The following is a 54,974-nucleotide window of genomic DNA, read 5'->3' as shown; positions in this document are numbered from 1 at the left end:
AGAAGACTCAGGATCCGACCCAGAAGAAGCTCAGCGATGCGCGCGCCAAGGGCGACGTCGCTACATCCACCGAGATGCGCCACGCGGTGATGTTCGTCGCCGCGATCATCGTCGCCGGGGGAATGGGCAGTTGGACACTTGCACAATTGGGGCCGATGCTAGTGCGGCTCTGGGGCAATGCCGACGATTATCCGCTGAACAGCGACGGCGCGCAGGCCTTTGTCACCGGAGTCCTGATTGCGGTGTTCCGCGCGATGATGCCGATCCTGGGCTTGTTGTTCGGGTTCGCGCTGTTGATCCTGTTCGTCCAGGGCAGCCCGACCCTGTCCTGGTCGCGGGTGAAGCCGAAGTTCTCGAAACTCAACCCGGTCGCCGGCTTGGGCAAGATGCTCGGGAAGCGTGCCCTGATCGAATTCGCCAAGACGCTCGCGAAATTCGTGGCGGTCATCACCGTTGCGACGATGGTGGTGCGGCCGCACCTCGTTGCGCTCGACCAGTTGATCGGCGCCGAACCGCTGACGATCGCGGATACGGCAGGCGCGATCGTCAGCGCGATGATCAAGACGGTCGGCATTCTGGTGGGACTGCTCGCACTGTTCGACTTCGTCTATCAACGACGCGCCTTCATCACCCGCATGAAAATGTCGCTCCAAGAGGTGAAGGATGAGCACAAGCAAAGCGAAGGCGATCCCAAGATCAAGGGCAAGATCCGTGCGATCGGCATCCAGCGCGCACGCCAGCGGATGATGGCCGCGGTACCGACCGCGAGCGTCATCGTGACCAACCCCACGCATTATGCGGTTGCCCTCAAATATGACCACGGCGCGATGGCCGCGCCCGTCGTAGTCGCCAAGGGCATGGACGAAATCGCGCTGCGTATTCGTGATATCGCCAAGGCGGCCGGCGTACCGATTGTCGAAAGCCCGCCGCTTGCCCGCGCGCTTTACGCCAGCGCGGTCATCGACCGGCCGATCCCGACGGAGCATTTCAAGGCCGTGGCCGAGATCATCGGCTATGTGATGCGGCTTGCCAAACGGCGCGTCTGACGACACCGTCCCCGCCAGCAGCACGCAGCGCCTTCAGACGATGAATTCGTGTTTTGCCAGCTCGATCCGGACGCGCAGCTCCAGATCCCGGACGATCCCGGCGAGCTGGGGGTCCTCCGGCGCGCGCTGTTCGGCCGACCAGGCCGCCACTTCCTGCAACGGTTCCACCGCCGGCAGACCCGCTGCCAAGGCCGCCTCGAGCCGCTCCAGCGCGCGCAACCCACGATCGGCGTCGACCGATACCCGCCGCCGACGATCGATCGACGGCTCCACGGTGGCAAGCGTCACCAGCATTTCCACACTGACCGGTTGGGCCGCTGCCGCGGCCGGGGTGGGCGGCAGCACAGCCGCCTCCGCCGTGGCAAATTGCGCCACCTTCGGCAAAGCCGTCAGGAGCAAAGTCTGGATCGGCGGCGAAAGACCGGTGATGCGCAAGGTTTCTCCTGTCCGGAACGCGAAAGAAGCTCCTTATTATCCTATAAGAAGAGAAGTGAACTATTTCCACCAAACCAGGATGTTTATGCGCATTGCTTGTGTTTCGAGGCGGGTTCCGGTGCTGCTGTTTGCTCCATTGATGGCCCCATTGCTGGCAATGCTCGTGCCGGTTGCCGCGCTGGCCGCACCGCGCATCAAAGACATCGTCGACGTCGAGAACGTCCGGCCCAACCAGTTGGTCGGCTATGGCCTCGTCGTCGGCCTGGCCGGCACCGGTGACCGGATCCGAAACGTTCCGTTCACAGAAGAATCGATGCAGGCCATGCTCGAGCGCATGGGCGTCAACATTCGAGGCACCCGGATGCAGACGCAGAACGTCGCCGCGGTCTCGATTTCCGCAACCATGCCGCCGTTCGCGCGCGCCGGGTCGCAGATCGACGTACAGATTTCGTCTCTGGGGGATGCCACCAGTCTGCAAGGCGGAACGTTGCTCGTGTCGTCGCTCCGCGCGCTCGACGGTGAGATCTACGCCGTAGCGCAGGGACCGGTAGCGTTGTCCGGGTTCAAGGCGCAGGGCGCCGGCGCAAGCATTACGCGCGGCGTCTCGACCTCGGCGCGGATTGCCGGCGGCGCGATCGTCGAACGCGAAGTCAACTTCGCCTTCAAGAATGCTACCAGCCTGAAACTGGCGCTCAAAAATCCCGATTTCACGACCGCGCAACACATTGCAGCGGTCATCAACGCACGGTTCGGTGGCGCGGCCGAAGTGCTCGATCCTGCAACGGTCGAGATCGCGGCACGCGGCGGCTTCAGCGGATCGTTGATCAGTCTGGTCTCGGCGATCGAGAATCTCGAAGTGACGGTCGATCAACGCGCCCGGATCGTCATCAACGAAGCATCGGGGACGGTGGTGATGGGAACCGATGTCCAGATCAGTCCGGTTGCGATTGCGCAGGGTGGGTTGACCATCAGCATCTCGGAATCGCCGGTCGCCTCGCAGCCAGCACCGCTGTCGAACGGCACCACCGCGATCCTGCCCCGGACCAAGATCGCGGTCGACGACGGCGGCGGCAGGTCGCTCGCGCTGCTCACCGGCGGGACCTCGCTCAAGTCGCTTGTCAGCGGGCTCAACCGCCTAGGCGTCAGCCCGCGTGATTTGATTACAATCTTGCAGGCGGTCAAAAGCGCGGGTGCGCTCCAGGCGGAAATCGAGGTGCAATGATGTCGGTACCACCAGCGCTGCAAACCAGTGCGGCGGCCACGCCGCCGCCCTCACCCAAGATCACAAACGCAAAGCAGACCGCCGAGAAATTCGAAGCCGTCTTTCTCGGCCAGATGACTCAGCTGATGATGGAAAGCGTGGACGTCGGGGACCAGTTTTCCGGCGGGCACGGCGAAGCGATGTTTCGCGGAATCCTGGCCGAAAAGCTCGGTACCGAAATTGCCAAGAACGGGGGTGTCGGTCTGGCACCCGCCGTCATGGCGCAGATTATCAAGATGCAAGGGGGATCCGGCAATGGCCAGTGAGTTCATCGATATCATCCAATCACTGACTGCGATCATGGACGAGGAGACCGCGCGTCTCGTGTCACCGACCCGCCACAGCGATTTTGCCGAGATGGCAACGGCCAAGATCAAACTCGTTGCCTCGCTCGAAATTGCGACCGCTACGCACGATCGGACGCGCGCCGACTGGCTGGCGACGCTCGACGACGAAACACGCGACACGATGAGCGCGGCGATTCGAGAGCTTTGCGGATCGGCGGAGGCGAACGCGCGTGTCCTGCAGCGCCAGATCGATCTTTCTACCGAGATGATGGCCGCGGTCGCGACCGAAGCGCGGCGCCTGTCCGGCATGCGCAGCGCAATCTATGGCGCGAGCGGGATCGTATCCCGGGTCGAACTCGCGACGCCGATCTCGGTCAACGCAAACCTGTAACCGCGACGCGATTGCGGTCGGCCAAGCCCGGTGTCCGGGACCTTGGCCGACCGTGTTTCACTGCCCGTGCCCGATCGCCGATTTCAGCAAGCCGATCTGCTTGCGATACAGGCTGGTCATCGTCGCGAAATCGGCCTGGATCTGGCCCATCTTGAGCAACTGGTCTTCCAGCACGACATTGTTGCCATCCGGCTTGGTCTCGGAAACGTCGGAATCGATGGTGATGCTCCCGTTCATCGGTTGACGCGCACCCAGCGCAGACATCCCGTTGCTCAACTGGATGCGCGGACGCGTGACGGCTGGCTTGCCGGTGTCCTGCGCGGACACGAGGCTGGAAAAATTGGGGGCTGGCATCTCGCGCGCCTTGAAGCCGGGCGTTTCGCTATTGGCGATGTTCTGCGCGATGACGCGCTGCCGATCGGACAAATGTCGCATCGCCTGGCCTATCCCGGCCAGCAAGGGGGGCGTCGAAATGGACATGATCAAAATCCTGTGAAGAACGTGCTTATGCTGCCGTCGGCGACGGGCGTCAGCCGGTTGAGCGCTGCCTGATAGCTGGCAAGTTGCGCCTGCTGCGCGGGTGTCCCGGCCGAGTTGGGCGCCGCGCCGTTCGTCAACGCGACCTTGCCGGCGTCCCAATAAAGCGACCGATAGGCGGTCTGTGTCGTCGAGATCGCATTGTTGATCACGCTCAGCGTTGCCGCCGCGTCCTTGCTGGTCGAGACGTTCAAGGCCTCGGTCAGCGCGAGTCCGAAATTGCCGCCGGGTCGGACCTTCGGCGCATTCCTCTGGGGAAGCGGCGGGACCGCTAGGCGCGTCGGATCAAGGCCGAGTTTGCCAAGCGCGTCCTTTCCCTTGGCACCGGCGACGAGCGCGACCGACGATCCGGTCTTGGCATCGATGCGCAGCACCAAGGCGCCATTCACCGTCGCGGTGGCGACCGTTGCCTTAGAGCCCGTCAACCGCCGAATGCGATCGCCCAGCGTCGTCAGCGTATCGTCTGCCTGGATCACGATCTTCTTGGCGGCGCCCCCCTGAATGCGCAGCGAGAATTCGTCGCCTGCGCGCAAGCTGGTTTGTGCAACGAGCTTCTCGGACGTTTCCGGATTGAGCGCACCACGATGCAGACCGAGCGCGCCGAGCACGGTATCGTCTCCAACGCCAGCGGCAACGCGCACGGGCTCGGTCTGGAACGTCGCCTGGCCGAACTGTGTCACGCTTTGGATCGCACCATTGGTCGCATCGATCCGACCGACAAACCCGTCCACGCTGCCGCGCCGCGTGCCATCCATCGCCCCGGTGGTTCGCCCACCGACATACAGCGCACCGTTCATGAACGCCACGCTGTCGAGTTGGTCGTCTGCCCCGGTCGCGAGATAGGACGTCGTGCCTGCACTCAGCGCACTGTCGATGCGCGTAACAAACCCGTCGCGACCGCCCGCCATCGCATTGGCCTGGGCACCGGTCAGCGCCGTGCTCGTTGCCCCTGCGACCGCAATCGTGCCATCGGCTGCAACCGCAATCGCCCGCGCATCCGCGTGGCCTAACGACAGACTGGAGAGATCCGTGCCAAGTGCGGTCGCACTGATCCGGCGCACCACGGCGTTGCCATCATGGCTCGTCAGCGCAAGCACGTTCCCGTCCGCGCCGATTGCCAGCGCAGTGACGGACTCGCTGCCGCCCTCGTTGATCGTGCGACGCTCTTGCAGCCTACCGGCGGAATCGATCCGCGCAAGGAAGCCATCGCCGCCGCCGTTCGCCGACTTTCCGCCGACGAAAATGGATCCGTCCGCGCCTACCGCGATTGCATTGGCGGTGTCTGCGCCGGCGGCGTGGATCACGGTGGTGAACCGCTCGTCCCCCATGGCATTGTAGCGCGCGACGACCATGTCGCCATCCGAACTGGAACTGTCGAACGTACCGTTCACCGTACCGGCGACGGTAATGTCTCCGTTCGCGGCGATGGCGACGGCGGCACCCTGCGCGCCACTCGAGGCGCCGAGGCTGCGCTGCCAGACGACCGCGCCCTCGCTGCTCAGCTTTGTGAGGAACAGATCCTGGTTTCCGCCCGAGCGATTGGACTGAAAATCACCGCTGCTGGTGCCGACGGCATAGCTGAAGCCGGCAGCATCGGTAGCGATTGCCTGCGTGGTGGTGGTTGCCTGCAACGGCGCAACAGTAGCGGCACCGACGACCGGCTTGGCGGCCGTCAGCTTGGCCGTTGCGGTGGCCGCAGTGTCGATCCCCGCAATCGTGGCGATCGTCTTGCGCGTCATCGTTCCGGCAAGATCGTCGAACCGCAGGATCGTCGAAACCGCCGGCGCTCCAACCGCGGTTTGCCCGCTGGCGACCACGAGCGAGTCAGGCGCACCGATCTGGTCAATCGAAACGCGTTCCGAGCCATTCGGCGCGTTGACGGCAAATCCCCACTTTCCCGAACTCTTGTCCGGCACGAACCGGACCAGCCAACGTGGCGTAAAGTTGCCGTCCTTGTCGAGAATGACCGAGCCATCCGCATTGCGCATGGGAACCGCCGTGATTGCCGCGTTGATCGCATTGGAAACCGAATCGAGCGTCGGCGGCTGGACGGTGTTCGTCAAATCGACCGTGAAGGTATCGGTCGCGCCAGGCTTGTCGAGGGTAACGGTGAACTTCTCGGACCCGGTCAGACTCGGGAGGGCCGCATCACGCGTCGCAAGAATGCCGGTACCGCTGAACTTTACCGGGTCCGACTTCGCGAGCGACACCGTTTCGGCGCGACGTGTCGGCAACGCGAACGACAGTTCGACCTTGTCCGAACTCGCCTGCCCCAGAAACGTCTGAAGATCCGCGAGCCCCTTGCCGAACGCAGCCTGCAGCGATGCGCGTTCCGCCGACGAGGCGGTGGTGCGCGCCGCGGCGGTAGCAAGCAGCTTGAGCTTGTCGAGCGCCTTGTACGTCGTGAACGCGGTCTGGACGTCGGCGGACCCGGCGTTCGGCGTAGAAACGGTGTTATCGATAATCGTCGCCAGCCGCTTGATCGCGGAGACCTGGGTCGATTCCGGCGTGGTGCTCGCGGTTTGCTTCCAGGGCGGCGTCGTCACCGCTAGGGTGAATTGCGCCTTGGCCTTGCGCACCGCCAGCGTATCGACGGCGGGCATCGCCCCGAAACCGGTATAACTGTTGGTCCCGGAAAGCATCGACAAGGCCGCGAGGCCGTTGGAAAGATTTATCGCCACGTCATGACCTTCCCGGAGATTTGTCCGTCATACTCCTATAATAGGTGAAGGCCGGTCACGAGAACGCTTCATCGTTCACTTATTGGCGACCTTTTCCGTTACGACTGGATTTCGAATGAGTATGATGGCGCCGATCACCCAGCCACCCGAACTCAAGAAGTATTCTGGCCATGAGCGGGCCGCCGCGCTGATGCTTGCTCTCGGCAAGGAGCATGGCGCGCCGATCTGGGAGTTGCTGTCGAGTGACGAGGTGCGCGAACTATCGAGCGCGATCGCGCAGCTTGGCCGCGTCCCGTCGGCGGTGGTGGAGCATCTGCTGGTCCAGTTCTCGGGGGAAATCTCCAGCATGGCCTCGCTCCATGGGTCGTTCGAAACGACCGAGCGGCTGCTCGACGGGATCCTGCCCGACGATCGCGTCAAGGAAATCATGGAAGATATCCGCGGCCCCTCCGGCCGGACGATGTGGGATAAACTGTCCAACGTCAGCGAAACAGTGCTCGCAACCTATCTGAAGAATGAATACCCACAAACCGTCGCGGTGATCCTGAGCAAGCTGAAATCTGACCATGGTGCGCGCGTGCTTGCTGAGTTGCCCCGCGAATTATCGGTCGATGTCATCTTGCGCATGCTGCGGATGGATACCGTCCAAAAACAGGTGCTAATCGAAGTCGAACACACCCTAAAGAGCGAGTTCATGAGCAACCTTGCGCGCTCGCAACGACGCGATCCGCACGAAACGATGGCAGAAGTGTTCAACGCACTGGACCGCGCGACCGAGGAAGCGATGCTGACGGCGCTCGACGAGCGCGCACCCGAAGCTGCCGAGCGCATTCGTGCGCTGATGTTCACCTTTGAGGATCTTGGCAACCTGATGTTGCCGGCGATCGCCACAATCGTGCGCAACGCCGACAAGCGCGAGATGGCGCTGGCCCTGAAGGGCGCGCCACCGCCAATGCGCGAGCTGTTCTTCTCAGGCATGACCGACCGCGCCGCCAAACTGCTCAAGGAAGACATGGCAGGCATGGGCCCGGTCCGCGCACGTGAGTGCGAGGAAGCACAAAGCGCGCTGGTCCGGCTGGCAAAATCCCTCGCCGATCGCGGGGAGATCATGCTGGTCGACCCGAAGAGCGACGACACGATGATCATCTAGCGCAATTCGGGATAAGGTTGAGAGATGGATATTTCCTTCGGTGTCAAGCCGTTCGCCTTCGATCGCGTATTCGCAATGCCGCAGGCTGGCGCCCCCCTCCTCCCGGCGGACGCCGTCGAGCTGGTCATCACGTTGCGCGCAGAAATCGATCTGTTGACCACGCAGCGTGATACCTGTGCCGCAGTCGCACGGGCAGATGGCTTCGAACGGGGCCTCGCGCAGGCGCGTGAGGAAACAGCCGCTGCCATGCTGGCTGCGACCGATGCGATGCAGGCGTCGATCGAAGCGATTGAGGAGGAATTTGGCGCGATCGAACGGCGGCTTGCCACCGCCGCAGCCGACGTCGCGATGGCCGCCGCGGATGGTCTGGCGGCGCGTGCGCTGCAAATGGATCCCGCAATCGCGATCGATGAAGCGATCGCGCGCGTGCTGACGCAGGTTGCGCGCGGGCAGGAACTGCAGATCCGCGTCCATCCCGCGCTGGTCGACAAGACCGAAGAACTGATCGCCGGTCACCAGAGCCGCGAACGGCGTCGGCTCGCTCTTACGGTGGTTGCCGACCCGACGCTCGCAGTCGGCGATGCACTGATATCCTGGGAGCAGGGCGGGTTGGCGCTGAACGCTGCCGCGCGCCGTGCGGCGATCCTGAGCGAGCTTGGACTCGATCAGCCGCTCGCCGTCGCCCAGCCCGTCTGACGGCAAGAATTTCCTACCCGGCAAAACTTTCCGTCGACCTATCCTATAATGGAGGATGGGGAATGTAGCCCCGCTGCATGAACGGGGATGACCTTGGACGGATTGCGAAACTTCATCGCCCAGCTCGGCACGCGCCGCTTGATGATGATGGGCGGCGTTGCGCTCGCGTTGCTTGGCGTGTTGGCGGCGGTCGCGCTGCGGGGCGGCTCGAGCGAGATGGGGTTTCTCTACACAGACCTTGATCCGGCCGTCGCGCAGTCGATCACCGCCAAGCTGACCGCGCAAAACATCCCGTTTCAATTGTCCGCCGATGGCAGCTCGATCATGGCGCCAAAGGATAAGCTCCCCGAACTGCGGATGGCGATGGCCGCCGACAAATTGAGCGGCAAAGTCGGTTATGACGTGCTGGACGCGGAACAGCCCTTCGGCGTGTCGTCTTCGCGCGCACGCATGAATGAGACGCGCGCGATCGAGGGCGAGCTCGAGAAGTCGCTCGAAAGCCTTGATAGCGTGGCCCGTGCGCGCGTGCACATCGTGATGCCCGAACGCGCCATGTTCGCTGCGGAATCGCGCAAGGCGACTGCCGCCGTCACCTTGAAAACGCGCGGTAAGCTCCCGGCGGCCGCCGTCCAGGCGATCCGTTATCTCGTGTCATCCTCGGTTCCAGAACTATCGCCCGAACAGGTGTCGATCGTCGATCAGTCCGGTGCCCTACTCGCCCGTGCAGGCGAAGCCGACGAAGCGGGGGCGTCGCAGGCGGACGATCGCGAAAGCGGTATCGAAGGCCGCCTGCGCTCCCAGATCGAGGCGATGCTCGAGCCGATCGTCGGCGCCGGCAAGGTCCGTGCAGAGGTTTCCGCTCAGGTCGGGCGGGACCAGACGCGCGAGGAAACCAGCGTGTTCGATCCCGACAAGCAAGTGATCGGCCATCAGATCACGGTGGAAAGCGGCGACCAGAGCAACGAAAATGGCGCTAGCGCGCCAGGGGCCTCGGTTGCGACGCAGTTGCCGGAGAACCAGGGCACGCCCGCCGTTCCCGGAGCAACGGGCGACAGCCGCAAGTCGGCCCGCAACGAAACGTCCGAGGACACGACCTACGAGAACAGCCAGACCCATACCGTGACCGTGCGATCGCCCGGCAAGTTGAGCCGCCTGACCGTCGCGGTGATGGTCGATGGCGGTCGCAAGGGCCTGCCCGCCCCACAGATCGAACGGCTTACCCGGCTGGTCCAGAATGCGGTCGGGTTCGATGCCACCCGCGGCGACAGCGTGGTCGTAGAGAACATGACCTTTGCCGCCGTCGACACGCTCGCCGACACCAAGCCAGGCTGGTTCTCCTGGGCATCGAGCGACCAGTTGTTCGGGCTGCTCAAGCTGTTGGTCATCGGTGCGGTCGGTTTGATCGCGCTCAAGATGCTCCGCCCCAAGATCACCGCCGCGCAGCAGGCCGAGGAAGTGCGGTTGCTCGCCGCACAGGCGTCCGAGACCCAAGCGCTGGCCACACGCGCCGCCAATGGCGAGCCCGACGCCATGCTCCAGATCGAAGCGATGCGCGACGCCGGCGAGGATACCGCTTTGCTCGATCAGGAGATCGCGCTCGCGCAAGTCGACGGCCGCATCAAGTCGTCGTCGCTCAAGAAGATCGGCGACGCCATCTCCGGCAGCCCTGCTGAAGCGGCGTCGGTGATCCGCCAATGGATGAACACGTGATGGAGAGCTTCGAAACCATGGATACCGAACAGCACGACATCGTCACCGCGACCGAAGTCATGCCCGGCGAATTCCCGCCCCTGGAGGACTTTGGCAGCCCTGATAGCACCGCCAAGGCGGATGAGGGGCCAGCGAGCCTGGAGGCCGTCTATGACGTACCGGTAAAGGTACAAGCAGTCCTCGGACGCGCGCGGATCGCGATCGGCGAATTGATGCAGCTGAAGGCGGGAGCGGTCATCGAGCTCGACCGACGCGTCGGGGAGCCGGTCGACATCTTCGTCAACAACCGCCTGATCGCGCGCGGTGAGGTGGTCATGATCGAAAATTCGCTCGGCGTGACGCTGACCGAAATCGTTCGTCAGGAGCGCTGAACCGATGCACGCCACCGGCCCGATTCACTTGCTGCTCGTCGGTGCCCCCGGAAGCGAATTTCGCCTTGCCGCCGCGATGGCGCGCGACGCAGGCGCGCATGTCGCGCTGGCCGACTGCGCGAAGACCGCCTTGCTGATGCTGCGCGACGACGGTGGGGATATCGTGATGATCGATATCGCCGAAGACGTCGGGAGCTTCATTGCGCAACTCCGCTCGGAACGGATCGCCGTCCCCGTGCTGGCTTGCGGGATCGATGCGCCCGCGGACCGGGCCGTCGCTGCGATCCGCGCCGGCGCGCGCGACTATGTCCCGCTCCCGCCGCAGGCCGACTTGATTGCCGCGGCCATCCTGTCGGTCGCGCAGCACGGCACCCGCATGGTGGGCGAAGACCCGGCGCTGGGCCGCGCCCTCGCGCTCGGCTTGGCGATGGCCCATTCGAATGCCCCGCTCCTCATCGTCGGCGAAGCGGGCTGCGGGAAGGAAATCTTCGCACGCGCGATGCACGACGCGTCCGGGAGACGCGGGCGCTTCGTTGCGATCGACTGTGCGAGCACCAGCACCGACATTCTCGAATCGGAACTGTTCGGTCACGAGGTCGGGGCGTTTCCCGGTGCGATCGCGCGGCGGCGGGGACGGCTTGAGGAAGCCTATGACGGCACGGTGTTCCTGCGCGACGTGGAAGCCTTGTCGCCCGCTATCCAGGCACGGATGCTTACGGCGTTGCAGGGGCAGCATGTCCATCATCCGATTGTCGAACCGTCCGCGCTCCGCGCTCGGATCATGGCGAGTACGGCCGCCGATCTCGACCTGCGCGTTGCCAAGGGCCTGTTCCAGGGGAATTTGCTCGCGCGCCTTGGCCTCGTGCGGATCGCGGTGCCGCCGCTGCGCGCGCGGCCGGGTGACATCGTCCCGATGGCGCAATATTTCGCTGATCGCTTTGCGCTCGCCAACGATGTTCCCGCACGCCCTTTCGGCGAGGAGGCGATCGGCCTGCTTCAGAAGCACGACTGGCCCGGCAATGTCCGCGAGCTGGAGGATACCGTTCATCGTGCGGTGCTGCTCAATCGCGATCCCAGCATTGCCGCCAGCGCGATCGTGACGATCGACGGCGCCAGCCTTGGCGCTGCCCCCGCGACGGTGATCGACCGCAACGGCTTCGTCGGCTGCACGGTCGAGGACATGGAACGCGACCTGATCCTCCATACGCTGCACCATTGCCGCGGCAACCGGACCTCGGCGTCGACGATCCTCGGCATTTCGGTGCGGACGATGCGCAACAAGCTGAAGACCTTCATCGAGGCGGGGATTCCCGTCTCACCCGCGCTGTGAACCGCCGGACATGACCGCAACCCTCAACACCTTGATCCGCCGCTTCGGGATCAACCGCGATCTCGCGCTGGCGGGCAGCGTCATCGCGATCATCGCGATGCTGATCCTGCCGCTGCCGCCCTTGTTGCTCGACATGGGCCTGGCGCTGTCGATCACCTTGTCGGTGATGATCCTGATGACCGCGCTGTTCATCGAAAAGCCGCTCGAACTGTCCGCCTTCCCCACGATCCTGCTGATCGCGACGATGCTGCGACTAGGGCTCAACCTTGCCTCGACCCGGCTCATCCTGGCGCATGGCCATGAGGGCAGTCATGCCGCGGGCGGCGTGATCGGCGCGTTCGGCGAATTCCTGATGGGCGGCGAGCCCGTGATCGGTCTCACCATCTTCGCGATCCTGGTGGTGATCAACTTCGTGGTCATCACCAAGGGGTCGGGCCGCATCGCGGAAGTTGCCGCGCGCTTCAGCCTGGACGCGATGCCCGGCAAGCAGATGGCGATCGACGCCGATCTGTCGGCAGGCATGATCACCGAAGTCGAGGCACGCGCGCGCCGGACCGAAATCGAGGCGGAAAGCGGTTTCTACGGCGCGATGGACGGCGCCTCCAAATTCGTGAAAGGCGATGCCGTCGCCGGATTGATGATCACCGCGATCAACATCGTGGTCGGGCTGATCATCGGCGTGGTCATCCACGGCGTCCCGATCGGCGAGGCGTTCCATACCTATACGATCCTGACCGTGGGCGACGGGCTGGTCAGCCAGATCCCGGCACTGATCGTCTCGACCGCGGCCGGCCTGCTCGTCTCCAAGGGCGGCGTCACCGGCAAGACCGGCACCGCGCTTGGCGTCCAGCTCGGCCGTTATCCAAAAGCGTTCGGCATGGCGGCGGTGCTGATGGGTGGCCTCGCGATCATGCCGGGACTGCCGTTCGTGCCGTTCGCTGCCTTTGCGGGGCTGTGCGGGTGGCTCGCCTGGAAAATGACCAAGCGTGCCGAGGCCGAAGCGACCGCCGAACGGATCGCCGAGGCTACAGCCGATGTGGCCGCGCAACATGTCGACGAACCCGTCTCGCGCACGCTGGCGATCGACGCGGTCCGGCTAGAAATCGGCTATGCGTTGTTGCCGCTGATCAACGATTCAAACGCCGAACCCCGGCTCGATGATCAAGTCCGCGCGCTGCGGCGGCAGATGGCGCTCGATTTCGGCTTCGTGCTGCCGTCGGTGCGGATCATCGACAACATGGCGCTCCGGGCCAACGAATATATCGTCTACATCAAGGAAACCGAAGCGGCGCGCGGCGAGATCAGGCTCGACAAACTGCTCGTAATCAACGCCGGTGGCGGCAATCTGGGCATCGTTGGCGAGGAAACGCGCGAACCCGTCTTCAACTTGCCCGCCTTGTGGATCGACCGCGCACTTCGCGACGAGGCGGGCGTTCGCGGGCTGACGGTCGTGGATTGTGGCACGATCATCACGACGCACCTCACCGAACTGGTGAAGGACAATATCGCCGATTTGTTGTCGTTCACCGAAACGCACAAGCTGATCACCGAAATCCACAAGGATTCGGAAAAGCTGGTCGCCGAGATCGTGCCCGCCAAAATTTCGATTTCAGGCGTCCAGCGGATCCTGCAGAACCTGCTGTCCGAGGGGATTTCGATCCGCGATATTCCGACGATCATGGAAGGCATCGCGGAAGCCGCACCGCTCAGCCATAATCTTACGCAGATGACCGAACATGTGCGCGGTCGGCTCGCCCGGCAGATCTCGGCGCAGCAGACGCGCGAGGGATCGATCCCGATCATCACCCTCTCGGCGCATTGGGACACGGAATTCGCCGACAGCATCATCGGTCAGGGTGACGACCGCCATCTCGCGATGGCGCCGTCGAGCTTGCAGGCGTTCATCGCCTCGGTCCGCGAGACGTACGATCGATTGGCGGCCGGCGGTGAAATCCCCTGCATGTTGACCAACCCCGCGATCCGCCCGTTCGTACGCTCGATCATCGAGCGCGTCCGGCCAGCGACCGTCGTGCTGTCGCAGAACGAAATCCACGCCCGCGCGCGCATTCGTGCACTCGGCACGATCGGCTGAAACCAGCTCTCGGCAATATATTATCCTATAAGGAAATAGGCGGCGTGACGTTCCGCGGAAAGGATCCGGATGAACTTCGCCACGGCAGGATTACAAAAAAGCTGGCCACAAGGGCCGTCACGGGATCCTGCACCCTCGACTGTGACGTCGGACGGTTTCGCGAGCGCGATCGGTGAGGGGATGGCTTCGGGGACGCCCAGCGATGGCGCAATACTACCAGCCCCCCGCACGGCGACTGCCACGCAGGTTGCCGCGGCGAACACGGTCGTAGCCAGCACGCTTCCAGACGTTGCTTTGGACATTGCGTCTGGCCAGTCTTCCGCAGCGACGCCATTCGTTCCACCAGCCGAGCCCCTTGCGGTGCGCGCTGCGCTGCTTTCGTCCGCAGCGCCCGCTCTGCCCAACATGCTGGCAGCCCAGACTGTCACCATTGCGGTCCAGCACGCCACGACGATCCCTGCCCCGATCGCGGCAAGCGTTGCGGTGCCTGTACCGCCCGCAGCCGACAGTGCGGTTGCCCCGCGGCTAGGGTCGGACTTCGGTCCCAGCGCGCCTCCCGAACCATTAGCCGAAGCCGCACCGCCCGTAACCACCCTCCCACGGGCTGCTGCAGATCAGGCGAAGGCGAAGGCAAATCCGGACACGCAGAGCACCGGTATTGTCAGCACGGGATCCACACCCAGAACGCCGGCTGGAACTCCGCTTGCGGTGAGTCCGGACGTGCCCGCTGGCATGGAGCGCGGTGCAGGCGTTCGGGCGGCGACGACCGACACGCCCCTGGAGCCCGCATCGCCCGACGTCACCGAGGAAAAGCATCCGTCGCACACCATTGCGGTCAAGCCAGCCACGACCGATCCGACTGGTGGCACGATTCCCATGATTCCGACGGCGCCGTCTCTGCCATCCGACCGGCCTTCACTTGCCATAGGGTCCGAGCAACTGGCCACGTCGGCTCGTGTAAGCCGAGACCGACCATCACCGCGCAGCGCCGGTGCGGCGAAGCCCTCGATGCCGACGGTGACGACCACCACCGACACGGCGGTGCCGATACCGGTGCCCATGCTTTCAGTTCCCCTGGCGGTGCCGGTTCCGCCGCCGGCAACGGCGCTCGCCGGGTCCCGCATCGCGGACACGAGCGTATCGACACGGGACGCAGCGACACTCTCCTCGGCGGCCGCTGCCGATCCGGCAGGGTCCGCGACCACGGCATCGTTTACCGTGCTGCTTCCCGAAGCGGATGTTGGTGCAACTCCAGCAACGATGATCGTCGGCAATGGGACAAATGAGCCGATGCGCCCGGTCATCGTTCCACCGATCGCGACGCTCATGTCCTCGGGCGCGCCAGCCCATGTTCCAACGATTTCGGCTCAGCCCGGGCACATCGGGCAGGACCTTGGGGTGGAGATCGCCCGGCGCATCTCGGTCGGCGGCGCCGAACTCGTCGTTCGCCTCGATCCGGCCGAGCTTGGCCGGATCGAAGTACGCATGTCCTTCGACGATCGCGGCGGCCTGCGGACGGTAATCGCCGCCGACAGTCCTGTTGCGCTCGACATGTTGCGCCGGGACAGCGCGGATCTCAGCCGTTCGCTGAGCGATGCCGGTTTTCGAAGCGATGGCCAGAGCCTCCGCTTCGATTGCGGCGGGGACCGCGGAAGCGGACAGTCCCGGTCTCCGTGGCAAAACGGGCCCTCGAAACCGGATGAGCCCGACGGCTTCGGCACGTCTGCCGCATTCGAACAACCCCCCTACCGATCGCTGCGCACCAGCGGTCGCTACGACGTTATCGCATAGGAGCCGCGCACAATGTCTGTCGTCACCCCATCCACAAGCCCCACCTCGCAGACCCTGGCTACAGCGAATCCTCCCGCAACAAAGGGAATCGGCAGCGATTTCAGCATGTTTTTGAAGCTGCTCACGACGCAAATGCAGAATCAGGACCCGCTGAGCCCGATGGACAGCGCACAATACACCCAGCAGCTGGTGCAATATTCGCAAGTCGAGCAGACCGTGCAGCAGAGCGGTACGTTGAAGGACATCCTCGCCAGCCTATCGACCCAAAGCATGGCACAGGCATCGGGGTTCATTGGTCGCGAAGCGGAGTTCAATTCCGCCGTCTCGGGCTTGGGTGCCAAACCCGCGAGCTGGACCTATTCAGGGACCGGCGCGATGACATCGGGTACGATGTCGATCACGAACGCCGCGGGTAAGGTTGTCGACACGCGTACGGTCGAACTTTCAGGCAACAGTGGCAGTTATGGTTGGGACGGCACGCTCGCTGACGGCGGAAAGGCAGCAGCGGGTGCCTACACCCTGTCGCTGACGGCCCTGAACGCCGCTGGCGTTGCAGTCCCGGTCACGATCCACAGTGTCGGCACGGTTAGCGACGTCAACGCGCTAAACGGATCTGTATCACTCGGTGTCAACGGCGTGCCCATGCCGATGTCTGCGCTCGTCCGGCTCGCCGCGACGCCGTGAACGGAACGCGGATTGCCGCGCAAGATAAGGTCGAGCACTGCCGAGCCGTCGCAACGTCGTCGGGATCACAGGCACCGACGGATGCTGACCGCTACGGCAACGCTGGCGGCGTGCCGGTGCTTGTATCTCCGTCCCTCCGCGCATGATCCAAGAACTCATGAATGAACAGCACGAGCTGCGCGGCGGTGTAAGGTTTTTGAATGAAGGCGAACGCGGTAGGGCCTTCTTCTACAAGAGCATCGCTATACCCGCTTGTCAGCGCGACGCGCGTGTCGGGGTAGAGGCGCTGCACTTCGGCACCAAGTTCCAATCCGGTCATTCCTGGCAAGACGATGTCCGAGAAAACGAAGTCGTACGGCAATCGTGTCGTGCGCAATTCCTCGAGCGCGGCGTGGCCGTCTCCGACAAGGACGGCGGCGCACCCCATTTCGCCAATAACTTCGATGGTGAGCTTTCCAACCGCCGCATTGTCCTCGACCACGAGAACCCGTTCGGTGTTGCGATATGCCTCTGGCTCGGAGACGTGTGGCACCGGTGCCTCCAGCGGTTCATGCGTCAGCGGCAGCCAGAGACGGATCGCCGTACCCGTTCCGATCGTACTTTCGACCGTGACGTCACCACCCGACTGGCTGATGAAACCGAAGACCTGCGAAAGCCCGAGCCCGGTTCCGAAGACACCGGACTTCGTCGTGAAGAACGGTTCGAAAATCAACGGGATGTCGTCGGGCGGGATCCCACTGCCGGTATCTTCCACCGTAATCGTTATATAACCGCCTCCACCGACGTTCCCCCGCTCTTCCATCGGATGTGGGACGTGTTTCACCGATATTCGAACCTCCCCCCGGCCGGTGATAGCATCCCGGGCATTCACGATCAGGTTGATGATGGCAGTATCCAGCTGGCCTGGATCGACCATCACAGGACAAGACACGACGGGTACGGAAAGCGTGATCGCGATGTTGGGGCCTACCAGCGATTGGCTCATGTCCATCAACGCTTCGACGGTGACCCGGCAATCCAAGGCCACTGGCTTCAAGGCCTGACGACGCGCGAAGGCGAGGAGTTGAGCGGTCAAGCTGCTCGCGCGCTTCGCCGCGTCTGCAATGGCGGCGCAATAGACTGCCTGCGGGCTTTCGTTGCCGACGTGTCCCTGCAGCAAGTCGACATTGCCACGGATCACTGTCAGAAGATTGTTGAAGTCATGCGCGACACCGCCGGTTAGGCGACCGACTGCGTCCATCCGCTGCGCCTGCGCAACGGCCTCGCGTGCGCTGGCGATCGCGGTTTGCGCCGCCAGCCGCTCGGTCAGATCGCGCGTAACTTTGGCGTAGCCCAATATGGCACCCGCTTCGTCGATGATCGGGTCCAGCAAGACTTCGGCCCAGAACCGCTCGCCCCCCTTGCGAAGCCGCCATGCTTCGATCTTGTAGGCCCCTGTCTCTCTCGCCAGACGCAACGCCCGTAACGGCTCACCTTGATCACGTTCTTCTGCGGGGTAGAAACAGGAAAAATGCTGCCCGATGATTTCGTCGGCGCCATAGCCTTTCATCCGTTCGGCACCACGGTTCCAGGTCGCGATGATGCCATCCGGATCGATCATGTAGATTGCATAATCTTCGATGGCATCCACGAGTAAGGCGAAGCGTCGATCTCCGCTAATATGGGAAAGCCGATCTTTCGTAGTGACGGTACTTGCCATTTTCATGTGCCCTCGCGGTCAGCAGCCGCCTACCGAATCGGCAACCTGCCAGATGCAGCACAGTCGAAGAAACAAACCTATCCTATATTATATTATTGATAAATCGTCGCTTTTATTTTGAGTTACGGGCGGCCATCTCCGTCGTGTCTGGATGGACGAAGCCGTCGACACGTCAGACTTTTAGAAGATGACTGTCGCAAGGCGCATCCGCCTCCATCGCAACAAGGTGCAAGCAGCTCGATTATGAATGCGAAGGCCCGGCGCTGCGGAGACGTAACTGACGGTCGAGACCTTTCCCCGCCGCCCGAATATCATCGAACTTGCACGCATGAATTGCCTGCTCCGCCGTCAAGGGCTTGGACAGGAAATGCCCCTGGAGCTTCTGCACGCGGAGCGCACACAGCAGATCGTGCTGACCGGCTGTCTCAACCATTTCAGCGGTGACCGGGGCTCCGATCGCCAGGCATAAATGCAGGACGCCAACCAATAGATCGATCGCGCGCGGGCTTTCCATCAGCGGCGAGATCAGGCTGCCATCAAGCTTGATACCGTCGAACCTGATTTCGCGCAGATACCCGATCGACGCATATCCAGCGCCGAAGTCATCCAACAAGATGCGAACACCGCCGTCCTGCAACGCGCAAAGCGCTGCCCGAGCGGTCGTAAAGTCGCTGAGCAGCGCGGTTTCCGTGACCTCAATCGATAAGCGTCCGGGATCGAACCCATGCGCATCCAACACCGCGAGCAATTGGATCGCGAGGGTCGGCGAATTCAATTCTGCACCACTAAGGTTGAAGGACAGGCCAATGCGGGGCGGCCAAGACGCCGCAGCGCGCAGCGCCATCGACAGCAAGTGAAGCGTCAGCGGCCCCGTCATCCGCGACTGCTCTGCGATCGGGATGAACTCGGCCGGAGAAATGACACCAAGGGTCGGATGGGTCCAGCGCGCCAACGCCTCGAACGCGTCGATGCGACCGGTCGCGGCGTCGATCACAGGTTGAAAATGCAGCAGGATCAGGTCGGTTTCAGCCGGAGTGGCAAGCGCCTGTTCGATCCGCATGCGACGCCGGATGGGAACCTCCATGTCCGGCTGAAACAGACAAGTCGCGTCGTCCCGTCGGCGCTTCGCCTCGTACATCGCAAGGTCGGCCTGGTTGATCAACGGCAACGCCGTGGTCACGTCGGGCCTGTCATACGCCATGCCCAGCGAAGCCTGCAGCCGGAACGTCTGACCGGCAAACACGAAAGGCTGGTCGAAGACCGCACCGATTTGGGCGGCACACCGTCGTGCATGCTCGAGACTATCGACGCCGTTCAGGAGGACGGCGAATTCGTCTCCGCCCAGCCTTGCAGGCAGCGCATTTTCAAAGCCCAGCTGCTCGAACCGCCGGGCAGTCTCGCAGAGCAACGCGTCCCCGGTCTGATGGCCGTGCATGTCGTTGATGATCTTGAAATCGTCCAGGTCGATCATCACGATCGCCAAGGTCGAACGCGGAAGGGCGGACAGTGCCTGCTCCAATTCGTCGAGGAACCGCCTGCGGTTCGGCAACCCTGTAAGAGAATCCCGATACGCCAGGTGGCTGGCCTTGGCCTTTTCCAACGCGATCTCGCTGCGCGAAGCCACCAGGCGACGGAGTTGCTGGTGTTGCCGATAGATCATGGCGACGATCAACGGGGCGATCAGCAAGATATTGGCCCCCATGCTAGTGAGAACCGTATCGCCCGTCAGCATCAAGGAGAACGAGATGGGGATCGTCCCGACCGCCACCACCATGTAGGCAGCGAGCGGAAAACTCGCCAGGCATATGGCGCAACAGATTGTAGAGAGTGTCGTGAACAGAGGGACATACGTCCGCGATTGAACGTCGCTCAAGCCGATGAGATGAGTCCAGGCATACAGGCCAGTGGTGATGGTTCCGGCCAGGAACAAAGTGATCATCATCGAGGCGCGGATCTCGGAAATCGTCCGTCTGGTTTTGCGCGTTCGCCTCCACGCCAACGTTCCCAACCGCACGACCATCACCAAGCCAATGAACGCCGGCATGACGAACACCGCGTTGCCGACCTTGGGTGTCGAAACAAAGACGAGAAACAGCACGTTGATGACGATGGTGAGGTACATCGCCGGGAGTTGCAGCCGAAGGATTCGAAACTGTTCGATCAGCAGGCTATCCGGCGATCTCCAATGGAACAGGCTGTCGAGAAAGCGCGCTAAAACCGATGAAGGGGCCGCGACTGAAGGACTATCCGGAAGTAACTCCTTCCGTTCGGGGATTGACGACACGACCATGCGCTCCACTCTTGTGCGCATCCCACGATAGCCGCCGCACGACGTGCGAATGATGGTACGCTTTAATTCATTATAGGAATGTTATCCTAGGCCGTTGTGAAATGCCGTGAGGAATTGGTACGCGTTGCGATGAATGGAACCAACCTTGCGACAGTAATGAGCGCGGTTTGACGTCAGGGAAAGACCGCGCTGATGACCGACGCAACGTCTGCCGGATCAAGCTCGTCGATGTTGACCTCGACATCCGGACTGACGCTATATCCCATGGTCGTGCCGTTCCGATCGAAGGTCACGGTGACAAGTCGATACCCTTCCCCGGTTCGGATCGCAGCGACGCCACCGACAACAGGAACCCGGTCCGGATCGACGATAACGATCGCATTCGCGGGCAGACCGGGACCAAGCGTTGCACGGCACACCCGCACCCCAAAAGCACGCGGGCCTGCGCGCGCAGGCGCTTCGACGACGGCATCGGTAGCGGCGTCGCCGATCAGGCCGTTCGGCAACGGTGTGCCGATCACCCGCAGCATTCGTGTCTCAGCTGCGACTGTATTCTCCGTCACCGCGGGCGCGGGGGAACTTGGGGTGCGCGACGTGGGCTTGCCCGCTGCATCGGGGGCAGTATCTAGAAGCGACGCGCGCAATTCGGCGACGCGCTGCCGCGTGCGCAGGAGCCGAACTTCCGGATCGGTGATCGCCTCGATGTAGCCGTCGAGATCGCCCCGCAAAAATTGTGCGGTAATCTTTTCCTGAAGCATCGTCCCGGTATCAACGCCGAACAGGCGATAGATCGCGCTGACGGTCGCTTCGTTCCAGCGATCGAGGGTTTTCTGCGCATTCCCGAGCCGCGACAGGATGACCGCGGGCAACCCGTAATCGCGGTCGAGCACGGCGATCGTGAGCGTCCGGTCCTGATTGCGACGCAGCCGCAGGGCTGCAGCCAGAAGCACGGCATTCCGTTCCTCCGCAATCTTCGCGGATCGTACGGCTTGAAAGGGGACGGCCCATGCCGCGATGTCGAACGCGGCGGCGTCAACGTCGATCAACAGGTCGACCGGCGCAATCGCGAGGGCACCAGCAATGCGGACCAATTCGTCCGGACGGGCGAAAATCTCTCCACGTTCGATTTTCGACAGGCGAATATAGGGGATTTCGGGAATGCGCTCGCTGAGCGCCATCAGCTTCTGCAGACCCTTGCGCTGTCGCTGGTCGCGGACGCGGTTGGGAAAGACGAACGCCCGATAGGGATCCGGCGTGATGCCGAGCATCGATCGCTCCGCTTTGCCCGACATCCCGGCCAATTGTTCGCCGCTGGTGGTCGACGGCGCCGTGGAGCGGGTTCGTGTTGTCATGGGGTCGCAATCCAGTACGGAAAAACGCGATGTCGACGACACCGGCCTGGATAGGTATAGGACAGCCAAGACAGATTCAATCGCGCCTAGTGTACAAAATTATTCGCAACCGGCCCGATCAGGCGTGACCAGGCTCCGTCGGGCGCAAACGGCAGGAACGTCGTCGTCGGGCATGTCCCTGACTGATGACGAGTCAGCCAGTCCGGCGACAGCGGCGATGGATGTTCCGACGAGAAGGCAACGCCCCCGCCATCGGTGAAGATGCCGACGATGGGAGGAACCGCGTACGCGGGCCAACGGCGGATCATTTCGCCCAGTAGAACCTTGGCCCCCGTCTGCATCGCGGCGAGCGACCGTCGCAGCGGATCCCGTCGATCGGCGAGATGTGCCTGTGCGAGCGTACCGTCGATCATCCAGAACCGTGTCGTCAGGCGCCGGGCATGGTCTTCGGTGCTGGTGGTCGTATTCAACAGGATCGCGCGGTTGGCGCGCAATAGCGGCCGCGCGTGAAACGCCACGACGGCGGCGACATCGGCCAGGGCGACATCCAGGGCGGAAGGTCGGTACCCCGTGCCCCCGCGCTCGCTGTCTTCGATTGGGAGCAATCGGCGATAGGTCATGCGGGGAGCCCTTGCTCAATGGGATGGCATGGCGTGCGCAGACATCGGCTGCGGTTGGATCCGCAACACTCCGCGGGGCATGTCTCGCCCCGCGGTGTCTGCCCGGGTCGGGTCAATGCCAGATCTGAACGCCTCTCGCATTGCCATCGGTACGCTCCGACTCCGCCAGCGTGGGCCGCACGGATGTCGCAAGCAGGACGTCGTTTGCCGGTCCCTGCCCCGGATTGTCCGGACGCGTGCTTATGGCGACGATGCTGGAGCGGGTGTTGTGGAGCTGCCCCGTGGCGGGCAGGATGGCTACGGCGGGCACGTCGCGAACGGGCGTGGCGCCACGGAGCGTGGAGCGGCTCGCGGGTTTGCGATACTCCGCCATCACCGCGAAGCGCGGATGGGTAGCGGCAAGTTCGCCGATCGCACGCGACGCGCGCTTGGTAATCTGGCGGACACGTTCCTTGGTGATACCGATGCCAGCACCGAGCTCGTCGAGGGTGGTCGCATCGAAGACGCGGCGTTCGACGATTTCCCTGTCGCGCCCGAGCTTCTGCTCCAGCTTCTCGATTTCGAGCGGGCAGACACCGGACGTCCGCACGGGGCGCGGCGGGGTTGCCGTGGGATCGGACACCGCAACGCTTGCGACGCGCTTCGGGCGCGGACGCTTGCGCAACTGCTCCATGCCGGCGGAGCGCTGATGATCGATATACTCGCGAACGAGTGATTGCGTCGCGGCATGCGCCAGATAGTCCGACGCCGCCGCTTCGGTGCGGGCCAATGCGCCTTCGTCCTCGATGATGGATCCGATCGTAGCTTCCTCGCCATCGGTCCCCGCGGCGACGGCGTGCAACGAGATCGTCGTCGCATCGACCTTCTTGGCCGACGGGCGCTGGTCGGTCATCAACCGGAAGCGCAGGCTCTGCAGCTCACCCCGGATCTGCCAGTTGACGAACGTCGTGAACATGGCCTTTTCGGGATCATAACCCTGAATCGCGCGATGGACGGCGATCGCGCAGCACTGTTCCGCGTCGTCCCAATGTCCGGCGAGACCATATTGGCGGATGAAATGGCGGATCCGCGGCGCAATCAATTTGAGGATCGAAACAAACGCCCGGTCGACGGTGGCGCGCTGGCGTGCGCTCGCAACGGCGTCGGTCTTGGGCGTGTTTTCGATAACGATGGAAACTGCGGCTTCCAGAGCAGTCGTGGTCTTCGACATGAGATATCCCCCTAACAGCGCGCTCGGCAGGCCTCGTACAAACTGCCTCCAGCGCCATTTCGGTTTAGCCGCCAAACCTTAATAGGATTGCTAATGTCCTATATGTGTAAATACCTGCTCCTATATATCTACACGCTCGGCGGGAACTGATTTGCCTGCCAGCGCAAGGCCTTCCGTTGCGAAGCGTGATGGTGTCACGTTGCGTTCGATATAATTGAGCAGCCACGACCGGTGCGCGGTTGCCGCGTCGCCGCTGTGCGCGATTCGCTGATTCGCGCTGGCGGCGCCGACCTGCGCGTCGAGCAGCAGCTTCGCGCGGCGGCTGTCGAGCCCGCCGCGCAGGAAGCGGATTGCATCGCCGGTGCCGAGGTGGTGGCCGAGGTACGCAACCTTGGCAACGTTGGCGACGTCCTCCCCGACCGCGACCCCCGCATGTTTGAGCTGGGTCACGCTGCGCAACGCATAATCCGCGGTGGCGTTGATCGAGGCAGCGGCGTCATACCGTAGCGCGAGCAAGGCCGAGCGCGCGGCGGGAAGGACGCGGCCCGTGTCCCCGAGCCAGCCCTGGCGGGTGGCGACGTCGTGCAGCCACGTGCCGGCGCGCTCGGCCTCGCCTTGCCACGTGCCCCCGAGGAACTGGCCAAGGCCGGCGGCGCTGGAGCGGGGATTGCGCGATCCGGTCTTCCAGCTGCCATCGCAATTCTTGGCGGCTTCAGCATTTACGATCGCTGCGAGCGCCGCCGCTGGAATGCCGGTTCGTGCGGCGGCGGCATTCAACGCGCCGGAATAGCGATCATTGGGCCCTAGTCCGGTCGCCGGTCCGCGCGTCGAGTGCATCGGATCGGGCAACGCTCCATTGTCCTCCGGAAGATCCTGCGAAGACAGCCCAGCCAGCCCGACCGGATGCGGCGCAGCGTGCGCCGTCGTGGTCGGAGCCAGCAGCGACAGCAGCGCGTCGAGATCGAAGTCCGGACACGCGGACGCGGTCTCGGCTTGTGCTTCGGTGGTGTCGTTGGTCCCCAGGGCGGCGCGCCACAGTCTGGCGGAGACGTCCCCCCGCGCCTGAGCGTAGAGGAGCGCAGCCTTGTCGGATGCGGGTAGGCGGCTTGGATCGCCGGAAACGATCACGTCTCGCGCCCGCCCTCATCGCGCGAGCGTCGGATCGCGGCCTGACGATGCGTGAAGCGGGCCGCCGAAAAGTCGTCGATCCGCTCCTGCTCGGCGCTTGCCGCAACGCGATCCGCTTCGGCGCGATAGCGGTCCGCAGCACCCGCGATCGCGCGCAGCGCACCATAGGCCTCGGCTGCCTCGCTGCGCAGGCGCGTCAGTCTGGCGTCGACCGAGGCGCGCTCGTGCAGCAATCCGGCACGCTGCGCGCGCATCCGGGCGACGAACGCATGCGCCGAGCAGGCCCATTCGGTCGCGGCGACCTGCGCCTCGTGGCGAACCGAGCGATCGATCGCCGTGCGAGTCTGCTCGATCACCGCGAGCTGATTGACCTCGACGCTGATTGAGACCTGCATCGCGTCCATTTCGCGTTGGCGCAGCCGCAGCGTTGCATCAAAGGGCGTGCTCATGCGGCATCCTCCAGAAGGGTAGCGAGCGCGGCGAAGCTGTGCGTCAAGTCACCGCGATCCTGCTTGGTCTGCGTCAGCAACGCCTCGATCCGGGGCGCCAGCGTGATCGCCCGGTCGACATCGGGATTGGACCCCGTTTTATACGCGCCGAGCCGGACGATTTCCTCCATGTCGGCATAGGTCGACAGGATCGACCGGGCGGCGAGCCGAAGCGCGTTCTGGTCGTCGTCGAGCGCGCCAGGCAGCGTGCGGGACACCGACTTGAGGATATCGATCGCCGGATACCGACCGCGTTCGGCGATCCGGCGCGTAATCACGATATGGCCGTCGAGAATGCCGCGCACCGCATCGGCGACGGGTTCGTTATGGTCGTCGCCATCGACCAGCACGGTGAACAGCCCGGTAATCGACCCTTGGCCGGGAAGCCCTGGGCCAGCGCGTTCGAGCAAGCGCGGCAGTTCGGCAAAGACGGTGGGGGTATAGCCTTTCGTCGCAGCCGGTTCGCCGCTCGCCAAGCCGATTTCGCGCTGTGCCATTGCGAAGCGCGTCACAGAATCCATGAGGCACAAGACGTTGAGACCCTGATCGCGAAAGTGTTCGGCGACCGCGAGCGTGGTCCACGCCGCCTGGCGTCGCATCAGCGCCGGTTCGTCGGACGTGGCCACCACGACGACGCTGCGCGCAAGGCCCTCCGCGCCGAGATCGTCTTCGACGAACTCCTGCACTTCCCGGCCCCGCTCGCCGATCAGCCCGATCACCGCAACGTCACAGCCGGTCCAGCGCGCGAGCATCGACAGCAGGACCGACTTGCCCACCCCCGATCCGGCGAACAGGCCAAGGCGCTGGCCCTGGCAAAGCGGTGCGAAAATATCGAGCGCGCGCACCCCGGTACCGATCCGGCGGCCGACGCGGGCACGTTGCGCGGCAGGGGGCGGGGGCGCCTTGATCGGGCGCGAGTCCGGCCCGGCGGGGAGCGACCCCTTGCCGTCGATCGGTCGGCCCAGGCCGTCGATCATCCGGCCGAGCCAGGCATCGCAGGGTCGGACGACGAACCGCCCGGCGACGAGATCGGCACGCGCACCCGACGCGATGCCCTGCGGGTCGCTGAACGGGAGACAATGCGCAACATTGCGATCGAGTCCAGTCACTTCCGCCGCCACGCTACCGGTGGCGGCGACCACGGTGATATGCGATCCGATCTGTGCCGCCCCGGTGAGCCCTTCGACTTCGATCAAGGCGCCCCGAACCCCGATCACACGACCGAAACGCTGGTCGCGCGGAAGAGTGCGCACCCCGTGCGCGGCTGCGGCAAGCGCTTTCATCGCGGGGCTCAGGCGGCTTGCGATGCGGCGCGACCAAGCGCCGCCGTTTCATATTCGATCAGCATCCGGCAATCCGCCAAGGCGCGATAGAAATCACCGTTGGCGACCTTGCGGGCGAACCGGGCGCAGGCTGCCTTGGCATCGTGCGCCTCCAGTGCTATGATCAGATCTCGCAAGAACCCGACGATCTCGTCGTGGTGCACAGCCGCTCCGGCGGGGTCGATATACGCCATCATGCATGCGAAATAGAGCCGTTTTGCCGGCGGTTATGGCGTCGTTTTGCAGCATAACTTCCCGACCGCGCAGCAGATTGACGCTGTTTTCTACGCACAAATCGGTTCTACCGACCGAGCGGATCACCGCGCCGTTGACGATCATCTGCTCGCCATCACGCAGGGAAATTCGAAGGGTCATCGCTTTGGTCCTACAGGGTGCATGCCTTATTATAGGACTATCGCTGCGAGACACGTCGAACCCAGATAATTTGCGGGCCAATTGGGTTTGTTCGATATCCATCCTACAATTTAAGGGACGAGTGCCACTGGTGCTGCTCGTCCCTTCTTGTCGGAGAATATCCTTGAGCCTCTACTCCGCCCTGTATGCCGGTGTTTCCGGTCTGAGCGCGCAAGCCTCCGCGATGGCCAGCGTTGCCGACAACATCACCAACATCAACACGATCGGCTACAAGAACGCCGATACCCAGTTCCGCACGATGGTGTCCGGCGGCAAGTCCAGCACCAGCGCCTATGCTGCTGGCGGGGTCAATGCCGTGACGCGGTCGCTCGTCTCCAAGGAAGGCGTGCTCGGCGCGTCGAGCAGTTCGACCGACCTCGGCATTACCGGCGCAGGGTTTTTCGTGACCCGCGACGGCACCGGGGCCAACGCCAACATCGCCTACACGCGGGCGGGCTCGTTCACGCCGGACGACCAGGGCTATCTGAAGAATTCGGGCGGATATTATCTGCAAGGGTGGCCGCTCGACGCTCAGGGCGGCGTCGTGAACACCGGCAACCTCGGTGCGCTCGTCCCGATCCGCGTGAGCCAGCTGACCGGTACGGCAGCAGCGACGAGCAAGCTCCAGATGCGCGCCAACCTCGACTTGAACGCCACCGCCTTCACCGGGACCTATGCCGCGGGCGACATCGCCGCAGGCACGACCCCAGCACAATTCTCCCGCCCGTTCGACCTGACGGACGCGCAGGGGGGAAGTCACACCGTGAACATGGCATTCCTCAAGACCGGAACCAACACCTGGGTCGGCGAAATCTACGCCACGCCAGCCGGGGACGTGAACGTCGCGAAGGGTCTGCTCGCGAGCGGGACGATCAAGTTCAATGGCGATGGGACACTCAATCGCGCGGGTTCCAGCCCGGCGCTGTTCGCCGCGCTGACGCCGACCTGGACCAACGGTGCCGGCTCCGGGCCGATCAAACTGGGTCTGGGCAGCGATGGCGGTCTGGATGGCCTCACCCAGTTTGGCGGGGCCTCGTCGCTCATCTCCTCCAGCGTCGATGGCGGGTTGCTCGGCAGCGTCGCGTCGACGCGGATTTCCGAGTCCGGCGTGGTGAGCGCGGTGTTCGACGATGGCTCGTCGCGCGCGGTGTTCCAGTTGCCGCTCGCCAGCTTCCAGAATCCCGACGGCCTCACGCGCTTGCCGGGCAATGCGTACGGGGTTTCCGATCAGTCCGGCGGCGTCGCGATCAACGCGCCCGGATCGCTCGGCTCGGGCAAGATTTCGGCCAACGCGCTGGAGGCATCCACAGTCGATCTGGCGCAGGAATTCACCAACATGATCCGCTTTCAGCGGGCGTACAGCGCTTCCTCCAAGATCATCACCACGGTCGATGAGATGCTGCAGGAAGTGAGCAATCTGAAGCGATAAGCCAGCACGGGACGACCGGGCGGGAAATGGTTCCCGCCCGACAGGGGGAATAGCGGCGTGTCGTTGAACGAGATTTTGGGATCGGCAATGTCGGGACTGGCAGCGTCCCAAGCGGGATTGCGCTCGGTTTCGAACAACATCGCCAATGTCGGCACGCCGGGATATGCCCGCGAGCGCGTGACTCAGACCACAGGCGTCACCTCGGGTCGTGTGAACGGCGTAACGATCGGCGAGCCCAGCCGGATCGCCGATCGCTTCCTGGAAGCAACCGTCTATCGCCGGGCCGGCGACATGGGATCGGCGGACGTCACGTCGTCTTATCTCGACCGCCTGCAATCGTTACTCGGGGCGCCGGGCGCGGAATATGGGCTGCCCTCGCGGCTCGATGCGATCAACGCTTCGGCGGTGGCGATGACGGGGACGCAGGCATCGGCACAGACCGTCGCGGGGTTCACCGCCAATGTCCAGGATGCGATCACCTCGATCGGCCAGCTCGGCTCGGACGTGGACGGGCTGAAAGCCGACGTCCAGTCCGAGGTGGTGCAAAGCGTGGATCGCATCAACGGGTTGCTGGTCCGGATCAACGATCTCAACGGCAGCGTCGCAAGGCTCGAAGGGACCGGGCACAGTTCGGCCGGGGTCGAGGACCAGCGCATGTCCGCGCTCGAGGAACTGAGCGGGATGATGAAGGTCACGGTGCGACAGCAGCCCGATGGCCGGGTCGCGATCGACACGGCTTCGGGCATCCCCCTGCTCGACAACCGCTTGCGACAATTGTCGATGCCGGAATCCGGTGGCAGCACGGCGCAGACGACCTATCCAGTGATCTCACTGCGGTTCGCCGACACCAACAACGGTCCGGGTGCCGCCACCGGCGACAAGCTCGATTCCGCTTCGGTCGGCGGCAAACTGGGTGGGTTGATCGACTTGCGCGATCGCGCGCTCCCGGCGTTCACCGAAAAGCTCGGCGTGTTGTTCACCGGCCTGTCACAGACGCTCAACGCCGTTTCGAACGCCGGCACCACGGTGCCCGCGCCGACGCAGCTGGCCGGTCGCCCTTCCGCAATGACGGGCGCCGACCGGTTAGGGTTCACCGGGTCGGCGGTCTTCGCCGTCACCAAGGCGAGCGGTGAACTGGTCGCGTCGACCACCATCGACTTCTCCGCCATGCCGGCGACCGCGTCGCTCGACGATGCCGTCGCAGCGATCAACGCGGGGCTTGGCGGCGCCGCTACCGCATCCTTTACCGGGGGTGTGCTGTCGATCACGGCAAGCGGCGGCGGCAACGGCGTGGTCATCGCGCAGGACCCGACCAAGCCGAGCGATCGCGGCGGAGTGGGGTTTTCGCAGTATTTCGGCATGAACGACATGGTGCGCAGCGCCGCCAGTCCGCTGGTACCGTCGGGATTCAAGGCCTCGGATCCGCATGGCTTCGCTGCGGGTCAAACGAGCGACATCGTGCTACGCGATACGTCGGGCCGGGCACTTACCAGTTACAAGATGACGGGCACGGTCGGCGGGACCTTCGGCGACCTGGTGACCCAGCTCAACGCCAGTCCGCTCGGCAAGTTCGGCAGCTTCGCGATGGACGACAAGGGGCGGGTCCAGTTCGCCGCCAACGCCAACGTCCAGGGAGCCACGCTCGCGGTCGCGTCGGATTCGACCAATCGTCTCGGGACGGGGCAGTCCTTTTCCAGCATCGTCCAGCTGACCGGCGCCAGCAGTGGGGTCGCCACCGCCGGGGTCCGACCGGATATTCTGGCAACCCCCGCCAAGCTGGGGCTTGCACGCTTCCAGACCGGCACGGCGATCGGCGCGAAGGCGCTGGGCGCCGGAGACAATCGCGGTGCCACGGCGTTCGTCGATCAACTCGCCGGTACGGTCGATCTCGGCAAGGACGGCATCATCTCGACCGGCGCACGCGCCGCCGGCCTGTTCGGGAACACCGGACTGGCGGCGTCGCAGGCCACGTCGTCGCTGGCCGACGCGACCGCGCGGCGTGACGATGCGGTCAACCGGCGCGACAGTTTCTCGGGCGTCAACATCGACGAGGAGCTGTCGAACATGGTCGTGCTGCAAAGCAGCTATTCCGCTGCAGCGCGCGTCATCACCACGGCAAGCCAGATGTACGACACCTTGTTGTCGATGATCAGATAGGAATTCCAATGTCCCGCGTCGCAACCATCCCGCTCCAGCGCACCATGTCCGCCGCGATCCAGCATTCCCAGCAGTTGCTTGCCAACACCCAGCTGCAGCTCGCGACGGGCAAGAAGGCGTCCGATTATGCGGCGCTGGGGACCGAGGCGGTGCGCAACCTCTCGACCCATTCGCTGACCGCGCAGCAGGATGCCTATGTCAAGGCATCGACCCGGGTCGGCACGACGCTGGCGCTGAACGATACGAATATCGGCGCGATCGACACGAGCGCCTCGTCGCTGAAACAGGATTTGCTCACCGCGATCGGGACGAAGCAGGGCGCGGGCCTGAACGACGCGATCACCGCGGCGTTCAACCAGTTCCGGGCGTCGCTCAACGCCTCGGACAGTGGCGCCGCCTTGTTCGGGGGCGCGCAGACCGACGCGCCGCCGTTCCTGCCCAACACCTTGGCCGATACGATCGCCACCCCGGCCTCGGCCGCCTTCGCCAATGACGGGATTAAGGCATCGGTCCGGCTGTCGGACAATGTCGACGTCCAATATGGGATTACCGCAAGCGATCTGGGCAAGGGTCTGTATGCGGCGTTCCAGACGCTGGCCGGTGCCGGGACGATCGGCACGACGCCGACCGCAGCGCAGCTGGACACCCTGACCAAAGCCGCCGGGCAGATCGACTCCGGTCTGACCGGCCTGCGCGCGATCAACGCCGAAAACGGGCGCAAGCAGGCGCAGACCGAGACGCTCGGTACGCGTGCAACCGATCGATCGCTGCTGATGCAGGACATCATCTCGCGCAACGAGGATGCCGACCTCGGGCAAGTCGCGATCGACCTCGCGCAGCAGAAGACGATGCTGCAAGCGAGCTATTCGGTCTTTTCCCAGCTCTCCGGGCTCAGCCTCGTCAGCTATCTGCGCTAATCGGTCCGCGGACCCACGGGTTAGCCCGTGGGTCCGCTCGGCGCCGGCGCCGCATCGACCAGATTGGCGATGTCGCCGGCCGGACTCGCCGACGGAATGGCGGACATCGCCGCGCTGACCGTGGCCGGGTCGATCGCGCCGATCGCGGCGGTCAGCGCTTCGAACGCCGCGGCCGTCGGTAACGTCCGGAACGCAGCGGCGTACCGGTCATGCAGCCGCGCCAGCGCATCCTCGCGGCCCAGCATTGCCAGCGCGATCGCATAGCGCAGCACCTTCGCCTGGACGACCTCGGTCATCGGTTCGGTGCCGCGTCAGCGTCGCTTCGGTCACCGCAGCGAGAGATTTCCAGTCGTGCCGCTTCCAGTAGAGTTCGCCGCGGATCGCGAGGCCGTCGGGGACTTCCTGGAGTACGGCGAGCGCTTCGTTGGTCCGGCCGAGCTGATCGAGCGCCACCGCCTCGACGCGGTGGCGATCCCACAACATCGCGTCGGGATAGGCGTTGGCTTCGGTCGCGCGGATCGCCTCCAGCGCGCGCGCGGGCTTGCCGGCGAGGATGAACAGCGACGCCACCCGCGCCGACAACGGCCCCTGGGCGATGTCCTGCGTGCGGACCATCAGCTGATGGTCGAGCAGTTCGGCCGCGCGGTCATACAACCCCGCCGCCTGCAACCGATCCGCGAATTGCACGACGAGCAGGTCGCCCCCTGCCCCGGCCGGCGAAAGATCACGATAGTCCCAGTACAGGCCTGCGATCTGATCGAGCGGCATGGGATTGTCGGGGGCAAGCGCGGCGGTGATCGTCGCCTGCAACTCGGTGACCAGCGTGCCGCGCCCGGGCCCACCGTCGAAATAGCGGAACAGCGTTGCACCCGCATCGAGTGTGCCACGCAGGTCGTGGTGCTCCCGCGCTACGCGATAGGATAACAGCAGCGCACGCCGTTCGATGTCGCCGCCGCGCCAGACGAAGCGAATGTGGCGCAGCTTGGCTTGCACGTCGCGCTGCGCGGTGCCGCGCGCGACCGCGTCCTCGAGCAGGCTGAGCTGGGAATCGAGGCGTTGCTCCCGGTCGCCCGACGTCGCCGCCCGCCCAAGCAGCAACGCTCCTTCGGCCGATTGTCCGAGCGCGAGTTCGGCGCGCCCCCGCAGCAAGTTGGCGGCCGGATCCGATGCGGCCAGCGCCTTGAGTAATTGCAGCGTCGCGGCGGGTTTGCCCAGCATCGCCGCGCTGCGTGCGATGGCCAGCAGGAAGGGCGCGCGCGCCGCGCGGTGCCGCGCGTTCAGCGCGGGCAAGGCGCATTGCACCTGCTGAGCCGCCTGCCCTAGGAGATTGCCTTCGGACAGTGCGAGCATCCGCCAGGCGCACGCCTCGGCGTTATTGGCCAGGGCGTCCGTGGAGAGCGCGGCGACGGCAGCTGCGGGACGGTGCAGCAGCGTCAGGGTAGCCCCCAGCGCAAGCTGGAAGGAAGGGACCAGAACGATATCGGGTTCGTCCTGCCGCATCACCTCGAGCACGCCCAGCGCCTCTGCCGCGCGGCCGAGCCCGATCTGGCTGCGGGCATAGGCCCAGCGCGCTTCCTGCCGGCCCGCAGGCGTCGCCGCGATCAAGCCGGCCCACGCCTGATCATGGCTGATCACGATCCAGCCACTCGGCGCGGTGACTCCCGGCAGATCGGAGAACTTCGGGGCGAAGGGGACGATCGCGCTCGGCGTACGAACGGGGACGATCGGGGCGATCGCGGAATCCGCGTCGGCATCGCTCTCGGACAGCGCGGGGTCGACCGCCGCCGCAACACTCGTCGGCGCGACCGGGCTGGGCGCAGTGCCCGGCACCGGAGACGCTGCGATCAAGGCGGTCGTCGCGGCAAGCGTGAGCACGGACCGCATCAGTGCGTGCCCAGCAGGGGTAGCAACGTAACGGCGACGGCCCCCGCGATGCAGGCGCTCAGGAACACCACTGACCATAACAGCGCATGCGATGTCGGCCCGGCACTATCCGGTGCCGCTGGCGCAATGCTATCGGCAGCGGGAGTATCGGCACTGCGGCGAGCCGGTGTGGCCGCTGGCCCCGCATCGACCACACTGACGCGGCCCGGCCTCTGATCGCGGCTCATAGAATGTTCCTTCGGGAGTGTTCTCTTCTATTATAGGAGAAAGGGGCGCGGTAGCCGTGCCCCCGGGGCCGGAGTTCGAACCATCGCCAAAGCATGTCTCAAGGTCGTGGCGCTGGCAGCGCTTGCTTCGGCAGCCCGCGCGAGCGCGGTTGGCGCCCCCTCGCTCCCGCTGGAGCCGCACTTCGTCGCGATGCCCGCGATCGTCGTCCCGATCATCGGGTCCGACCGGATCGAGGGGTCGTTGCGGTTCAAACTGGTGCTGGCGGCAAACGATTCGGCAAGCCTCGAGCGGCTGACGGCGCGGTTGCCCGAGTTGCGGGCGGTGTCGGTCGCGGGCGCGATCGAATTTTCGCGGCTGTTCGCCTCACCGCAAACCGCGGTGGATGCACGGCGGCTCAGCGCCGACCTGACCGCAGCCTTGTGCGCCGAGGACCCGGGTATCGCGCGCGTCCTGATCGTCGAAGTCTCCGCCGAAAGCTGAGCGAGACGAGGCTTTGCACGGCGACGCAGGCTGGATCGCACGCCTGTTCCATAAGCCACATTCGGTGCGACGGCCCCGTAATGCTGGATCCGTTCGCTCGCCAGCGATCCCCGCAAGCTTCCGCTGCCTGTCGTAGCGTCGGCGTTGGCCTCATCTATGCGCCAAGGCGGATCGTTACTACACCACCACGGAGAGCAGCGGAATTTGAGGAGGACGGGATGCTTCATTGGGCTTTGTCGGCCGCGGCGGGAGTGGCCACCGTGACCTCTGGCTCCGCCAGCCCGCCGCAATGCGTGCGTTCCGGTATCTACGTCCTGGACCGTGAACGGAGCGACGACGTGCAGAAAGCGATCACGAGCGGTGTTTCCGGCCTTCCCAACACCGACTACTTCTCACGCAGGCTGCGAAAGGCCAACACGGTTACAGATGAGATCAGAATCTCGAATTCCCCAATCCGGTTCTCGATCAAGTACGAAACCAGACCGCAGATTCTCGTTTTGAAAAGCGGGGAGCCGACGCAGTGGAAGCTCAACGATGGGCAGGTCTTCGATGTATCGGCAAAAGCGAACGGTGAAGCCGTTTTGCTGAAGTTCCACGCGGCCGACAACGAGCGGACCACGATATATCGGATCGTTGGACCCCAGTTTGTCGAAGAGACGACGATCATCAGTCCCCGGCTCTCCACGCCAATTCGCTATCAGCTCCTTTATAACCAAGCGAAATGCTAGGATACACGAGATGGAATTTCTGGCGGACTGTGGGTCCCTAGCCAGCGCGGCTTGACGACCATCTCACGCCCGTCGGGCCGAATGGGATTTGCATCTCTTTGGCCGTGCCCCCGCCGATCCACTTGTGGCTCACAGCCCCGTACGTTTTGGCAGCTTGATCCCGGGGTAGTCCCTTGATCGGCGGGCTTCTTTGCGCGCGAGCGACATGCTCAGGTCTGCCGCGCCCTTGGGCGTCATCGACGCGAGGATCATTGCGGTGGACCGATCGCGCATGCGCTGCGCGACCTTCATCTGCACGTCCATGTCGAGCTGTTCGAACACCATTGCGGCCTTGGCTGGCTTCATCGCCTGATAGATCTTGGCGAGATTATCATATTGCGCCCCTTCTACGGGTGCCCCGCCAGCGGTACCGGTGGCCCCGGCCGCGCCGGCGGGGGGGACGATATCGGCGGCCTGCTGTCGTGCGCGCAGATCGCTCTTGATCCGTTCCTCGGTGGCGCGAGCGGCCTGTTCGCGCAGGACCAGCGCCCGGTTGCGCAGGGTCGTCGATTGGTCCCGTGTCGCCATATCCTGCTTGATCGCCGTGCCCAGCCGAGTGGGCGGCGCTTCGGGCGTCGGGGAGGCCACGCCTACGGCATGAGTCACGGTCGAGATCGCCGCCGCGGCAGCGGTCAGCATCAGCAACGAAGGGCGGCGGATCATGCCGCCGTCTCCGCGACGGCCTGGGCTGGAGCGTTTGTCTGCACGGGCACTTCTGTTTCCAGCTGCGCGGTCTGCGTCGGTTCCACCTTGGTGACCTGAACCTTGGCGGTCAGCGCCTTGGACCTGGAAAGCTTAGCCGCCCCTGTTTTGGACGCCTCTGTCTTCGACGCCTCTGTTTTCGACACCCCCGCCTTGGACACCCCTGCCTTGGCCGGTGCTGTCTTGGCCGGTGCTGTCTTGGCTGGTGCCGGCTTGGCCGGTGCCGGCTTGGCCGATACCGCCTTGGACTGGGCCGAGGCGCTTTTCGCGACTGCCTCGACGATCCGTTCGGCCACGGCATCGCCGATGCCCGCCATGACCGTCAGCTCCTCACGCATCGCGGTGCCGGTGGCGATGACGCGGGCGTTGGCGGCGCAGTCGGTGCGCAGGATCTCGCGAAGATCGGCCAGCACGACACGCGCGCGCGCGGTCGAGGCGTCGAGCGCCGCGACCATTGCGGCGAACTCGTCGCCCTTCACTGCGCGCAGGCAGCGCATCATGCGAACACTCTGGACGAGAACCGCGATACAGAAGAGCATCGTGATGATGTTGCTTAAAGTGGCGAAGCTCATCGCTTGATGTCCTTGAAAATGTCGGCGACCATCCGGACGGCGATATTGTTGCAGCGTTGCCCGATCTGCGCGCGACCGAGCGTCACGCCGCCGCATTGGATTTCGAGGGCATCGTCGGGGGAGGCGTGCAGCCCGATCGTCTGACCGACCGCAAAGTCGCGGATTTCCTCAAGCCGCAGGGTCCGCTCGCCGAGCACGACATCGATCGAGACATCGGTCTTGCGGAGTTCCGCCGCCATATGCGCTTCCCAGATGTTTCCGCGCCCGACCTTCTGGCCCATGAAGCGCTGGAGCAGCTTCTCGCGGACGGGCTCCATCGTGGCATACGGCAGCAGGATGCTGAACTTGCCGCCGCGCCCTTCCATGTCGACGCGGAAGGTGGCGACCGCGGCGATGTTGGTCGGGCCGGCGATCGCGGCGAAGCGCGGGCTCGTCTCGATCCGTTCGAGCACCATGGAAATCGGCGCGATCGGTTCGAACGCAGTTGCCAGGTCCGCCAGGGCCAGCTCGAGCATCTTGGACACCAGCGTCGTTTCGATCGTGGTGAACGCCCGCCCCTCGATCCGCATCGGCGCCCCGCCGCGACGCCCGCCGAGCAGCGCATCCACCACGGCGTAGATCAAGCTCGATTCCACGGTGATGACACCGTAATTATCCCATTCGGGCACGTTGAACACGCCGATCATCGCGGGCATCGCCAACCGGCCCATGAATTCGCCGAAGCGGATCGAGGTCAACTCGTCGAGGCTGACGTCGATCGCATCGGACGTCAGGTTGCGCATGCTGCTCGCAAAGGTGCGGACCATGTGTTCGCACGCGACTTCCAGCATGGGGAGCCGCTCGTGGCTGATCACGTTAGATTCAATAACGGCCTTCAGACCGCTTTTCTTCGCAACCGGCGCGCTGCCGCCGAACAGGGCATCGATCCCGGCCTGATCGAACGCATCGCCGTCCCCGGCGAGCATCGTCGGGACCGGGATGTCCAGATCCATGAAATCGTCGCTCATTGCTGGACCAGGTCCTGGATGAGGATATCCTTGAGCTTCCCTGGCCCCAGCGCGGCGGTGGCGCGAACCAGCATTTCTTCCTTGATACGGAACACCGCAGCCGACCCGGCGAGGTCTTCCGGTCGCAATTCGCGCAGGAAGGGCTGGAACGCATCGACGATCAGCGGCAGCTTGGCTTTGATCTCTTCCCCCTTGCTTTCCGAAACCGGCACCAGCGTGAAACGGATCTTGAGGAACCGCGCGGCACCGTCCGCGCCCCGCAGGTTCACCACCATCGCGGGCGCATCGATATAGGTCACCTCGGCCCCGTCATGGGATTCGGCGACCGGCTCGCCAGGCGCGGCGGCGCCTCTGGTCATCAGATACAGCGTGACCCCGCCGCCGACCACGAGCAGCAGGATCACCGCCGCCACGATGACCATCACCCGCTTGCTGAAGCGCGGACGCTTGGCGGGCGGGACCACGACATCGGCGTCGATGATCTCACTCGAAGGCTCAGATGAGGACAACGGCGCGCCTTTCGTTTCGGGCGGGATCGGGAGAAACCGTCAACCACACGCCCTTCGGACAATTCCATTCTAATATAGGATAAGTGCGCGGCAATTTCTGCCTAGTGCGATCCGAACGACGATTTATCTGGAGTGCGCAGGAATGGATGTCTCCTCCTATGTTTTGCTGAGCCACGAGCAGGCGCTGCAGCGCCGTCTGGACGTGACCGCCAACAACATGGCCAACAGCAGCACGGTCGGGTTCAAGCGCGAGCAACCGGTCTTCCACGAATATGTCCAGAAGGGCGGCGACACGCACATCCCCGAAGCGGACACCACGTCCTTCGTGCTCGATTATGGCGCGATCCATGACACCGCGATGGGAGCGTTCCAGCCGACCGGCAACGCACTCGACCTGATGATCGACGGCGCGGGCTATTTCGGCGTGGAAGCCCCCGACGGCGGCACCGCTTTCACGCGCGCAGGCTTCGTCAAGGTGCTAGCCTCCGGCGATTTGGCCACCGCCGGGGGGCAGCGGCTGCTCGACGCGAACGGCCAGCCGATCAACGTCCCGCCCGATCAGCAGGCGACGCTCAGCATCGGCAAGGACGGTTCGGTGATGAGCGGCGCGGCCGTGCTTGGCCGGATCGGCGTGACGGTCTTCGCCGACGAAGCCACGGTGTCACCGCGCGGCGATGGCCTGATGGCCGGCACGAACGGCCGCGTCCTTTCGGCTGCCGAGACCAAGCTGACCGCAGGCGGCGTCGAAGGCTCCAACGTCCAGTCGATCGTCGAGACGACTGCGATGGTCGAGGTCCTGCGCTCCTACCAGTCGAGCCAGCGCCTCTCGCAAGCGATGGACGACATGCACAAGAACGCGATCGACCGGCTCGGACGCTTCACCTGATTGCGGCTTCCGCACTTCCTCTCCTGAAAGGTTTTCCATGCGTTCTCTCTCGATCGCCTCCACCGGCATGTTGGCCCAGCAGACCAACGTCGACGTCATCTCGAACAACATCGCCAACATGAGCACGACCGCCTTCAAGCGGCAGCGCGCGGAATTCCAGGACTTGCTGTATCAGCAGGTGTCCCGCGCCGGCGCCGCCTCCGGCAACGATTCCAAATTGCCGACCGGGATCCAGATCGGCGCCGGCGTGAAAACCGGCGGGATCTATCGCATCGCCGAGCAAGGGGCGTTGGCGAAGACCGATAACCCGTATGATCTCGCAATCCAGGGAAAGGGGTTTTTCCAGATCACCATGCCCAGCGGGGAAACGGGCTATACCCGTGACGGTTCGTTCCAGCTTTCGGACCAGGGTGAACTCGTCACGGCGGATGGCTTTCCGGTCCAGCCCGGCATCACGGTTCCGCAGGGCGCGCTTGCGGTAACGGTGTCGAAGACGGGGGAAGTCCAGGTCACGCTATCGGGTACGCCGACGCCCCAGACGATCGGCCAGCTTCAGCTGGCGACGTTCGTCAACGAGGCCGGGCTCGAAGCCCTGGGTGGCAACAATTTCCTTGAAACCGCCGCCTCAGGGCAAGCGACGGTCGCGTCCGCCGGAGAGCCCGGTTTCGGAATGCTCACCCAGGGGTTTGTCGAACAGTCGAACGTCAATCCGGTCAGCGAGATCACCGCGCTGATCACCGCGCAACGCGCGTACGAGATGAACAGCCGGGTGGTGAAGACCGCAGACGAGATGCTCGCCACCACCAGCCAGTTGCGCTGAAATGCGCTTGCCGCATGCGCTCGTGCTGGGATCGGTTCTCGTCGTTGGTTCGGCGCAGCTCCACGCCCAGACCGGGATGACGCCGCCCGCCCCGCTCGTGGTGGTTCCGGTGCTCGACCGCGCCATCGCCAAGGGCGATGTGCTCGGCGCGAGCGATTTCACCACCCGCGAAGTGCCCGCCGCGCAAGCGCGCGCGGTGGCGCTGGTCAAGGATGTGGCGGGGATGGAGGCGTCGCGCGCGCTTTCCGCTGGCGCGATCGTGCGAAGCTCGGACGTGATCCGGGTCCAGCTGGTCCGCCGCGGCGAGCCCGTCACGATCGCGCTGCGCGACGGCGGCCTGTCGATTACCGCGCAGGGGCGTGCGCTGGCGAGCGGTGCCGCGGGTGATTTCATCCGCGTCGTCAGCCTGTCGACCAATCAGACGCTGGACGGCGTCGTCGAGGCGACCGGCACGGTCCGCATTTCGGCGCGCTAACCCTGTTTCAAGGAACGATAATGAAGAAGATGGTCGTGTTGGTCGCCTTGGCGACCGCGTTGTCCGGTTGCGGTGCGGTGGGCCATCTCAAGGCGGTCGGCAAGGCGCCAAAACTGACGGCGATGGACGAGAGCCCCAATCCCGCGGTCGAAGCGTCGCTGGGTCTTCAGGGTGCCGCCAATCGTGCCGGCGGACCGTCGTCAGCCCCGGTGATCGCGCCGCCGCCCAGCGCTTCGCTGTTCCGGACTGGCGGCGGCGCGTTCTTCCGCGATCAGCGCGCCGGGCGGGTCGGAGATATCCTGACGGTGTTGATCAACATCGCGGATAAGGCTGCGGTCGACAACAGCACGACACGCTCGCGCGGAGGGTCCGAGAAAGCGGGGGTCAGTGCGCTGCTTGGGCTGCAGACACCGCTGGCATCGGTCCTGCCCGGCGCGGTCGACCCGTCCAAGCTGGTGGACACCAGCTCCACCTCCGCGTCCAACGGCGCCGGCAAGACCAGCCGCAGCGAGACGATCAACATGACGATCGCGGCAACGGTGGTGGGAGTAATGCCCAACGGCAATCTGCTGATCCGTGGCAAACAGGAAGTCCGCGTCAATTTCGAACTGCGGGAGCTGGTCGTCTCGGGAATCGTTCGCCCCGAAGACATCGCGCGCGACAACAGCATCCACCATACGCAGATCGCGGAAGCGCGCATCAGCTATGGCGGCCGCGGGCAACTGACCGACGCACAGCAGGCGCGCTGGGGACAGCAGATTTACGACGCGCTGTTTCCGTTCTGACCGGCCACCGTGCGGATCGTGGCTAACGCCGTCTTAACGCTAAATAAACCAGCCACTCAATTTTGATTGTCCAATATTTCTTTCCACAATGAGAGGCGAGCCAAGATGGTTTTTGGTTTGTCGCGGGCCAGCGCTTCTGGTCCAGGCTGCAGAAGCGGCCTTCTATCCAAGAAGGAATGATCATGGGCTTTTCGGTCAACACCAATACCGGCGCGATGGCAGCTCTCCAGAGCCTGACGTCGACGACCAAGGCGCTCAGCACCACGTCGAACCGCATCACCACCGGCCTCAACGTGGCATCGACCAAGGACGACTCGGCAGCGTACACCACTGCGCAGAGCCTCCGCAGCGATCTGGGTGGCCTGCAGTCGGTCTCGTCGTCCTTGTCGCGCGCCAAGAGCGTGACGGACGTCGCGGTTGCCGGTGCGGAGCAGATCTCGGACGTCGTCAACCAGATGAAGGCGAAAGCCTATCAGGCGGCTGACACCGGGATCGATCAGCCGGCACGTGACCAGATCAACAAGGACTTTACCGCCCTTCGCGATCAGATCACGACCGTCGTCAATGCATCCAGCTTCAACGGGACCAACCTGTTGAAGGCAAGCGGCGGGGCCGTTTCGGCGCTCCAGTCGCTGCAGGACAGTGACGGCGCGACGACCGGCTGGCAGGCTGACACGTTGTCGGTCGCCAACCAGGGTCTCGACCTCGGTGGTACGGTCGTCACGGTCGCAGCGAGCGGCAACATCAGCACGGCTGCTGCGGCAGCCACGATGGTCGATACGCTCACAACGACCCAGACCAACCTCGCCACGTCGCTCAGCAACCTCGGCTCGGCTTCGCGTAAGATCGATGCGCAGTCGACCTTCACGAGCAAGCTGTCGGACTCGATCGACGCAGGTATCGGCAATCTTGTCGATGCCGATCTGGCGAAGGAGTCGGCGAAACTTCAGGCCCTTCAGGTCAAGCAGCAGCTTGGCGTGCAGGCTCTGTCGATCGCCAACCAGGCACCGCAGACGATCACGTCGCTGTTCCGTTAAGGAGTGGCGACACCCCGGGTTCGCCCGGGGGGTCGAAGGAGAGGGCCGGGATGGTTTGCCATCCCGGCCCTTTTCGTCACGACGCGGCGGCGCATCTCCGTAAAGCCGCTTCGTCTCTCTGGTATCTATGAAGGAATCCGCGGTGTTTCCCAGAGTTCGCGAGATCATCGACGCCTTCGGTGCACGCTTGCAGGTGAGTGTGGAAGCGCATCCGACAGGATCTCTGGTTGTCTTCAACCGGCCCGATCGGCCGCTCTATCCCAGTGCGATGCTCGATGGGTACGGCGTCGAAGTCCTGTGCGGCTATATCATGGCCGCCCGGCTCGCGCTCCCCAACGGACTTCCTGACGAAACCGTCGACGGCCCCTTTCCGGCACGCTTTGCCTTGGCGCGCGGCGATCAGGTCACCTTGGTGATGCAGCAGCCGAACGAGCACCGGGGCTTCGAAATCCCGGCACCGTTCTGGGATCGTCTCTATGCCGAACTGTGCGTTGTTATCGCACACTCACGCGAACTCAGCCGTCGTACCGCAAGACGTCTCCAGTAACCGAACACATCTAATTTTTCATTCCTCTTCCTGATATTAGGGACATTCCCTCAGTATATTTATCCAATATTATCCGTCTATTCCGACGCAATCAGGGCTATCGCGCGGCGATATCAGCCGCCCCTTGGCCCTTTCTGGGAGTTCTACGTGATGTTCGAAGTGTCCAACGATAGCGCCGTAGACCCCAAGCTCGCAGGAGCGGGTCAGCAACCGGAATATCGCATCAGCTTGACGTTATCCGTGCCGGATGCGGACGCGCTATGGGCTGCCGCGGCGGCGCGTCTGCTGGTTGCCCCGGGGATGACGCTCGACGACGTGGTCGACGTCATCGGCCCCCGCCAGGATCCCTCGGTCCTCGATTGCCTGACCGCCGTCGTCAGCCCGGACGCCATTCCAGGGTGCGTGCTCGACGATTTCTGGATCGATAGCCTCAAAGGCTGCCCACCGCGGCTGGACTCCGCCGTCACCCGTTCGGATTCCCATCCGGATGGGCACGCCTCGAGCAGCGACCAGCCGATGCGACGCATGCTCGTCCCCCGCAAGCTTTACCCAACACTGCACGTTTCTCGGTAAATCGCGCCCCGCGGGTGCACGACCGCGACGGGCTATGCCGAAGTTTCGGCGGCCATCCTGACGACGGCATTGGACGACAATGCGTGCTGCCGACGATACGGCATCGTACAGGTCCACCTGCGCTCACTCGCCGCGCGAAACCGACGTACCCAGAATTTGTCCGGAAACAGGGCGCCGCCTTTTAAGGAGGCGCCCTTTGCAGGCGTCATTAGCGGGTTCACGCGACACATCGACTTGCCCGCGTACCGACGCAAGGGTCAGCCCGTCCGTCCTGGTCGATTTTTCCGGATGTGTAATCGTCCGTGTGACGGAACGCTGGCGGAGACGGAGAGATTCGAACTCTCGGTACGGTTTCCCGTACGACGCTTTAGCAAAGCGTTGGTTTCAGCCACTCACCCACGTCTCCAGGTCACGGCGAGGTGGCTCTATAGCCGCGCTAATCGCTGTGATCAACACCGCGTTTGCACGTCATCCAACGTGAAATCGACTCCGCCGGTCGTGGCGTTCATTGTGGTGTCATGTCATGGCGCGCTACGGTCGATGATGATGCTGGGGAGAATGACGATGCGCACGAGTTGGTTTGCAGTCCCGAAGGTCGGGGCCATGCTGGCGCTCGTGCTCGCAACGCTCCCGCTGGAGGCGCAGGTTCGCACGATCGATCCCAACCAGCCAATCGATTCCGACCTTACCCGGTCGGATACCGCCACGAGCCCGCGCGCGCCGTCGGCCAGCACCGCGCGATCGGCGCAGACCCCGCAAAACGCCTATCCCGCCGACACCGGCACGCCCCCGCCCTATCCCCAGGCGGCCTATCCGGAACAGCAGACCGCACCGCCGCCATCGCCGCGCTACCCGGATCCTCCCGCGAATGGCACCGGCACGCCACCCGCCAACCCGGCGGACGTTGCGGCACAGGATGGTGCGCGCGCCGGCGCGGACGCCGCCGCGGCGCAAAGTCAGACTTTCCAGCAAGGGGAACTGCTTGCGGCCGCAGAGGGAACGTTCGGCAAGGGTGCAGCGGGTCTCGCCGGCATCCTCGAGCGGACGCTGAAGGAGCAGGGGCAACCCAACGCCTACATTTCCGGCCGGGAAGCGTCCGGCGCGATCGTCGTCGGCTTGCGCTATGGCAAGGGCACGATGTTCCACAAGGTCGAAGGCGAACAGCCGGTCTATTGGACCGGCCCCTCGGTCGGCTTCGATCTCGGCGGCGACGCCAACAAGGTGTTCGTGTTGGTCTACAATCTGTACGACACGGCTGAACTGTTTCACCGCTTCCCGGCCGCCGAGGGTCGCGTCTATTTCGTCGGCGGGTTTGCCGCGACCTACCTGCGGCGAGGCAACACCGTGCTCATCCCGATCCGGCTCGGCGTCGGCTGGCGGCAGGGGATCAACATCGGGTATATGAAGTTCAGCAAGACGTCGAAGTGGTTCCCGTTCTGACCGGGGGGCGCGTGGCCGCGATGACGTGGGCCGGGTGATCCGGCCTATCCTCCGCGCGCTTCTCGCGCTGGCGTATATGGCGGCGGGGATCCTCCACGTCTTCGTGCCAGCACCCTTTCTCAAGATCACCCCCGATTGGGTGCCCTTTGCCCCCATCGTCATCATGGTGACGGGGCTGTGCGAGATGGCTGGTGCGATCGCCCTGTTCGTGCCGCGCCTGCGCTGGTGGGCGGGCACGATGCTCGCGGTCTATGCGGTCTGCGTCTATCCCGCCAACGTGAAACACGCGTTCGATTACATCACGCATGGCACCGGCGGCCTCAGCCTGTGGTACCATATCCCGCGTCTGGCGTTTCAGCCGGTGATCGTCTGGTGGGCGCTGTTCGCCGGATGCGTCGTCGACTGGCCCTTTGCGAACCGGAAACCCGCCCATGACTGAACCGACCGACGAAATCCTGATCGACACGCCCGATGGGCCGATGACGTTTGCCGAATGGAAGAAGAAGCATCCGGTTCAGGTCCCGTCGCGCCGGACCAAGGGCAAGGATCTCCCGGTGAAAGTGAAGCGCTTCACCGAGAAGTGAGGCGATCCCGCATTTTCGATGGCACCACTGTGCGTTTCATCCGTTGCGCTCCCGAACCATGCCGGACCGGTGTGGCAAAATACGAAAGGAACCCCAGATGAACGAGAACACTTTCAAGGGCGAAGCCCAGAACGTCACCGGCTCGCTGAAGGAAGCCGCTGGCAATTTGACCGGCAGTTCGAAGCTGCAGGGTGAAGGCGTCGCAGATCAGATCACCGGCGGCGTCAACAAGGCGATCGGCGCGGCGCAGGACGCGATCGCGACGGGCCCGGGCCCGCTGATCAACCAGGCGCGCGACTTCGCCCGTGCAAAGCCTTGGGCGACGGCAGCGCTGGTCGGCACGATCGGCCTCGCGCTCATCAACACGCTGCGCGGCAAGAAGTAAGCTCCGAGAGAGGGGCCGGTCCGCCGGCCCCTCTCCGCATGCGCGATCAGCCGAAATCGATCGCTTCGAAACGGATTGGCTCGCCAATCGCGCTTTCGGCCAACGTCCCTTCCCACATCACCCGGTTGCCGCGAACGACGGTACCAACGGGTCGACCCGTCACCGTCATGCCGGTGAACGGCGACCATCCGCACCGCGACGCGAGCCAATCCTGCTCGATCGTCCACCGGGCCTTCAGATCGACGATCGAAAAGTCTGCGTCATAGCCGACCGCGATCCGCCCCTTGCCGACGATGCCGAACACGCGCTGCGGCCCCGCGCTCGTCAGGTCGATGACTCGTTGGAGCGTAGTGCGCCCTTCCGCGACGTGGTTGAGCATCAGCGGCAGCAGCGTCTGGACTCCGGGCATCCCGCTAGGGCTGTCGGGGTAAGGCTTCGACTTTTCCTCCAGCGTGTGCGGCGCATGGTCCGACCCCAGAATGTCGACGACGCCCTGTTGCAGCCACTTCCACAATCCGTCGCGATGCGCGCCCGAGCGAATCGGCGGGTTCATCTGCGCCAGCGTACCCAGCCGCGGATACGCTTCCTCCCCGGCGAGCGTCAGATGCTGCGGCGTTACTTCACAGCTCGCGATGTCCTTGTTCTGACCGAGCAGTGCCAGTTCGGCAGGCGTGGTGACGTGCAACACGTGAATCCGCCGCCGCGCCGCGCGCGCCAGCTCGAGAATCCGCCGCGTGGCGAGCAACGCGCTTTCGTCATCGCGCCACACCGGATGCGACGAGGCATCGCCAGGAATCCGCTCGCCGGTGCGCGCGTTCATCCGCGCTTCGTCCTCGGCGTGGATCGCGACGCGGCGATGGCCCGAGGCGAGCACCTCGGCCAGCCGCGCGTCTTCGGAGACAAGCAAGTCCCCGGTCGATGCCCCCATGAAGATCTTGACCCCCGCGGTTCCGGGCAAGCGCTCGAGTTCGGCAAGGTCGGCGGCGTTATGGTTGGTCGCGCCGACGTAGAACGCATGGTCGCACCACATCCGGTGATGCGCGCGTGCCAGCTTGTCGCCGATCGCGTCCGCCGAATCGGTATTAGGCTTGGTGTTGGGCATTTCGAACACCGCGGTCACACCCCCCAGCACCGCCGCGCGCGCGCCGCTCTCCAGGTCTTCCTTGTGGACCAGTCCCGGCTCGCGGAAGTGGACCTGCGTATCGATCACGCCCGGCAACACGTCGAGCCCGGTGCAGTCGAGCGTCTCGCCAGCGTCATCGCCCGCCAGCGAACCGAGCGCGACGATCCGCCCCGCCACCACGCCGACGTCGATCGACGCGGCGCCACTCGGCAAGTGCACCGTGCCATTCTTCAGGATCAGATCGTACGCTGCCATCACTGCCTCTTATGCAAAGCCCAATGGTGTCCTATCTCGTCAGGATGACCGAAACCACCCTTCCCGCGCCGTCGATCCCATTCCCGTCCGGCACCATGCTCGCCGATCGCGCGCTGTTGCGCGTTTCGGGGGAGGATACGCGGGGCTTCCTGCAGGGGTTGATCACGCAGGATGTCGCTACGCTCGATGCGGCCGCGCCGCGGTGGGGCGGGTTGCTGACGCCGCAGGGCAAGGCGCTGTTCGATTTCCTTTTATGGGCCGATGACGACGCGATCCTGATCGACTGCGAAGCGACCGCCGCCGAAGCGCTCGCCAAACGTTTGTCGATGTACCGGCTCCGCCGCGCGATCACGATCGAGCCCGTGGCGGGTGCCGTGCACTGGTCACGCGACGCCGGCCAGGGTGTCGCAGACCCGCGGCTCGCGGACCTCGGACACCGCTGGCTCGGTCCGGTCGGCGATCCGGCGACCGGATGGCTTGAGCATCGCTTGTCGCTCGGCGTGACCGAAGGCCAGGCCGAGCTCGGCAGCGACCAGACCTTGTGGCTGGAGACCAACGCGCGCGAACTGAACGGCGTCAGCTTTACCAAGGGATGTTATACGGGACAGGAAAACACGGCGCGCATGCACCACCGCGCGAAGGTCAACCGTCGCCTCGTGGTCGCACCGCTCACCGAGGCAGGCGACCGAACCCGCGCAACCTATCCCGAGCTGGGATTGATGGTGGAGTTGCGCCGTATCGAAGCGCTCGGCGATGCGCTGGTCCCGGCGTGGCTGGGCGCTGCCCTTGCCACGCCGGACCCGGCGTAAGGCTCAGCGCCCGACCGCGCTGTACGCGAAGCCGGCGCGCTCGACGTCGGCGGACGGATAGACGTTGCGCAAGTCGACCATGACCTTCGACGCCATGATCGTCGACAGCCGCTTGAAATCGAGCGCGCGGTAGATGTCCCACTCGGTCACGACGACGACCGCGTCGGCGCCGGTCGCGGCTTCATAGGCGTCGCCGCAATAGGTGATGCCCGGCAGCATCGTCTTGGCGATCTCCATCCCCTCCGGATCATGCGCGCGCACGGTGGCGCCCGCATCGAGCAGGCTCTGGATGATCGCCAGGCTCGGGGCGTCGCGCATGTCGTCGGTATTGGGCTTGAAGGTCAGCCCCAGGATCGCGACCGTCTTGCCCTTCGCGTCGTTGCCGAGCGCCTTGATGACCTTGCGGCCCATCGCGCGCTTGCGGTTGTCGTTCACCTGGACCACCGCCTCGACGATGCGGACCGGCGTCTCGTAATCCTCGGCGGTCTTGAGCAGCGCGAGCGTGTCCTTGGGGAAGCATGACCCGCCATAGCCCGGCCCGGCGTGGAGGAACTTGCCACCGATCCGCTTGTCGAGGCCGATCCCGCGCGACACGTCCTGCACGTTCGCGCCGACCGCTTCGCACAGATCGGCGATCTCATTGATGAAGGTGATCTTGGTCGCGAGGAACGCGTTCGCGGCGTATTTGATCAGCTCCGAGGTTCGCCGTCCGACGAACAGGATCGGGCTCTCGTTCAGGTACAGCGGGCGATAGACCTCGCGCATCACGTCTTTGGCGCGGTCGTCCTCGGTGCCGATCACGATCCGGTCGGGACGCTTGAAGTCGCCGATCGCGGCGCCTTCACGCAGGAACTCTGGGTTGGAGACGACCGCGATCGGGAAATCACCGGCCAGTTCCAGCAGGATTTCCTCGACCTTGTCGCCGGTGCCCACGGGAACGGTCGATTTGGTGACGACCACCACCGGCCCGTCGATTGCCTCGGCGATCTCGCGCGTCGCGGCGAAGACATAGGTGAGATCGGCATGGCCGTCGCCTCGGCGCGACGGGGTTCCGACCGCGATGAACACCGCATCCGCGCCACGGACCGCGGCGTGCAGATCGGTGGTGAACTTCAGCCGGCCCGCCGCGACGTTCGTCGCGACCAGCGTGTCGAGACCAGGCTCGAAGATCGGCATCCGGCCCGCTTCCAGCGCCGCAATCTTGGATGCGTCCTTGTCGACGCAGATCACGTCATGGCCGAAGTCCGAGAAACATGCCCCCGAGACCAGGCCAACATACCCCGAACCGATCATCGTAATCCGCATTGAAAATCCCCTGAATGCCCCGGAACGCGCATCGCCGGGATGCTGCGCGGCAAATCGAAAACAGACCCTCACCGGCCACAGGCGTACCGCCAGGCTGGTGTTTACCAGGTGCTACCCCGTTTAGCGCAAGAATGGGAAAAGGCTAGCCGCGGCGTCCCAGCCCGGGACGATAGTCCGGACCGATGCCCCGTTTCCGCACCGTCGACGCACAAAAAAAGGGGAGACCGGCCGTAGCCGATCTCCCCGATTTTCTCGTGCCGTAAGGCGTCGAGCTTAGTTGCCCGAACCCGGACCGTACGTGACTTCCACGCGACGGTTTTGCACTTCGCGAACACCGTCTGCGGTCTCGACGCGCGGACGGCTCTCGCCGAACGCTTCCGAGGTGATCACGCCAGCGGGGATCGAATGCGCGGTCAGGTAAGCCTGGACCGAGTCATCGCGACGCTGCGACAGACCGACGTTGTACGAAGCCGAACCCGAACGGTCGGTGTGACCTGCGAGCATGACACGTGCGCTACCGCAGTTCTGGTACTGGGCGATCGCGTTGTCGAGAATGCCAGCAGCCTCAGGCGTGACGTCCGACTTGTCCCACTCGAAGAACACGATGAACGGACCAGGCGAGCAGACCGGTGCCGGCGGCGGCGGCGGAGCGACGGGCTCTGGCGGCGGCGGCGGAGCGACGGGCTCTGGCGGCGGCGGCGGAGCAGCAGGCTCGCCGAAGTTGTACGTCAGACCTGCGAGCAGGCTGTGCGTACGGAACTTGCCGTCGAACTGGCGACCCGAAACGTCGATCAGGCGGACCTTGTCGGCGGTGAAGAAGCGATACTTCAGCGACGCGTCGACGTGGTTGCTGATCGGTGCGCGAACACCGGCGATGCCCTGGTAGGCGAAGGTCGTGTCGCTGTCGTTCAGGAACTGGGTGTTGCCCTGAATGTCGTAGCGGCCCTTGACGCGTGCTGCACCAACACCACCGCCGACGAAGCCCTGGATGCCGTCATCGTCACCGAAGTCGAGCAGGCCGTTGACCATGAAGCTGAGTGCCGAGGTACGGCCGTTTGCGCCGTTGTAGTTGCCCGGAGCGAACGTCGTGCCACCAACCGTGGTAGCAACCGTCGAACGGAACGCGTCGACTGCTGCCGACTTGTAGCCGACTTCGGCTTCAACGCGGAACATGCCGAGATCGTAACCGATCACACCATCGACGTCGTAGCCGTAGTGATGATCGACGTTGCCTGCGGTGTTCGCGCCGGCAATGTTGAACTTGATGTCTTCGACGATCATGCCGCCACCGTCGACACCGACGTACCACGACTTGTCGCGGGCGAGGGCAGGTGTGGCGAGAACGGTGGTCGCAAGCGCCATGGTAACGGCTAGCTTCCGCATAAAAAAACCCCTTCTTCTGGTTGTCACTCGGACAGCGCAAACCCTCTACCCAACAGAAGGTTTCCGCGCAAGCGAACAAATGCCGGGATCTGTTGCCGAATTGCCACAGCAATCGCCTGTCAGGCAACGCCAAAAATCAGTCCATGCTGCTGTAATACGGTGATAATTTCGGAAATCGTCTGTCGGGCGATAACATCCACCACGGACCCACCTGATGGTACCGCAATCGCGGGCTGGGGGGGGCCGACCGATTGCGCACCGGCGATGATCAGCCGGTTTGCGCGGGCGATTCCGATCTCCCAATGCCCAGTCCGATAGCGCGCCAGGCACTGGTCGGCGGAACTCCACGCCGACATGCCCTCCGTAGGCGCCACGAAACGCCACCCCCCGGCGGTCCATCCCGCAAGCGCCCCGCTCTGTCCCGTCCAGGCACCGGTCGGCGCGGAACCGACGATCCAGCATTGGCCTGGCAACGGCGCGGTCGGCGGAACCGTCAGCCCGATCGCCTCGACGATCGGTTGCACTGCAATATCGATCAGGGCGAGCGCTTCGTTATGCGTCAGCTCCTTTTGCGCCTGCCCTGTCTGCAGCAACGGCAGCGCCAGCCGTGCGGTCGTTTCGTCGCTCATCGTGCTGTTCCTTCGATTCAGTTCATCCGCTGATCCACAATCGCGCAGGGGGCGATTCTCCAAGGGTTCCCGCCTGCCGCACGGCAATCATCGTCCCACTTCCACGCTCTGCGGCGCGCAGCAGGAAGGCCGGGGTGCCGACGAAAACACTGCGCGGCGCGGGACCGTCGTCGTCGATCGTTACGCGATAAATCTCGCGCTCCTCCGCAAGGGGGGCGTCGATCCCGTCGGTCCATTGCCAGCCGTTTCTGCTGCGCCGCACCCAGGAAATGGCGACATCGCCGCCGCCGATTTCGCGCCCGCGCAACAATACCGGCGACGGCGGAACGACCGAGGTTCCCGTCAACGACAGGGTCGCGCTCGCCGGCCCGGCAAGATCGCCGACCCCGCTCGCAAGGATCCGCACCGATCCGCCGATCGCCGCCATCGGCAGGTCGATCGTCATCGCCTGCGACGGGGTCAGGATCGCGAACCCGTCGCCCACCGCCTGTGATCCGATCGCTCGCTCGCTCCCGCGGCGTCCGCGCAGCAAGGACGACAGCCGCCACCGCGCCACGCCGATCTGTTCCGCCGTTCCGAACTGAAGGATCTCGTCGCCAACCAGCGCCAGGTTCGCGCCCCCCGCCAGCGCGGATGCGCTCGCGCTCAGCAACGCCATGTCCCCGTGCGCCAGATCCACCTCGAACCGGTTGATATCATCGCGCAAGCTTGCGGCGGCGATCCCCGGAAGCGTCGCGATCCGCCCGACCACGCCCGCAGCGGCGGTCGTCCCCGCGGTGATCCAGCGGACACCGTCGTCCACGCTGTACAGCACCGCCGCCCGCCGCCAGCCGGGCTGGGTTCCCGCCGCAACGATCGTGATCCGCGGCGTCGCCAGGAGACTATCGTCGAACGGCAACGTCTCGGTCACCGCGAGGACCGTCGTGCCCGCCGCCACGTCGGGCGCGGGCAGCACGCGGCCCGGGCTCGCGCGCGCGGCGGCGGATGGTGCCGGAAGCCGCACGCAATCGAGCGTCACGACATGCCGCTCGAACCCCCAGCGCGTAACCCGCCATATGCCGCCGACGCCCCGGATCGTGACGCGCGCGCCCGGCGCCAGCGCGATCGCGCCCCAGCCCAGCGTCACGCTGCGCCGTTCGCGTCCCGCCTCGCCACGCGCGAGCGTCTGTTCCGCGATCGTCTTGGCGGCGCCCGCATGCACCGCCGCGACGAGCTCCATCCGGTCCTCGCGCGTACCCGGTCCGGGACGCCCCGCGCGCTGCACGCCGATCTGAAAGTCCCGCGCCGGATCGTAATGCGATACGGTCACCCCGCGCGCGACCGTCTCCAGCGCCGCAATGCTGCGGCCGTGCGCCGCTTCGGAGGCGCCTGCGGGGGCGACCGTGCCGTCGTCGATCGCACCATCGGGGACGATCCCGCCCCGCAGCACCAGCCGCGCATCGCCGAGCGCGGGCGCGGGCGAAAACCACCCCCCGCTCGCCTGGGCGAGCGGTTCGATCGCACTGCGCACGCTGTCGCCATAGGCCGCGAACCCGACCAGATCGGGCGCGTCGAGCGTTCCCGTCACCGCGCCCCCGGCAAGGTCGCGGATGATCGTCCCGATCGGCACCGGCCCATCCTCCGCAATCACTTCGAAGGTCAGGGAGGGAATGCGATTGCCAAAGTCGGCCAGTTGCAGATGCTCGAACACCGCATAGGCCAGGCCACGATGCGCCGGCGTCAGGCCACCCCCTTCCGCCGCCGCGAGCAACGAGTCCGCCGCCTGGTCTTCGCCTCCCAGGTGCAGCCGGAACCCGGTCGCGCTCTTGAACACCCCGTCGACCCCGCGCAGCAGCTTGCCGTCCGCCCAGATCCGCCCGACGCGCAGGATCGGCCGCGCCGACAGTGCCACCGCGAACGACACCGAATAGCTGTAGGCGGTCGTGCTCGGCTGCCCCTTGCCGCCACCGCTGCGCGCCGCGCTCTCGATCAGCTCGGTCGACCAGATCACGCACCCCCCGACCCGCATCGTCCCGAAGACACGCTGCAGCGGGGTGCCGTAGCTCGATGTCTGGACGTGCAGTGCGGACAAGCGCGGCCCGCTGCGCCCCTTGGCCGGGAACAGCAGAGTGTGGTCGATCGCATTACCGAGCGCAGCGCCGATCGCGCCACCGATCGGCCCGCCGATCACCGACCCAACGGCCGTCAAAACGAGCGTCGCCATCGATCAGTCTCCCTCGTCATCGGGCAAATGCCAGCAGCCCAGCACGGCCCACGGCGGTGGCCCCGGTCGCTCGACCACCCGGCGCAGCATCGCATCGGCATGGACGATCCCGCCGGGAACGATCACCGCGAGATGCAATTGCCCGCACCCACTGTCGAACAGCGCGATCCCGCCCGGCGCGAGCGTCGGACCGCGCACGAACCCCGCGCTTTCGAACTGCGCCGCGATCTCCGCAGCATGGCCACCCCGCAAGGCATAGCCCTCAGGGATCGCCCCCACGTATCCCGCCCCCCGCACCGCGAACGCGACGACCCCGACGCAATCGAGCCCGAACGCCGGATCCCGCCCCTGCAACCGGAACCGCGCGCCGATCGTCCGCCGCGCGGTCGCCACCACGGCGTGGTCGCGGCGCGTCATGCGCCGGGATAGCGCGTCAGCAGGTCGATCCCCGGCAGATACGGCTCGCCGCGAAAGTTCGCCGCGTTGCCGAACCGGGCGGCGCACGTCGCGAGACTCTTGTCGCACCCCTCGATCAGCTCGACCAGGTCGCCCGCAGCCACCGCCAGCGGCGGTTCGCTCCGCAGCGTCACGCTCGCGCCGTCCGAACCGGCGATGGCACTGCGCAACCCGCTGTTCGCGCCCCCGATCCAGCGCAACAGCCCCCCGCCATACGCCCCCACGCTGGGTTCGGCCGCGTCGAGCGTCAGCCTTTGGCCCGCGCTGGCAACGACGCGCAGCATCCGCCGTCGCGCCGCCAGCGGCACCCGGCAGCGCGCATCGCCCAGCTCGGCGCGGCATTCGGGCGAGGTCAGTTCGACCACCGGCCCCTCCAGCATCGCACCGGTACCGCGCAACTCGGCGGTAAACCCGCCGCGCTGCGTCTCCACCGCGCCGATCGTCCCGATCCCCAGCGGCACGCGCGTCGTGTCCGCGCCGGTCCAGTCGACCGCGAACAATATGACCCGCGCGCCGTCCCACCGCCCCGCCACCAGATCCGCCTCGGTGATCGCCGCACTCGTCAGCGCGCCGGTGATGTCCATCGTATCCGCGTCGAGACCGTCGCTGCGCCGGATCGCGGACGGCGTCATCCCCGGCGCCGCGCGGTGGACGAGGCCGTCGATCGTCAGGTCGCGGTCATGATCGGTCAGCCCGAGTGCAATCCCGTCGCACCGCTCGATCCGCCAGCACAAAGCGATCGTGGTGAGCGCACCGTCGAGGAAACTCATGCCGCTTCCTCACGCACTTCGATCAACGGCACGCTCGTCGCCGCACCCGCCAGGAAGGTCGCGCGCGTCACGCTCAGCCGGTCCTCGGCAAAGCGCACGGGCACGTCGAACTGGAACCCCGCGGTCACGGGCGCGCCCGCAGCGGGCGGATCGTCGAAATCGACCCATCCCCCGGCCACAAGCGTGAAGCGGGTCGTTTCGCTCGCCGCCACCGCGACGCGAACGCTCCCCGCGACGGGCCGCGTGATCCGGCGCACCGCATCGCCATACCGCTTGACGAGCGGGAACCGCACGGTCGTCCCATCCCCGGTGCCGATCCGCTGGTCGAGCGGGGTCGGCACGCCGCCGCCAGAACTGGAATCGAACGGATCGCGCAGCCGGAACCCGCGCGCCGGCCCCATCCGCGCGCGGAAGAAGGCGAGCAAGGCGGCGATATCCGCCTCGGATCGCACCCCCGGCCCGACGTCGTAGCGTGTCCGCGCCTCCGCCCAGCTCGCGTTGCGCGCCTCATGCCCGCCCCCGCTCGTGACGATCGCGGTCGAGAATTCGGGGCTGACCTCCGCCTCGCGCCCGAGCGAGATCGGGAACAGCACGTCGTCGAACGGATCCACCGCAGTCTCCTCCTGGTCGAAATGGACGAACCCGTCGCGCAGCACCTGCGGCAAGGCCCATAGGAACGTCCGCGCGGCCCCGCGCGCGCGTGCTGCGCCCGCCGCCGTCTCGATCGCGCGCCATTCGGCGGCCTGATCGGGCCGCAGCACGAAGCCCGAGAAATAGTGCGTTTCCCCCACGGCATAACCGAGCCGCGCCTGCATCGCCGCCACGCCGCGCGCCGTCGCCGAGACATCGCCCGCGACGACGAAGTCGTAATC

Annotated in this window: 55 protein-coding genes, 1 tRNA gene and 1 pseudogene (2 of these 57 cut by a window edge); 29 read left to right on the top strand and 28 right to left on the bottom strand. The window is 64.9% G+C overall.

Going from position 1 to position 54,974, the window contains the following annotated elements; genetic code table 11:
- Positions 1-1,046, top strand: the 3' portion of a protein-coding gene (flhB, locus tag ABIC16_RS03165; RefSeq protein ID WP_354290007.1) for a flagellar biosynthesis protein FlhB. The gene continues 16 nt to the left of window position 1, outside the view; only the last 1,046 of its 1,062 coding nucleotides appear in the window; its start codon lies off the left edge, out of view; the stop codon is at positions 1,044-1,046.
- Positions 1,047-1,079: 33 nt separating this feature from the next.
- On the opposite strand, the gene ABIC16_RS03160 is transcribed toward flhB, so the two are convergent.
- On the bottom strand, positions 1,080-1,481 hold the full coding sequence (locus ABIC16_RS03160) for a flagellar assembly protein FliX (RefSeq protein ID WP_277969533.1): 402 nt from the start codon (positions 1,479-1,481) through the stop codon (positions 1,080-1,082).
- A gap of 139 nt (positions 1,482-1,620) precedes the next feature.
- Here ABIC16_RS03160 and ABIC16_RS03155 point away from each other — a divergent pair, with 139 nt between their 5' ends.
- The 3 genes from ABIC16_RS03155 to ABIC16_RS03145 are packed head-to-tail and all read left to right on the top strand — an operon-like array spanning position 1,621 to position 3,420.
- Positions 1,621-2,703 (top strand): flagellar basal body P-ring protein FlgI, encoded by a 1,083-nt coding sequence (locus ABIC16_RS03155; RefSeq protein ID WP_277969590.1) that lies wholly within the window; start codon positions 1,621-1,623, stop codon positions 2,701-2,703.
- Positions 2,700-3,008, top strand: a complete 309-nt coding sequence (locus ABIC16_RS03150; RefSeq protein WP_354290006.1) for a rod-binding protein — start codon at positions 2,700-2,702, stop codon at positions 3,006-3,008. Before ABIC16_RS03155 ends, ABIC16_RS03150 begins: the two co-directional genes overlap by 4 nt.
- The gene (locus ABIC16_RS03145) at positions 2,998-3,420 is read left to right on the top strand and encodes a flagellar biosynthesis protein FlgN (RefSeq protein WP_277969535.1); all 423 of its coding nucleotides are present in this window, start codon (positions 2,998-3,000) and stop codon (positions 3,418-3,420) included. The genes ABIC16_RS03150 and ABIC16_RS03145 overlap by 11 nt, the downstream gene beginning before the upstream one ends.
- A 57-nt stretch (positions 3,421-3,477) precedes the next feature.
- On the opposite strand, the gene ABIC16_RS03140 is transcribed toward ABIC16_RS03145, so the two are convergent.
- Both ABIC16_RS03140 and ABIC16_RS03135 read right to left on the bottom strand, forming a co-directional pair.
- Positions 3,478-3,900: a flagellar basal body protein gene (locus ABIC16_RS03140; RefSeq protein WP_354290005.1), complete on the bottom strand. Its 423-nt coding sequence runs from the start codon at positions 3,898-3,900 to the stop codon at positions 3,478-3,480.
- Positions 3,901-3,902: 2 nt separating this feature from the next.
- The gene (locus ABIC16_RS03135) at positions 3,903-6,638 is read right to left on the bottom strand and encodes an autotransporter outer membrane beta-barrel domain-containing protein (protein ID WP_354290004.1); all 2,736 of its coding nucleotides are present in this window, start codon (positions 6,636-6,638) and stop codon (positions 3,903-3,905) included.
- A gap of 115 nt (positions 6,639-6,753) precedes the next feature.
- On the opposite strand from ABIC16_RS03135, the gene fliG reads away from it, so the two are divergent.
- The 8 genes from fliG (at position 6,754) to ABIC16_RS03095 (ending at position 16,462) form a co-directional block, all read left to right on the top strand.
- Positions 6,754-7,788 carry a flagellar motor switch protein FliG gene (gene fliG, locus ABIC16_RS03130; protein WP_277969591.1) on the top strand — a complete coding sequence of 345 codons (1,035 nt, stop codon included), beginning with the start codon at positions 6,754-6,756 and terminating at the stop codon, positions 7,786-7,788.
- Positions 7,789-7,812: 24 nt separating this feature from the next.
- Positions 7,813-8,484, top strand: a complete 672-nt coding sequence (locus ABIC16_RS03125) for a FliH/SctL family protein (protein WP_277969538.1) — start codon at positions 7,813-7,815, stop codon at positions 8,482-8,484.
- A gap of 141 nt (positions 8,485-8,625) precedes the next feature.
- Positions 8,626-10,194 (top strand): flagellar basal-body MS-ring/collar protein FliF, encoded by a 1,569-nt coding sequence (gene fliF / locus ABIC16_RS03120; RefSeq protein WP_354292245.1) that lies wholly within the window; start codon positions 8,626-8,628, stop codon positions 10,192-10,194.
- A complete protein-coding gene (gene fliN, locus ABIC16_RS03115) occupies positions 10,179-10,565 on the top strand; it encodes a flagellar motor switch protein FliN (RefSeq protein ID WP_277969539.1) in 387 nt (128 codons plus the stop codon). Before fliF ends, fliN begins: the two co-directional genes overlap by 16 nt.
- A 4-nt stretch (positions 10,566-10,569) precedes the next feature.
- Entirely contained in the window at positions 10,570-11,895 is a 1,326-nt protein-coding gene (locus tag ABIC16_RS03110; protein WP_354290003.1) for a sigma-54-dependent transcriptional regulator, read from the top strand.
- A 10-nt stretch (positions 11,896-11,905) separates the two neighbouring features.
- Entirely contained in the window at positions 11,906-13,987 is a 2,082-nt protein-coding gene (flhA, locus tag ABIC16_RS03105; protein WP_277969541.1) for a flagellar biosynthesis protein FlhA, read from the top strand.
- Positions 13,988-14,719: 732 nt separating this feature from the next.
- Entirely contained in the window at positions 14,720-15,778 is a 1,059-nt protein-coding gene (locus ABIC16_RS03100) for a flagellar hook-length control protein FliK (RefSeq protein ID WP_354290002.1), read from the top strand.
- A 12-nt stretch (positions 15,779-15,790) separates the two neighbouring features.
- The gene (locus tag ABIC16_RS03095) at positions 15,791-16,462 is read left to right on the top strand and encodes a flagellar hook assembly protein FlgD (RefSeq protein ID WP_277969543.1); all 672 of its coding nucleotides are present in this window, start codon (positions 15,791-15,793) and stop codon (positions 16,460-16,462) included.
- A 91-nt stretch (positions 16,463-16,553) separates the two neighbouring features.
- Here the strand turns inward: ABIC16_RS03095 and ABIC16_RS03090 are convergent, their stop codons facing one another.
- The 10 genes and pseudogenes from ABIC16_RS03090 to ABIC16_RS03045 form a co-directional block, all read right to left on the bottom strand.
- On the bottom strand, positions 16,554-18,161 hold the full coding sequence (locus ABIC16_RS03090; protein WP_354290001.1) for an ATP-binding protein: 1,608 nt from the start codon (positions 18,159-18,161) through the stop codon (positions 16,554-16,556).
- Between the two features lie 241 nt (positions 18,162-18,402).
- The gene (locus ABIC16_RS03085) at positions 18,403-20,451 is read right to left on the bottom strand and encodes a putative bifunctional diguanylate cyclase/phosphodiesterase (RefSeq protein ID WP_354290000.1); all 2,049 of its coding nucleotides are present in this window, start codon (positions 20,449-20,451) and stop codon (positions 18,403-18,405) included.
- A gap of 173 nt (positions 20,452-20,624) precedes the next feature.
- A complete protein-coding gene (locus ABIC16_RS03080; RefSeq protein WP_354289999.1) occupies positions 20,625-21,803 on the bottom strand; it encodes a helix-turn-helix domain-containing protein in 1,179 nt (392 codons plus the stop codon).
- A gap of 86 nt (positions 21,804-21,889) precedes the next feature.
- Positions 21,890-22,423: a hypothetical protein gene (locus tag ABIC16_RS03075; RefSeq protein WP_354289998.1), complete on the bottom strand. Its 534-nt coding sequence runs from the start codon at positions 22,421-22,423 to the stop codon at positions 21,890-21,892.
- Positions 22,424-22,535: 112 nt separating this feature from the next.
- A complete protein-coding gene (locus ABIC16_RS03070) occupies positions 22,536-23,633 on the bottom strand; it encodes a sigma factor-like helix-turn-helix DNA-binding protein (RefSeq protein WP_354289997.1) in 1,098 nt (365 codons plus the stop codon).
- A 120-nt stretch (positions 23,634-23,753) separates the two neighbouring features.
- Entirely contained in the window at positions 23,754-24,761 is a 1,008-nt protein-coding gene (locus ABIC16_RS03065; protein ID WP_354289996.1) for a peptidoglycan-binding protein, read from the bottom strand.
- Positions 24,758-25,210, bottom strand: coding sequence for a hypothetical protein (locus ABIC16_RS03060; protein ID WP_277969550.1), 453 nt, complete (start codon positions 25,208-25,210; stop codon positions 24,758-24,760). Before ABIC16_RS03060 ends, ABIC16_RS03065 begins: the two co-directional genes overlap by 4 nt.
- Positions 25,207-26,532: a flagellar protein export ATPase FliI gene (gene fliI, locus ABIC16_RS03055; protein ID WP_354289995.1), complete on the bottom strand. Its 1,326-nt coding sequence runs from the start codon at positions 26,530-26,532 to the stop codon at positions 25,207-25,209. The genes ABIC16_RS03060 and fliI overlap by 4 nt, the downstream gene beginning before the upstream one ends.
- An 8-nt stretch (positions 26,533-26,540) precedes the next feature.
- Positions 26,541-26,768, bottom strand: a complete 228-nt coding sequence (locus ABIC16_RS03050) for a flagellar biosynthesis repressor FlbT (protein ID WP_354289994.1) — start codon at positions 26,766-26,768, stop codon at positions 26,541-26,543.
- Positions 26,769-26,856: 88 nt separating this feature from the next.
- Positions 26,857-26,910 (bottom strand): annotated as a pseudogene (locus ABIC16_RS03045) (flagellar biosynthesis repressor FlbT); the annotation flags it as partial.
- Between the two features lie 199 nt (positions 26,911-27,109).
- Here ABIC16_RS03045 and ABIC16_RS03040 point away from each other — a divergent pair.
- Genes ABIC16_RS03040 through ABIC16_RS03030 form a run of 3 tightly spaced genes read left to right on the top strand, consistent with a single transcriptional unit; the run spans position 27,110 to position 31,488 of the window.
- The gene (locus ABIC16_RS03040; RefSeq protein WP_354289993.1) at positions 27,110-28,414 is read left to right on the top strand and encodes a flagellar hook protein FlgE; all 1,305 of its coding nucleotides are present in this window, start codon (positions 27,110-27,112) and stop codon (positions 28,412-28,414) included.
- Between the two features lie 57 nt (positions 28,415-28,471).
- On the top strand, positions 28,472-30,571 hold the full coding sequence (locus ABIC16_RS03035) for a flagellar hook-associated protein FlgK (protein WP_354289992.1): 2,100 nt from the start codon (positions 28,472-28,474) through the stop codon (positions 30,569-30,571).
- A gap of 8 nt (positions 30,572-30,579) precedes the next feature.
- Complete coding sequence (locus ABIC16_RS03030) at positions 30,580-31,488, top strand: flagellin family protein (RefSeq protein ID WP_277969555.1); 909 nt, start codon at positions 30,580-30,582, stop codon at positions 31,486-31,488.
- Between the two features lie 20 nt (positions 31,489-31,508).
- Here ABIC16_RS03030 and ABIC16_RS03025 read toward each other — a convergent pair whose 3' ends face one another.
- Positions 31,509-31,784, bottom strand: coding sequence for a hypothetical protein (locus tag ABIC16_RS03025; protein WP_354289991.1), 276 nt, complete (start codon positions 31,782-31,784; stop codon positions 31,509-31,511).
- Complete coding sequence (locus tag ABIC16_RS03020; RefSeq protein WP_354289990.1) at positions 31,696-33,372, bottom strand: hypothetical protein; 1,677 nt, start codon at positions 33,370-33,372, stop codon at positions 31,696-31,698. The genes ABIC16_RS03025 and ABIC16_RS03020 overlap by 89 nt, the downstream gene beginning before the upstream one ends.
- A gap of 333 nt (positions 33,373-33,705) precedes the next feature.
- Between ABIC16_RS03020 and ABIC16_RS03015 the strand changes: the two genes are divergently transcribed.
- Together ABIC16_RS03015 and ABIC16_RS03010 are read left to right on the top strand one after the other, a co-directional pair.
- Positions 33,706-34,080 (top strand): hypothetical protein, encoded by a 375-nt coding sequence (locus tag ABIC16_RS03015; RefSeq protein ID WP_277969558.1) that lies wholly within the window; start codon positions 33,706-33,708, stop codon positions 34,078-34,080.
- Positions 34,081-34,298: 218 nt separating this feature from the next.
- The gene (locus ABIC16_RS03010; protein ID WP_277969559.1) at positions 34,299-34,808 is read left to right on the top strand and encodes a hypothetical protein; all 510 of its coding nucleotides are present in this window, start codon (positions 34,299-34,301) and stop codon (positions 34,806-34,808) included.
- A 129-nt stretch (positions 34,809-34,937) separates the two neighbouring features.
- Here ABIC16_RS03010 and ABIC16_RS03005 read toward each other — a convergent pair whose 3' ends face one another.
- From ABIC16_RS03005 to ABIC16_RS02990, 4 genes are read right to left on the bottom strand one after another with little or no spacing between them, the layout of a single operon-like run.
- A complete protein-coding gene (locus tag ABIC16_RS03005; protein WP_354289989.1) occupies positions 34,938-35,510 on the bottom strand; it encodes a MotE family protein in 573 nt (190 codons plus the stop codon).
- Complete coding sequence (locus tag ABIC16_RS03000) at positions 35,507-36,121, bottom strand: hypothetical protein (protein ID WP_354289988.1); 615 nt, start codon at positions 36,119-36,121, stop codon at positions 35,507-35,509. Before ABIC16_RS03000 ends, ABIC16_RS03005 begins: the two co-directional genes overlap by 4 nt.
- Entirely contained in the window at positions 36,118-37,128 is a 1,011-nt protein-coding gene (fliM, locus tag ABIC16_RS02995) for a flagellar motor switch protein FliM (protein ID WP_277969562.1), read from the bottom strand. The genes ABIC16_RS03000 and fliM overlap by 4 nt, the downstream gene beginning before the upstream one ends.
- Positions 37,125-37,637 carry a flagellar basal body-associated FliL family protein gene (locus ABIC16_RS02990; protein WP_354289987.1) on the bottom strand — a complete coding sequence of 171 codons (513 nt, stop codon included), beginning with the start codon at positions 37,635-37,637 and terminating at the stop codon, positions 37,125-37,127. Before ABIC16_RS02990 ends, fliM begins: the two co-directional genes overlap by 4 nt.
- Positions 37,638-37,779: 142 nt before the next feature.
- On the opposite strand from ABIC16_RS02990, the gene ABIC16_RS02985 reads away from it, so the two are divergent.
- The 7 genes from ABIC16_RS02985 (at position 37,780) to ABIC16_RS02955 (ending at position 42,760) form a co-directional block, all read left to right on the top strand.
- Positions 37,780-38,523, top strand: coding sequence for a flagellar hook-basal body protein (locus ABIC16_RS02985; protein WP_277969564.1), 744 nt, complete (start codon positions 37,780-37,782; stop codon positions 38,521-38,523).
- 37 nt (positions 38,524-38,560) lie between these two features.
- Positions 38,561-39,343 carry a flagellar basal-body rod protein FlgG gene (flgG, locus tag ABIC16_RS02980; RefSeq protein WP_354289986.1) on the top strand — a complete coding sequence of 261 codons (783 nt, stop codon included), beginning with the start codon at positions 38,561-38,563 and terminating at the stop codon, positions 39,341-39,343.
- Between the two features lies 1 nt (position 39,344).
- On the top strand, positions 39,345-39,818 hold the full coding sequence (gene flgA / locus ABIC16_RS02975) for a flagellar basal body P-ring formation chaperone FlgA (RefSeq protein WP_277969566.1): 474 nt from the start codon (positions 39,345-39,347) through the stop codon (positions 39,816-39,818).
- Positions 39,819-39,838: 20 nt separating this feature from the next.
- Positions 39,839-40,603 carry a flagellar basal body L-ring protein FlgH gene (flgH, locus tag ABIC16_RS02970; protein WP_354289985.1) on the top strand — a complete coding sequence of 255 codons (765 nt, stop codon included), beginning with the start codon at positions 39,839-39,841 and terminating at the stop codon, positions 40,601-40,603.
- Positions 40,604-40,785: 182 nt separating this feature from the next.
- The gene (locus ABIC16_RS02965; RefSeq protein WP_277969568.1) at positions 40,786-41,640 is read left to right on the top strand and encodes a flagellin; all 855 of its coding nucleotides are present in this window, start codon (positions 40,786-40,788) and stop codon (positions 41,638-41,640) included.
- 127 nt (positions 41,641-41,767) lie between these two features.
- On the top strand, positions 41,768-42,187 hold the full coding sequence (locus ABIC16_RS02960; protein WP_277969569.1) for a hypothetical protein: 420 nt from the start codon (positions 41,768-41,770) through the stop codon (positions 42,185-42,187).
- Positions 42,188-42,337: 150 nt separating this feature from the next.
- The gene (locus ABIC16_RS02955; RefSeq protein WP_277969570.1) at positions 42,338-42,760 is read left to right on the top strand and encodes a hypothetical protein; all 423 of its coding nucleotides are present in this window, start codon (positions 42,338-42,340) and stop codon (positions 42,758-42,760) included.
- Positions 42,761-43,076: 316 nt separating this feature from the next.
- Here the strand turns inward: ABIC16_RS02955 and ABIC16_RS02950 are convergent.
- A tRNA-Ser gene (locus tag ABIC16_RS02950) sits at positions 43,077-43,166 on the bottom strand.
- A gap of 152 nt (positions 43,167-43,318) precedes the next feature.
- Here ABIC16_RS02950 and ABIC16_RS02945 point away from each other — a divergent pair.
- The 4 genes from ABIC16_RS02945 to ABIC16_RS02930 all read left to right on the top strand — a co-directional run bounded on the left by ABIC16_RS02945 (position 43,319) and on the right by ABIC16_RS02930 (position 45,169).
- The gene (locus ABIC16_RS02945; protein WP_354292244.1) at positions 43,319-44,200 is read left to right on the top strand and encodes a DUF1134 domain-containing protein; all 882 of its coding nucleotides are present in this window, start codon (positions 43,319-43,321) and stop codon (positions 44,198-44,200) included.
- Between the two features lie 34 nt (positions 44,201-44,234).
- A complete protein-coding gene (locus tag ABIC16_RS02940) occupies positions 44,235-44,639 on the top strand; it encodes a DoxX family protein (protein ID WP_354289984.1) in 405 nt (134 codons plus the stop codon).
- Positions 44,632-44,784, top strand: coding sequence for a hypothetical protein (locus ABIC16_RS02935; protein ID WP_277969573.1), 153 nt, complete (start codon positions 44,632-44,634; stop codon positions 44,782-44,784). The genes ABIC16_RS02940 and ABIC16_RS02935 overlap by 8 nt, the downstream gene beginning before the upstream one ends.
- A 97-nt stretch (positions 44,785-44,881) precedes the next feature.
- On the top strand, positions 44,882-45,169 hold the full coding sequence (locus tag ABIC16_RS02930) for a CsbD family protein (RefSeq protein ID WP_277969574.1): 288 nt from the start codon (positions 44,882-44,884) through the stop codon (positions 45,167-45,169).
- A 46-nt stretch (positions 45,170-45,215) separates the two neighbouring features.
- Here the strand turns inward: ABIC16_RS02930 and ABIC16_RS02925 are convergent, their stop codons facing one another.
- Positions 45,216-46,547 carry a dihydroorotase gene (locus ABIC16_RS02925; protein WP_354289983.1) on the bottom strand — a complete coding sequence of 444 codons (1,332 nt, stop codon included), beginning with the start codon at positions 46,545-46,547 and terminating at the stop codon, positions 45,216-45,218.
- A 44-nt stretch (positions 46,548-46,591) separates the two neighbouring features.
- Here ABIC16_RS02925 and ygfZ point away from each other — a divergent pair, with 44 nt between their 5' ends.
- Positions 46,592-47,356, top strand: coding sequence for a CAF17-like 4Fe-4S cluster assembly/insertion protein YgfZ (gene ygfZ / locus ABIC16_RS02920; RefSeq protein ID WP_354289982.1), 765 nt, complete (start codon positions 46,592-46,594; stop codon positions 47,354-47,356).
- 3 nt (positions 47,357-47,359) lie between these two features.
- On the opposite strand, the gene ABIC16_RS02915 is transcribed toward ygfZ, so the two are convergent.
- The 7 genes from ABIC16_RS02915 to ABIC16_RS02885 form a co-directional block, all read right to left on the bottom strand.
- The gene (locus ABIC16_RS02915) at positions 47,360-48,661 is read right to left on the bottom strand and encodes a UDP-glucose dehydrogenase family protein (protein ID WP_277969577.1); all 1,302 of its coding nucleotides are present in this window, start codon (positions 48,659-48,661) and stop codon (positions 47,360-47,362) included.
- A 273-nt stretch (positions 48,662-48,934) separates the two neighbouring features.
- A complete protein-coding gene (locus ABIC16_RS02910) occupies positions 48,935-50,044 on the bottom strand; it encodes an OmpA family protein (protein ID WP_277969578.1) in 1,110 nt (369 codons plus the stop codon).
- A gap of 119 nt (positions 50,045-50,163) precedes the next feature.
- Positions 50,164-50,673, bottom strand: coding sequence for a DUF2793 domain-containing protein (locus ABIC16_RS02905; protein ID WP_354289981.1), 510 nt, complete (start codon positions 50,671-50,673; stop codon positions 50,164-50,166).
- 22 nt (positions 50,674-50,695) lie between these two features.
- Positions 50,696-52,876, bottom strand: a complete 2,181-nt coding sequence (locus ABIC16_RS02900; RefSeq protein ID WP_354289980.1) for a phage tail protein — start codon at positions 52,874-52,876, stop codon at positions 50,696-50,698.
- Positions 52,877-52,879: 3 nt separating this feature from the next.
- On the bottom strand, positions 52,880-53,293 hold the full coding sequence (locus ABIC16_RS02895) for a peptidoglycan endopeptidase (protein WP_354289979.1): 414 nt from the start codon (positions 53,291-53,293) through the stop codon (positions 52,880-52,882).
- Positions 53,290-54,102, bottom strand: a complete 813-nt coding sequence (locus ABIC16_RS02890; protein WP_354289978.1) for a phage/gene transfer agent baseplate hub protein — start codon at positions 54,100-54,102, stop codon at positions 53,290-53,292. The genes ABIC16_RS02895 and ABIC16_RS02890 overlap by 4 nt, the downstream gene beginning before the upstream one ends.
- Positions 54,099-54,974, bottom strand: the end of a protein-coding gene (locus ABIC16_RS02885; protein WP_354289977.1) for a DUF2460 domain-containing protein. Its footprint extends 1,431 nt past the window's final position; only the last 876 of its 2,307 coding nucleotides appear in the window; its start codon lies beyond the right edge, outside the window; the stop codon is at positions 54,099-54,101. Before ABIC16_RS02885 ends, ABIC16_RS02890 begins: the two co-directional genes overlap by 4 nt.

Origin of the sequence: Sphingomonas sp. PvP055 (assembly GCF_040546365.1) — a bacterium.
GTDB lineage: Bacteria > Pseudomonadota > Alphaproteobacteria > Sphingomonadales > Sphingomonadaceae > Sphingomonas > Sphingomonas echinoides_A.
The sequence above is the reverse complement of the archived record's forward strand: the minus strand, read 5'-3'. Positions and strand labels throughout refer to the sequence as shown.

What these genes read in the sequence shown, in the direction of transcription:
- ABIC16_RS03155 (WP_277969590.1), top strand. Translation starts at nt 1,621, where the DNA reads ATGGCCCCATTGCTGGCAATGCTCGTGCCGGTTGCCGCGCTGGCCGCA.
- ABIC16_RS03150 (WP_354290006.1), top strand. Translation starts at nt 2,700, where the DNA reads ATGATGTCGGTACCACCAGCGCTGCAAACCAGTGCGGCGGCCACGCCG.
- ABIC16_RS03145 (WP_277969535.1), top strand. Translation starts at nt 2,998, where the DNA reads ATGGCCAGTGAGTTCATCGATATCATCCAATCACTGACTGCGATCATG.
- ABIC16_RS03140 (WP_354290005.1), bottom strand. Translation starts at nt 3,900, where the DNA reads ATGTCCATTTCGACGCCCCCCTTGCTGGCCGGGATAGGCCAGGCGATG.
- fliG (WP_277969591.1), top strand. Translation starts at nt 6,754, where the DNA reads ATGAGTATGATGGCGCCGATCACCCAGCCACCCGAACTCAAGAAGTAT.
- ABIC16_RS03125 (WP_277969538.1), top strand. Translation starts at nt 7,813, where the DNA reads ATGGATATTTCCTTCGGTGTCAAGCCGTTCGCCTTCGATCGCGTATTC.
- fliF (WP_354292245.1), top strand. Translation starts at nt 8,626, where the DNA reads ATGATGATGGGCGGCGTTGCGCTCGCGTTGCTTGGCGTGTTGGCGGCG.
- fliN (WP_277969539.1), top strand. Translation starts at nt 10,179, where the DNA reads ATGGATGAACACGTGATGGAGAGCTTCGAAACCATGGATACCGAACAG.
- ABIC16_RS03110 (WP_354290003.1), top strand. Translation starts at nt 10,570, where the DNA reads ATGCACGCCACCGGCCCGATTCACTTGCTGCTCGTCGGTGCCCCCGGA.
- flhA (WP_277969541.1), top strand. Translation starts at nt 11,906, where the DNA reads ATGACCGCAACCCTCAACACCTTGATCCGCCGCTTCGGGATCAACCGC.
- ABIC16_RS03100 (WP_354290002.1), top strand. Translation starts at nt 14,720, where the DNA reads ATGGAGCGCGGTGCAGGCGTTCGGGCGGCGACGACCGACACGCCCCTG.
- ABIC16_RS03095 (WP_277969543.1), top strand. Translation starts at nt 15,791, where the DNA reads ATGTCTGTCGTCACCCCATCCACAAGCCCCACCTCGCAGACCCTGGCT.
- ABIC16_RS03090 (WP_354290001.1), bottom strand. Translation starts at nt 18,161, where the DNA reads ATGGCAAGTACCGTCACTACGAAAGATCGGCTTTCCCATATTAGCGGA.
- ABIC16_RS03085 (WP_354290000.1), bottom strand. Translation starts at nt 20,451, where the DNA reads ATGGTCGTGTCGTCAATCCCCGAACGGAAGGAGTTACTTCCGGATAGT.
- ABIC16_RS03080 (WP_354289999.1), bottom strand. Translation starts at nt 21,803, where the DNA reads ATGACAACACGAACCCGCTCCACGGCGCCGTCGACCACCAGCGGCGAA.
- ABIC16_RS03075 (WP_354289998.1), bottom strand. Translation starts at nt 22,423, where the DNA reads ATGACCTATCGCCGATTGCTCCCAATCGAAGACAGCGAGCGCGGGGGC.
- ABIC16_RS03070 (WP_354289997.1), bottom strand. Translation starts at nt 23,633, where the DNA reads ATGTCGAAGACCACGACTGCTCTGGAAGCCGCAGTTTCCATCGTTATC.
- ABIC16_RS03060 (WP_277969550.1), bottom strand. Translation starts at nt 25,210, where the DNA reads ATGAGCACGCCCTTTGATGCAACGCTGCGGCTGCGCCAACGCGAAATG.
- fliI (WP_354289995.1), bottom strand. Translation starts at nt 26,532, where the DNA reads ATGAAAGCGCTTGCCGCAGCCGCGCACGGGGTGCGCACTCTTCCGCGC.
- ABIC16_RS03050 (WP_354289994.1), bottom strand. Translation starts at nt 26,768, where the DNA reads ATGATGGCGTATATCGACCCCGCCGGAGCGGCTGTGCACCACGACGAG.
- ABIC16_RS03030 (WP_277969555.1), top strand. Translation starts at nt 30,580, where the DNA reads ATGTCCCGCGTCGCAACCATCCCGCTCCAGCGCACCATGTCCGCCGCG.
- ABIC16_RS03025 (WP_354289991.1), bottom strand. Translation starts at nt 31,784, where the DNA reads ATGACCGAGGTCGTCCAGGCGAAGGTGCTGCGCTATGCGATCGCGCTG.
- ABIC16_RS03020 (WP_354289990.1), bottom strand. Translation starts at nt 33,372, where the DNA reads ATGCGGTCCGTGCTCACGCTTGCCGCGACGACCGCCTTGATCGCAGCG.
- ABIC16_RS03010 (WP_277969559.1), top strand. Translation starts at nt 34,299, where the DNA reads ATGCTTCATTGGGCTTTGTCGGCCGCGGCGGGAGTGGCCACCGTGACC.
- ABIC16_RS03005 (WP_354289989.1), bottom strand. Translation starts at nt 35,510, where the DNA reads ATGATCCGCCGCCCTTCGTTGCTGATGCTGACCGCTGCCGCGGCGGCG.
- ABIC16_RS03000 (WP_354289988.1), bottom strand. Translation starts at nt 36,121, where the DNA reads ATGAGCTTCGCCACTTTAAGCAACATCATCACGATGCTCTTCTGTATC.
- fliM (WP_277969562.1), bottom strand. Translation starts at nt 37,128, where the DNA reads ATGAGCGACGATTTCATGGATCTGGACATCCCGGTCCCGACGATGCTC.
- ABIC16_RS02985 (WP_277969564.1), top strand. Translation starts at nt 37,780, where the DNA reads ATGGATGTCTCCTCCTATGTTTTGCTGAGCCACGAGCAGGCGCTGCAG.
- flgG (WP_354289986.1), top strand. Translation starts at nt 38,561, where the DNA reads ATGCGTTCTCTCTCGATCGCCTCCACCGGCATGTTGGCCCAGCAGACC.
- flgA (WP_277969566.1), top strand. Translation starts at nt 39,345, where the DNA reads ATGCGCTTGCCGCATGCGCTCGTGCTGGGATCGGTTCTCGTCGTTGGT.
- flgH (WP_354289985.1), top strand. Translation starts at nt 39,839, where the DNA reads ATGAAGAAGATGGTCGTGTTGGTCGCCTTGGCGACCGCGTTGTCCGGT.
- ABIC16_RS02965 (WP_277969568.1), top strand. Translation starts at nt 40,786, where the DNA reads ATGGGCTTTTCGGTCAACACCAATACCGGCGCGATGGCAGCTCTCCAG.
- ABIC16_RS02960 (WP_277969569.1), top strand. Translation starts at nt 41,768, where the DNA reads ATGAAGGAATCCGCGGTGTTTCCCAGAGTTCGCGAGATCATCGACGCC.
- ABIC16_RS02955 (WP_277969570.1), top strand. Translation starts at nt 42,338, where the DNA reads ATGTTCGAAGTGTCCAACGATAGCGCCGTAGACCCCAAGCTCGCAGGA.
- ABIC16_RS02945 (WP_354292244.1), top strand. Translation starts at nt 43,319, where the DNA reads ATGACGATGCGCACGAGTTGGTTTGCAGTCCCGAAGGTCGGGGCCATG.
- ABIC16_RS02935 (WP_277969573.1), top strand. Translation starts at nt 44,632, where the DNA reads ATGACTGAACCGACCGACGAAATCCTGATCGACACGCCCGATGGGCCG.
- ABIC16_RS02930 (WP_277969574.1), top strand. Translation starts at nt 44,882, where the DNA reads ATGAACGAGAACACTTTCAAGGGCGAAGCCCAGAACGTCACCGGCTCG.
- ABIC16_RS02925 (WP_354289983.1), bottom strand. Translation starts at nt 46,547, where the DNA reads ATGGCAGCGTACGATCTGATCCTGAAGAATGGCACGGTGCACTTGCCG.
- ygfZ (WP_354289982.1), top strand. Translation starts at nt 46,592, where the DNA reads ATGACCGAAACCACCCTTCCCGCGCCGTCGATCCCATTCCCGTCCGGC.
- ABIC16_RS02915 (WP_277969577.1), bottom strand. Translation starts at nt 48,661, where the DNA reads ATGCGGATTACGATGATCGGTTCGGGGTATGTTGGCCTGGTCTCGGGG.
- ABIC16_RS02910 (WP_277969578.1), bottom strand. Translation starts at nt 50,044, where the DNA reads ATGCGGAAGCTAGCCGTTACCATGGCGCTTGCGACCACCGTTCTCGCC.
- ABIC16_RS02905 (WP_354289981.1), bottom strand. Translation starts at nt 50,673, where the DNA reads ATGAGCGACGAAACGACCGCACGGCTGGCGCTGCCGTTGCTGCAGACA.
- ABIC16_RS02900 (WP_354289980.1), bottom strand. Translation starts at nt 52,876, where the DNA reads ATGGCGACGCTCGTTTTGACGGCCGTTGGGTCGGTGATCGGCGGGCCG.
- ABIC16_RS02895 (WP_354289979.1), bottom strand. Translation starts at nt 53,293, where the DNA reads ATGACGCGCCGCGACCACGCCGTGGTGGCGACCGCGCGGCGGACGATC.
- ABIC16_RS02890 (WP_354289978.1), bottom strand. Translation starts at nt 54,102, where the DNA reads ATGAGTTTCCTCGACGGTGCGCTCACCACGATCGCTTTGTGCTGGCGG.